Annotated in this window: 68 protein-coding genes and 1 other RNA gene (2 of these 69 only partly in view); 49 read left to right on the top strand and 20 right to left on the bottom strand. The window is 40.6% G+C overall.

The window, feature by feature from the left end; translation table 11 throughout:
• The 6 genes from NST15_RS09995 to NST15_RS09970 all read left to right on the top strand — a co-directional run.
• Positions 1-172: the final stretch of a class I SAM-dependent methyltransferase gene (locus NST15_RS09995; protein WP_144683871.1), read on the top strand. 626 nt of this gene lie to the left of the window's left edge; the window shows 172 of its 798 coding nt (coding positions 627-798); its start codon lies beyond the left edge, outside the window; its stop codon occupies positions 170-172.
• A gap of 266 nt (positions 173-438) precedes the next feature.
• The gene (locus tag NST15_RS09990) at positions 439-1,056 is read left to right on the top strand and encodes a YpjP family protein (RefSeq protein WP_007500816.1); all 618 of its coding nucleotides are present in this window, start codon (positions 439-441) and stop codon (positions 1,054-1,056) included.
• Between the two features lie 18 nt (positions 1,057-1,074).
• Positions 1,075-1,602 (top strand): phosphatidylglycerophosphatase A, encoded by a 528-nt coding sequence (locus NST15_RS09985; RefSeq protein ID WP_008346387.1) that lies wholly within the window; start codon positions 1,075-1,077, stop codon positions 1,600-1,602.
• Positions 1,603-1,715: 113 nt separating this feature from the next.
• A complete protein-coding gene (locus NST15_RS09980; protein WP_017367468.1) occupies positions 1,716-2,510 on the top strand; it encodes a thymidylate synthase in 795 nt (264 codons plus the stop codon).
• The gene (gene folA / locus NST15_RS09975) at positions 2,507-2,995 is read left to right on the top strand and encodes a type 3 dihydrofolate reductase (protein ID WP_046526877.1); all 489 of its coding nucleotides are present in this window, start codon (positions 2,507-2,509) and stop codon (positions 2,993-2,995) included. The genes NST15_RS09980 and folA overlap by 4 nt, the downstream gene beginning before the upstream one ends.
• 19 nt (positions 2,996-3,014) lie before the next feature.
• Positions 3,015-3,638 carry an acyltransferase gene (locus NST15_RS09970; protein ID WP_035703293.1) on the top strand — a complete coding sequence of 208 codons (624 nt, stop codon included), beginning with the start codon at positions 3,015-3,017 and terminating at the stop codon, positions 3,636-3,638.
• Positions 3,639-3,676: 38 nt separating this feature from the next.
• Here NST15_RS09970 and NST15_RS09965 read toward each other — a convergent pair whose 3' ends face one another.
• Positions 3,677-4,312 (bottom strand): hemolysin III family protein, encoded by a 636-nt coding sequence (locus tag NST15_RS09965; RefSeq protein ID WP_008346394.1) that lies wholly within the window; start codon positions 4,310-4,312, stop codon positions 3,677-3,679.
• 13 nt (positions 4,313-4,325) lie between these two features.
• Complete coding sequence (locus NST15_RS09960; protein ID WP_008346396.1) at positions 4,326-5,294, bottom strand: sigma 54-interacting transcriptional regulator; 969 nt, start codon at positions 5,292-5,294, stop codon at positions 4,326-4,328.
• A gap of 180 nt (positions 5,295-5,474) precedes the next feature.
• Here NST15_RS09960 and ilvA point away from each other — a divergent pair, with 180 nt between their 5' ends.
• The 7 genes from ilvA to ypmT all read left to right on the top strand — a co-directional run bounded on the left by ilvA (position 5,475) and on the right by ypmT (position 10,303).
• Positions 5,475-6,743 (top strand): threonine ammonia-lyase IlvA, encoded by a 1,269-nt coding sequence (gene ilvA, locus NST15_RS09955; protein ID WP_008346398.1) that lies wholly within the window; start codon positions 5,475-5,477, stop codon positions 6,741-6,743.
• 36 nt (positions 6,744-6,779) lie between these two features.
• A complete protein-coding gene (locus NST15_RS09950) occupies positions 6,780-7,031 on the top strand; it encodes a YpmP family protein (protein WP_212338078.1) in 252 nt (83 codons plus the stop codon).
• Positions 7,032-7,218: 187 nt separating this feature from the next.
• On the top strand, positions 7,219-8,061 hold the full coding sequence (locus NST15_RS09945; protein WP_342498516.1) for a DegV family protein: 843 nt from the start codon (positions 7,219-7,221) through the stop codon (positions 8,059-8,061).
• A gap of 22 nt (positions 8,062-8,083) precedes the next feature.
• Positions 8,084-8,674, top strand: a complete 591-nt coding sequence (locus NST15_RS09940; protein ID WP_007500791.1) for a cytochrome c oxidase assembly protein — start codon at positions 8,084-8,086, stop codon at positions 8,672-8,674.
• A 69-nt stretch (positions 8,675-8,743) separates the two neighbouring features.
• The gene (locus NST15_RS09935; RefSeq protein WP_025207511.1) at positions 8,744-9,505 is read left to right on the top strand and encodes an SGNH/GDSL hydrolase family protein; all 762 of its coding nucleotides are present in this window, start codon (positions 8,744-8,746) and stop codon (positions 9,503-9,505) included.
• A gap of 9 nt (positions 9,506-9,514) precedes the next feature.
• Positions 9,515-10,081, top strand: coding sequence for a YpmS family protein (locus NST15_RS09930; RefSeq protein ID WP_017359695.1), 567 nt, complete (start codon positions 9,515-9,517; stop codon positions 10,079-10,081).
• Positions 10,082-10,105: 24 nt separating this feature from the next.
• Positions 10,106-10,303: a protein YpmT gene (gene ypmT, locus NST15_RS09925; RefSeq protein WP_008346409.1), complete on the top strand. Its 198-nt coding sequence runs from the start codon at positions 10,106-10,108 to the stop codon at positions 10,301-10,303.
• A gap of 209 nt (positions 10,304-10,512) precedes the next feature.
• On the opposite strand, the gene NST15_RS09920 is transcribed toward ypmT, so the two are convergent.
• The 3 genes from NST15_RS09920 to NST15_RS09910 form a co-directional block, all read right to left on the bottom strand.
• Positions 10,513-11,181 (bottom strand): DUF4397 domain-containing protein, encoded by a 669-nt coding sequence (locus tag NST15_RS09920; protein WP_144679467.1) that lies wholly within the window; start codon positions 11,179-11,181, stop codon positions 10,513-10,515.
• Between the two features lie 117 nt (positions 11,182-11,298).
• Positions 11,299-11,559 (bottom strand): hypothetical protein, encoded by a 261-nt coding sequence (locus NST15_RS09915; RefSeq protein WP_008346413.1) that lies wholly within the window; start codon positions 11,557-11,559, stop codon positions 11,299-11,301.
• Between the two features lie 52 nt (positions 11,560-11,611).
• Positions 11,612-12,043, bottom strand: coding sequence for a MarR family transcriptional regulator (locus NST15_RS09910; protein ID WP_007500780.1), 432 nt, complete (start codon positions 12,041-12,043; stop codon positions 11,612-11,614).
• Positions 12,044-12,181: 138 nt separating this feature from the next.
• Between NST15_RS09910 and msrA the strand changes: the two genes are divergently transcribed.
• Together msrA and msrB are read left to right on the top strand one after the other, a co-directional pair.
• Complete coding sequence (msrA, locus tag NST15_RS09905) at positions 12,182-12,715, top strand: peptide-methionine (S)-S-oxide reductase MsrA (RefSeq protein ID WP_017367464.1); 534 nt, start codon at positions 12,182-12,184, stop codon at positions 12,713-12,715.
• Positions 12,715-13,146 carry a peptide-methionine (R)-S-oxide reductase MsrB gene (gene msrB / locus NST15_RS09900; protein WP_007500777.1) on the top strand — a complete coding sequence of 144 codons (432 nt, stop codon included), beginning with the start codon at positions 12,715-12,717 and terminating at the stop codon, positions 13,144-13,146. The genes msrA and msrB overlap by 1 nt, the downstream gene beginning before the upstream one ends.
• 52 nt (positions 13,147-13,198) lie before the next feature.
• On the opposite strand, the gene NST15_RS09895 is transcribed toward msrB, so the two are convergent.
• Positions 13,199-14,227, bottom strand: coding sequence for an SDR family NAD(P)-dependent oxidoreductase (locus NST15_RS09895; RefSeq protein ID WP_217967051.1), 1,029 nt, complete (start codon positions 14,225-14,227; stop codon positions 13,199-13,201).
• Positions 14,228-14,481: 254 nt separating this feature from the next.
• On the opposite strand from NST15_RS09895, the gene NST15_RS09890 reads away from it, so the two are divergent.
• Complete coding sequence (locus NST15_RS09890; RefSeq protein ID WP_017367462.1) at positions 14,482-15,204, top strand: N-acylneuraminate cytidylyltransferase; 723 nt, start codon at positions 14,482-14,484, stop codon at positions 15,202-15,204.
• Positions 15,205-15,232: 28 nt separating this feature from the next.
• On the opposite strand, the gene NST15_RS09885 is transcribed toward NST15_RS09890, so the two are convergent.
• Both NST15_RS09885 and NST15_RS09880 read right to left on the bottom strand, forming a co-directional pair.
• Positions 15,233-16,195 carry a DUF3880 domain-containing protein gene (locus NST15_RS09885; protein ID WP_281215249.1) on the bottom strand — a complete coding sequence of 321 codons (963 nt, stop codon included), beginning with the start codon at positions 16,193-16,195 and terminating at the stop codon, positions 15,233-15,235.
• Between the two features lie 15 nt (positions 16,196-16,210).
• Entirely contained in the window at positions 16,211-16,612 is a 402-nt protein-coding gene (locus NST15_RS09880; protein ID WP_007500770.1) for a hypothetical protein, read from the bottom strand.
• A 207-nt stretch (positions 16,613-16,819) separates the two neighbouring features.
• Here NST15_RS09880 and cgeC point away from each other — a divergent pair, with 207 nt between their 5' ends.
• From cgeC to NST15_RS09820, 12 genes are all read left to right on the top strand, one after another.
• A complete protein-coding gene (cgeC, locus tag NST15_RS09875) occupies positions 16,820-17,140 on the top strand; it encodes a spore maturation protein CgeC (protein ID WP_007500768.1) in 321 nt (106 codons plus the stop codon).
• Positions 17,141-17,158: 18 nt separating this feature from the next.
• Positions 17,159-18,454, top strand: coding sequence for a glycosyltransferase family 2 protein (locus NST15_RS09870; RefSeq protein WP_342498515.1), 1,296 nt, complete (start codon positions 17,159-17,161; stop codon positions 18,452-18,454).
• 156 nt (positions 18,455-18,610) lie between these two features.
• Entirely contained in the window at positions 18,611-19,987 is a 1,377-nt protein-coding gene (locus tag NST15_RS09865) for a sigma-54-dependent Fis family transcriptional regulator (RefSeq protein WP_024718563.1), read from the top strand.
• A 116-nt stretch (positions 19,988-20,103) separates the two neighbouring features.
• Positions 20,104-21,504, top strand: coding sequence for a lysine 2,3-aminomutase (ablA, locus tag NST15_RS09860; RefSeq protein WP_008346434.1), 1,401 nt, complete (start codon positions 20,104-20,106; stop codon positions 21,502-21,504).
• A 2-nt stretch (positions 21,505-21,506) separates the two neighbouring features.
• Positions 21,507-21,788, top strand: coding sequence for a YokU family protein (locus tag NST15_RS09855; protein ID WP_025207505.1), 282 nt, complete (start codon positions 21,507-21,509; stop codon positions 21,786-21,788).
• A gap of 79 nt (positions 21,789-21,867) precedes the next feature.
• Positions 21,868-22,092 carry a YozE family protein gene (locus tag NST15_RS09850; protein WP_003215834.1) on the top strand — a complete coding sequence of 75 codons (225 nt, stop codon included), beginning with the start codon at positions 21,868-21,870 and terminating at the stop codon, positions 22,090-22,092.
• A 147-nt stretch (positions 22,093-22,239) separates the two neighbouring features.
• Complete coding sequence (locus tag NST15_RS09845) at positions 22,240-22,920, top strand: hypothetical protein (protein ID WP_008346441.1); 681 nt, start codon at positions 22,240-22,242, stop codon at positions 22,918-22,920.
• Between the two features lie 250 nt (positions 22,921-23,170).
• Complete coding sequence (locus tag NST15_RS09840; protein ID WP_017359685.1) at positions 23,171-23,341, top strand: YozD family protein; 171 nt, start codon at positions 23,171-23,173, stop codon at positions 23,339-23,341.
• 51 nt (positions 23,342-23,392) lie between these two features.
• On the top strand, positions 23,393-24,001 hold the full coding sequence (locus NST15_RS09835; protein WP_342498514.1) for a phosphatase PAP2 family protein: 609 nt from the start codon (positions 23,393-23,395) through the stop codon (positions 23,999-24,001).
• A 54-nt stretch (positions 24,002-24,055) separates the two neighbouring features.
• The gene (locus NST15_RS09830; protein WP_007500756.1) at positions 24,056-24,373 is read left to right on the top strand and encodes a hypothetical protein; all 318 of its coding nucleotides are present in this window, start codon (positions 24,056-24,058) and stop codon (positions 24,371-24,373) included.
• Positions 24,374-24,483: 110 nt separating this feature from the next.
• Positions 24,484-25,179, top strand: a complete 696-nt coding sequence (deoD, locus tag NST15_RS09825; protein ID WP_007500754.1) for a purine-nucleoside phosphorylase — start codon at positions 24,484-24,486, stop codon at positions 25,177-25,179.
• A 68-nt stretch (positions 25,180-25,247) separates the two neighbouring features.
• Positions 25,248-26,078, top strand: a complete 831-nt coding sequence (locus NST15_RS09820; RefSeq protein WP_017367458.1) for a M15 family metallopeptidase — start codon at positions 25,248-25,250, stop codon at positions 26,076-26,078.
• Between the two features lie 49 nt (positions 26,079-26,127).
• Here NST15_RS09820 and NST15_RS09815 read toward each other — a convergent pair whose 3' ends face one another.
• Both NST15_RS09815 and NST15_RS09810 read right to left on the bottom strand, forming a co-directional pair.
• Positions 26,128-26,391, bottom strand: coding sequence for a hypothetical protein (locus tag NST15_RS09815; RefSeq protein WP_342498513.1), 264 nt, complete (start codon positions 26,389-26,391; stop codon positions 26,128-26,130).
• Positions 26,392-26,483: 92 nt separating this feature from the next.
• Positions 26,484-27,182 carry a class I SAM-dependent methyltransferase gene (locus NST15_RS09810; protein WP_113747249.1) on the bottom strand — a complete coding sequence of 233 codons (699 nt, stop codon included), beginning with the start codon at positions 27,180-27,182 and terminating at the stop codon, positions 26,484-26,486.
• 151 nt (positions 27,183-27,333) lie between these two features.
• On the opposite strand from NST15_RS09810, the gene NST15_RS09805 reads away from it, so the two are divergent.
• Positions 27,334-28,719, top strand: coding sequence for a S41 family peptidase (locus NST15_RS09805; protein WP_342498512.1), 1,386 nt, complete (start codon positions 27,334-27,336; stop codon positions 28,717-28,719).
• A gap of 245 nt (positions 28,720-28,964) precedes the next feature.
• Here the strand turns inward: NST15_RS09805 and NST15_RS09800 are convergent, their stop codons facing one another.
• The 3 genes from NST15_RS09800 to NST15_RS09790 all read right to left on the bottom strand — a co-directional run bounded on the left by NST15_RS09800 (position 28,965) and on the right by NST15_RS09790 (position 31,516).
• On the bottom strand, positions 28,965-30,458 hold the full coding sequence (locus NST15_RS09800; protein ID WP_048003186.1) for a sodium:solute symporter: 1,494 nt from the start codon (positions 30,456-30,458) through the stop codon (positions 28,965-28,967).
• On the bottom strand, positions 30,443-30,661 hold the full coding sequence (locus NST15_RS09795) for a DUF3311 domain-containing protein (RefSeq protein WP_008346461.1): 219 nt from the start codon (positions 30,659-30,661) through the stop codon (positions 30,443-30,445). The genes NST15_RS09800 and NST15_RS09795 overlap by 16 nt, the downstream gene beginning before the upstream one ends.
• 237 nt (positions 30,662-30,898) lie before the next feature.
• The gene (locus NST15_RS09790; protein WP_113747251.1) at positions 30,899-31,516 is read right to left on the bottom strand and encodes a nitroreductase family protein; all 618 of its coding nucleotides are present in this window, start codon (positions 31,514-31,516) and stop codon (positions 30,899-30,901) included.
• Positions 31,517-31,657: 141 nt separating this feature from the next.
• Between NST15_RS09790 and NST15_RS09785 the strand changes: the two genes are divergently transcribed.
• The gene (locus NST15_RS09785; protein ID WP_017359678.1) at positions 31,658-31,990 is read left to right on the top strand and encodes a winged helix-turn-helix transcriptional regulator; all 333 of its coding nucleotides are present in this window, start codon (positions 31,658-31,660) and stop codon (positions 31,988-31,990) included.
• A 75-nt stretch (positions 31,991-32,065) separates the two neighbouring features.
• Positions 32,066-32,284 carry a hypothetical protein gene (locus NST15_RS09780; RefSeq protein WP_003215921.1) on the top strand — a complete coding sequence of 73 codons (219 nt, stop codon included), beginning with the start codon at positions 32,066-32,068 and terminating at the stop codon, positions 32,282-32,284.
• Positions 32,285-32,324: 40 nt separating this feature from the next.
• On the opposite strand, the gene NST15_RS09775 is transcribed toward NST15_RS09780, so the two are convergent.
• A complete protein-coding gene (locus NST15_RS09775; RefSeq protein WP_024718570.1) occupies positions 32,325-32,798 on the bottom strand; it encodes a spore gernimation protein GerT in 474 nt (157 codons plus the stop codon).
• Between the two features lie 95 nt (positions 32,799-32,893).
• Here NST15_RS09775 and rarD point away from each other — a divergent pair, with 95 nt between their 5' ends.
• The 4 genes from rarD to bshB2 all read left to right on the top strand — a co-directional run bounded on the left by rarD (position 32,894) and on the right by bshB2 (position 35,186).
• Complete coding sequence (gene rarD, locus NST15_RS09770; protein ID WP_024718571.1) at positions 32,894-33,796, top strand: EamA family transporter RarD; 903 nt, start codon at positions 32,894-32,896, stop codon at positions 33,794-33,796.
• A 78-nt stretch (positions 33,797-33,874) separates the two neighbouring features.
• Complete coding sequence (locus tag NST15_RS09765) at positions 33,875-34,156, top strand: hypothetical protein (RefSeq protein WP_060781120.1); 282 nt, start codon at positions 33,875-33,877, stop codon at positions 34,154-34,156.
• Positions 34,153-34,503, top strand: a complete 351-nt coding sequence (locus NST15_RS09760; RefSeq protein ID WP_008346474.1) for a YojF family protein — start codon at positions 34,153-34,155, stop codon at positions 34,501-34,503. The genes NST15_RS09765 and NST15_RS09760 overlap by 4 nt, the downstream gene beginning before the upstream one ends.
• A gap of 17 nt (positions 34,504-34,520) precedes the next feature.
• Positions 34,521-35,186, top strand: a complete 666-nt coding sequence (bshB2, locus tag NST15_RS09755) for a bacillithiol biosynthesis deacetylase BshB2 (protein ID WP_007500738.1) — start codon at positions 34,521-34,523, stop codon at positions 35,184-35,186.
• Between the two features lie 21 nt (positions 35,187-35,207).
• Here the strand turns inward: bshB2 and NST15_RS09750 are convergent, their stop codons facing one another.
• Positions 35,208-36,575 carry an MATE family efflux transporter gene (locus tag NST15_RS09750; protein WP_019743266.1) on the bottom strand — a complete coding sequence of 456 codons (1,368 nt, stop codon included), beginning with the start codon at positions 36,573-36,575 and terminating at the stop codon, positions 35,208-35,210.
• A 59-nt stretch (positions 36,576-36,634) separates the two neighbouring features.
• Positions 36,635-36,760, bottom strand: a complete 126-nt coding sequence (locus tag NST15_RS09745) for a hypothetical protein (RefSeq protein WP_003215647.1) — start codon at positions 36,758-36,760, stop codon at positions 36,635-36,637.
• Between the two features lie 81 nt (positions 36,761-36,841).
• Here NST15_RS09745 and cdaS point away from each other — a divergent pair, with 81 nt between their 5' ends.
• The 7 genes from cdaS to odhB all read left to right on the top strand — a co-directional run bounded on the left by cdaS (position 36,842) and on the right by odhB (position 47,084).
• Complete coding sequence (cdaS, locus tag NST15_RS09740; protein ID WP_024718575.1) at positions 36,842-37,468, top strand: sporulation-specific diadenylate cyclase CdaS; 627 nt, start codon at positions 36,842-36,844, stop codon at positions 37,466-37,468.
• Positions 37,469-37,870: 402 nt separating this feature from the next.
• Positions 37,871-39,202 carry a peptidoglycan endopeptidase gene (locus NST15_RS09735; RefSeq protein WP_025207502.1) on the top strand — a complete coding sequence of 444 codons (1,332 nt, stop codon included), beginning with the start codon at positions 37,871-37,873 and terminating at the stop codon, positions 39,200-39,202.
• A 77-nt stretch (positions 39,203-39,279) separates the two neighbouring features.
• Positions 39,280-39,858: a superoxide dismutase family protein gene (locus NST15_RS09730; RefSeq protein ID WP_007500730.1), complete on the top strand. Its 579-nt coding sequence runs from the start codon at positions 39,280-39,282 to the stop codon at positions 39,856-39,858.
• A gap of 89 nt (positions 39,859-39,947) precedes the next feature.
• Positions 39,948-40,826, top strand: coding sequence for a MoxR family ATPase (locus NST15_RS09725; protein WP_017367449.1), 879 nt, complete (start codon positions 39,948-39,950; stop codon positions 40,824-40,826).
• A gap of 11 nt (positions 40,827-40,837) precedes the next feature.
• Entirely contained in the window at positions 40,838-42,754 is a 1,917-nt protein-coding gene (locus tag NST15_RS09720) for a VWA domain-containing protein (RefSeq protein WP_342498511.1), read from the top strand.
• A gap of 224 nt (positions 42,755-42,978) precedes the next feature.
• Positions 42,979-45,813, top strand: a complete 2,835-nt coding sequence (sucA, locus tag NST15_RS09715) for a 2-oxoglutarate dehydrogenase E1 component (protein WP_035391743.1) — start codon at positions 42,979-42,981, stop codon at positions 45,811-45,813.
• A 14-nt stretch (positions 45,814-45,827) separates the two neighbouring features.
• Complete coding sequence (odhB, locus tag NST15_RS09710; protein ID WP_007500721.1) at positions 45,828-47,084, top strand: 2-oxoglutarate dehydrogenase complex dihydrolipoyllysine-residue succinyltransferase; 1,257 nt, start codon at positions 45,828-45,830, stop codon at positions 47,082-47,084.
• A gap of 34 nt (positions 47,085-47,118) precedes the next feature.
• On the opposite strand, the gene NST15_RS09705 is transcribed toward odhB, so the two are convergent.
• The 4 genes from NST15_RS09705 to NST15_RS09690 form a co-directional block, all read right to left on the bottom strand.
• Complete coding sequence (locus NST15_RS09705; RefSeq protein ID WP_342494161.1) at positions 47,119-48,069, bottom strand: bile acid:sodium symporter family protein; 951 nt, start codon at positions 48,067-48,069, stop codon at positions 47,119-47,121.
• Positions 48,070-48,220: 151 nt separating this feature from the next.
• Positions 48,221-49,045: a superoxide dismutase gene (locus NST15_RS09700; protein WP_035391748.1), complete on the bottom strand. Its 825-nt coding sequence runs from the start codon at positions 49,043-49,045 to the stop codon at positions 48,221-48,223.
• Complete coding sequence (locus NST15_RS09695) at positions 49,038-50,915, bottom strand: prenyltransferase/squalene oxidase repeat-containing protein (protein ID WP_342498510.1); 1,878 nt, start codon at positions 50,913-50,915, stop codon at positions 49,038-49,040. Before NST15_RS09695 ends, NST15_RS09700 begins: the two co-directional genes overlap by 8 nt.
• 298 nt (positions 50,916-51,213) lie before the next feature.
• Positions 51,214-52,698, bottom strand: a complete 1,485-nt coding sequence (locus tag NST15_RS09690) for an aldehyde dehydrogenase family protein (protein ID WP_017359492.1) — start codon at positions 52,696-52,698, stop codon at positions 51,214-51,216.
• 209 nt (positions 52,699-52,907) lie between these two features.
• On the opposite strand from NST15_RS09690, the gene NST15_RS09685 reads away from it, so the two are divergent.
• The 7 genes from NST15_RS09685 to recQ all read left to right on the top strand — a co-directional run.
• Entirely contained in the window at positions 52,908-53,120 is a 213-nt protein-coding gene (locus NST15_RS09685) for a DUF6501 family protein (RefSeq protein ID WP_017367443.1), read from the top strand.
• Positions 53,121-53,169: 49 nt separating this feature from the next.
• Complete coding sequence (locus NST15_RS09680) at positions 53,170-53,307, top strand: YozQ family protein (protein WP_017359491.1); 138 nt, start codon at positions 53,170-53,172, stop codon at positions 53,305-53,307.
• Between the two features lie 277 nt (positions 53,308-53,584).
• Positions 53,585-53,926, top strand: a complete 342-nt coding sequence (locus NST15_RS09675; RefSeq protein WP_008346505.1) for a PH domain-containing protein — start codon at positions 53,585-53,587, stop codon at positions 53,924-53,926.
• 177 nt (positions 53,927-54,103) lie between these two features.
• A complete protein-coding gene (locus NST15_RS09670; RefSeq protein ID WP_017367442.1) occupies positions 54,104-54,751 on the top strand; it encodes an SDR family oxidoreductase in 648 nt (215 codons plus the stop codon).
• A 91-nt stretch (positions 54,752-54,842) separates the two neighbouring features.
• Positions 54,843-55,343: a TraR/DksA C4-type zinc finger protein gene (locus NST15_RS09665; RefSeq protein WP_057079424.1), complete on the top strand. Its 501-nt coding sequence runs from the start codon at positions 54,843-54,845 to the stop codon at positions 55,341-55,343.
• Between the two features lie 133 nt (positions 55,344-55,476).
• Positions 55,477-55,662: non-coding RNA, 6S RNA (gene ssrS, locus NST15_RS09660), on the top strand.
• A 135-nt stretch (positions 55,663-55,797) separates the two neighbouring features.
• A protein-coding gene (recQ, locus tag NST15_RS09655; RefSeq protein ID WP_024718583.1) for a DNA helicase RecQ crosses the window boundary here: on the top strand, positions 55,798-56,973 show its 5' portion. 606 nt of this gene lie beyond the right edge of the window; only the first 1,176 of its 1,782 coding nucleotides appear in the window; its start codon is at positions 55,798-55,800; its stop codon lies off the right edge, out of view.

Genomic DNA, 56,973 nt, shown 5'->3' with positions numbered 1-56,973 from the left:
CGCTGTGAAAGAAGCAATGAGAGTGGCTAGAAAAAGAGTGGTTTTAAAAGATCATTGGAAAAGCACACGATTTACCACTGATTCCTATCAATTTCAGGTGATGAAACGTAAAACCGCCCAATTCCATTACGGATATATCTCAATAGAAGAAGACAAATCAACAAAACTTTAATCACTCTTAACAATTAAAAAAGCCCTATTTCAGGGCTTTTAATCGGTGATCTCCATATAGACAAAATAAAATAACGTCAGCAAGGAAGCTGTGATGAAAAACCCTTCAAGCATATCCATTCCTCCCAAATTTTAGTCGTCGTTACTGTCATTGTAAACGTTTTATCATGAAAAAGAAAGTCTCAACTCAATGACCAAATTGAATGACTGAAAATTCATTATATGCTAGAATAGCAGTATGATAACTTATGGAAGGAATTAGATATCATGAAAATGTGGATGAGAAAAACGCTTGTTGCTCTCTTTACGATTGCGACATTTGGTTTAATCTCTCCTCCATCGGCTTTGATGACAGACAAGCCATCTGAACTTTCTTCATCTGATAAAGCACCTTATACAGCAGTTTATGATACATCAGATGATACGCGCAGCTGGGAACTATCGCAAGAAGACAACAAAGAGCGGGTAGACCCCTTTGAGCAATATAAGCAAGAGGTTCTATCAAGTGCAGAAAACCAATCCTTTCTCAAATTTGGTCGTAAAATCACACCTGTCATTGAGGACGAGTATAGAGAAGAGATTCAACCAAAAATTGAACAAGTGTTAACCGACTTTTTAACAAATTTCAAAGATGACGAAAAATTTCAAGATGTTGTTTTAACTGATCAGCCTTCAAGCGGAAATGGGGAAAAAATCTTCCACATTTATAATAGAAAGACTGGAGAAGATTTGCTTCGTTTTCATGTCAGGAGAGATCAGCCGCCTCACAGCGGATATTGGTTTAACTTTCACTACCATACAGCAGAAGATGGATTCCAGACGCATCATGAACTCGGTAATATTTACTGGGATAAAAACACCCCGCCGAGCTGGATGAGCCACTAGAAGGAGATGTCATGCCAATTGAAAAAGTATACAATGAACGAAATGGTTCGCATTACAAAACAGATGTTAAACGAGCGTGGAGTGAAAATAGAAGATATTGCACACATTGTGCTGAAACTCCAAGAGAAATACAACCCAAATCTTCCACTTAGTGTCTGCATTGAAAATGTTGAAAAAGTGCTGAATAAAAGGGAAATTGTCCACGCAGTTTTGACAGGACTTGCGCTTGATCAGCTGGCAGAAAAAAAGCTTTTGCCAGAACCTTTGCAGCATTTAGTTGAAACAGATGAACCGCTATATGGAATTGATGAGATTATTCCGCTTTCCATTGTCAATGTATATGGATCAATCGGTTTGACCAACTTCGGTTATCTAGACAAAGAGAAATTTGGTATTATTAGAGAATTAGATGAAGGTCGTCCTGGTGAAGTACACACTTTCCTTGATGACCTTGTCGCTGCGCTTGCCGCTGCAGCAGCAAGTCGCATAGCTCACTCTCACCAAGATATTAAGGACGAAGAGCAGGATCGAGTGAATCAAGCATAAAAAGAAAAACATGTCTGCTCATCTTGCAGACATGTTTTTTTGGTTTCAATTGGTTTCAACAAAAGCAGAAATAAGGTAAACTACAACAAGAACATAAATAAAGGATGAAAAAAATGAAACAATACAAAGAGTTATGCCGTCATGTATTACAGCACGGGGATGAAAAAGGTGACAGAACAGGAACAGGCACTATCAGCACGTTCGGTTACCAAATGAGATTTGATTTACAGGAAGGGTTTCCTTTATTAACAACAAAGAAATTACACCTGAAATCAATCATTCATGAGTTACTGTGGTTTTTAAAAGGTGATACAAATGTCAAATATCTTCAAGAAAATGGTGTCCGTATTTGGAATGAATGGGCAGATGAAAATGGAGAGCTAGGGCGTGTGTATGGTGCGCAGTGGAGATCATGGGCGAGTGGAGACGGAGAGACAGTAGATCAGATCAGCAAGCTGATCCATGATATTGAGAATCATCCTAATTCGAGAAGATTGATTGTCAGTGCGTGGAATCCAGGAGAAATTGATCAGATGGCGCTGCCTCCTTGTCATTGCTTGTTTCAATTTTATGTATCAAACGGTAAATTATCGTGCCAGCTCTATCAACGTTCGGCAGATATCTTTTTAGGTGTGCCTTTCAATATTGCTTCGTATGCACTTCTAACGATGATGATTGCCAAAGTGACAAACCTTGAGCCAGGAGAGTTTATTCATACGCTAGGAGATGCTCATATTTATCAAAATCATCTTCCGCAGGTCAAAATGCAGTTAGAGCGTGAGGAGCGCACACTTCCGCAGCTTCGCATCACTAGAGATGTCAAAAGTATTTTTGATTTTACGTTTGATGATTTTGTGCTCGAGAACTATGATCCACATCCGCATATTAAAGGAGAAGTCAGTGTATGATTTCCATGATAGTGGCGACAGGAAAAGACAGAGTCATTGGCAAAGATAATCAAATGCCTTGGCATTTACCCGCTGATTTAGCGTATTTTAAAAAAGTCACAAGTGGCCATACCATTGTCATGGGCAGAAAAACGTTTGAATCAATTGGACGAGCACTGCCTAACCGCCGGAATATCGTGTTAACCACAAGTTCTTCTTTTCAAGCTGAAGGATGCGAGGTAGTTCATTCAATCGATGATATTTTAAACATTGCGAAGACCGAGGAAGAATTATTGATCATTGGCGGGTCTAAGCTGTATGAGGAAATGATGCCATACGCAGATCGTCTATATATCACGCACATCCATCATTCATTTGAAGGCGACCGTTTCTTCCCTTATTACGATGAAGAGAATTGGACGATTGTATCACGTGAAAAAGGCCGTCGTGACGAAAAGAACCCCTACAATTATGAATTTGTCGTCTATGACAGAAAAGAAGGATAAGTGAGTAGGAGGAGTACGGTTGTTTCGTTATTGGTTTTTAACGATTTATGTTGTTGTATCCTTTTTTAAAAGTATAAGGCATTTGTATGATCATGAATTAACGGATCCACGCATTTCCTATACGAAACGAATGCATCTCATCCATGAGCATGCAAAAAGGTTTGCCAGAGGGTGTATTGATCAATCAGGATCGGTCATGACCATTCATCAGCAAAAAAAGCTGCCAGATGGTCCTGTTATTTATGTCACAGAAGCACATCACCCAGTGACGACGACATTGCTGATTGGTCACTTAGAGAAGCCATTTGCTTTTATGGCAAAACCGCATCTGTTTCGCTATCCCATCTTAAAACAATGGTTGAAGAAGATGGCGGTGATCAAGCAGAATCAATCTGATGAGGCGTTATTAGAAGAAGCAAGAGAAAGAGTTCTATCTGGCCAGAGTCTGTTGCTTTCTGAACAGTATCGTGTCATGGCAGAAACGCTTGCTGAAGAATGTAACTGCTCACTTGTTCCGGTTGAAACAAGCGGCACAGACCGTCTTTTAACAGGGAAGATCGTCAAAAGACTTCGTCCAGTTAATGTCGATATCCATATCAAAGCACCGGTCAAGATGAGTGATTACGCACAAAAGCGCGCATAGAAAAAACCAGCATCCTCATTCGGATGCTGGTTTTTTAATCATGCTGGGATGTTGACGCAATAAAATAGAATGCAGAAGAACATGGATGCACTTCCACCGAGAACAAAGCTGTGCCAAATCGCATGATGATAGGGAATTTTCCGCCAAATATAAAAGATCGTTCCGACTGAATACAAAATACCGCCTAATAGTAAGAGGCTGAATCCAGCTCCTGTTAATTGAATGTACAGAGGTTTAATTGCGATGATAATCATCCAACCCATTAATAAATAAACAAGGGTGGATACAATGATAAACCGTTTGACGAAAAAGATCTTAAAGACGATACCGCCTGCAGCGAGAGCCCATACGATTGCAAGAAGAGTATAGCCAAGTGCGCCTTTTAATGGGCCAAGCAAAAATGGCGTATATGTACCAGCAATCAATACATAAATCGCAGAGTGGTCAAGGATTTCAAATACATCTTTTGTTTTTTTGTGCCGAATGCTATGAAGCAAAGTAGAGCTTAAATAAAGCAGTAGCATCGACGCGCCAAATATCGAGAAGCTAATAATGTCAGTGACAGTGCCGTATTGAACAGCGAATAAAACGAGAAAAACAATGGCGGGAATGGATAAAATGACGCCAATGCCATGTGTAATCGCGTTGGCAATTTCTTCTTTTACAGTAAACAATGGATGTCCTCCTTTATTGAACCGGTATATAACCATCAAGCGACTTCAGAAATGAGAGACCTTCAAGTGTAATCTTCGTTCCAGCTCTGCCTTTCCCTTTCGTCACATAAGCTTTTTTCTCAAGATCATCTAATCGACTCCTGACTTGCTGAGGGGTCAGCGGGATGTCGCCTTGTTTGCTTAACTCAGACAAGATACGTCTGCTGGCTGCTTCTCCTTTTTCATTTAGAGACTTAATGGCTTCGAGTAAGAAAACAAATTCTTGTTTCTCCATAAGCGTGAGCTGGTGTTCTTCTTTTTTTCCTTTACCAGCTGTTTGTTGAGGTAATAATACAAAAGGTGGCAAGTGATGCAAGAAAACTGTTTGCCCTTCGAGAATCGCTGCTGCATAATGAACGATATTTTTGAGCTCCTGGACATTCCCTTCAAACGAATATTGCTGTAAGACTTCCCACACACTTGAGTCGATGTCAGGCGTCATGTTCAGTTCTTGAAAGAAAGCAGCGGTTAAAATAGGAATATCTGTTTTTCGATCTTCTAAGGGCGGGAGAGGGATATGAAGCACATTGAGCCGATAAAACAGCTCAGGTAAAAAACTGGATGAAACGCTCATCGCCTCTAATGATAAAGACGAAGAAGCAATGATTTTTGTTGCAGGAGAATCTTCGAGAAAACGAATGACCTGATGCTGCATAGGAATACTGAATGCGCTGACTTCGTCTAAATAAAGCACATGATTTGCCGCATGAGTAAATGCTTCCTGCAAAGTCGCTTCATCTACAATGGGGCAGTAGATATGTTTCATCGAAGCCTGCGCAGCAAATGAATGGGCCATTTCTTGTGCAAAGCGTGATTTGCCTGTTCCAATTTCACCTGTGATCAACACAGGCTGATCGTTTTTCGTGAATTGTTTTGCCAAATGAATGGCGTGTTTTATATCTTGGTGTTCTCCATATATATTAGCAAACGGATGTGTGGTCATCGAGCGATTCCTTTCTTTTGGTTCTAATTGGTTTTATTATAACACCCAATTAGAACAAATGTATAGAAAAACGAAAAAGTTCATGAAATTTATCTCCGATCCATGATCTATTGGTTTATTTTTTGAATATTCATGTTATAATGACAAATTAAATAAGGTTAAAGAGAAAGGATCTTGTACATGAAACCGTTGCTCAAAGAAAACACGCTAATTCAAGTGAAAGACATCTTAAAAGCCCATCAAAATTTGAAGGATGTAGTGATTCATACTCCACTTCAAAAAAATGAGCGACTTTCTGAACGATATGAATGTAATGTCTACTTAAAAAGAGAGGACCTGCAGGTTGTTCGTTCTTTTAAATTAAGAGGCGCTTTTAATAAAATGAGCCAGTTGCCAAAAGAAAAACTAGAAAACGGCATTGTTTGTGCCAGTGCAGGAAATCACGCACAAGGCGTTGCCTATTCTTGCAAATATTTAGGTATCCACGGAAAAATTTTTATGCCTGCTACCACACCAAGGCAAAAAGTATCTCAAGTGGAGCTTTTCGGAAAAGAATATGTTGACATTATCTTAACCGGAGATACCTTTGATGATTCGTATCATGAAGCAGTCAAATGCGGAGATAAGGAAAAGCGGGAATTTATTCATCCATTTGATGATTTAGATGTCATGGCAGGACAAGGAACAACTGCTGTAGAAATATTAAATGATATCGAAGTGGAGCCTCACTTTTTATTTGCAAGTGTTGGGGGCGGAGGTTTGTTATCTGGCGTTGGCACGTATATGAAAAATATCGCACCAGAAACAGAAATTATTGCAGTCGAGCCGCTTGGTGCCGCCTCACTTCATGCTTCCCACGAGAAAGGGGAGGTTGTCACACTTGATTCAATAGATAAGTTTGTAGATGGAGCAGCGGTTCAGCGGATTGGCGAAAAGACGTTTACGTCGCTTCAGTCCGTTGTCGATAAGATTAGTCTTGTACCAGAAGGAAAAGTATGTACAACCATTTTAGAGCTGTATAATCAATGTGCAATTGTAGCTGAGCCAGCGGGTGCGTTACCGATCGCGGCTTTAGATGCACATCGTGAGGAGATTAAAGGGAAAAATGTCGTTTGTATTGTCAGCGGAGGCAATAATGACATTGGCCGAATGCAAGAAATCAAGGAACGCTCCATGATTTATGAAGGACTCCAGCATTATTTCATCGTTAATTTTCCGCAAAGAGCAGGTGCTCTCAGGGAATTTTTAGATGAAGTGTTAGGGCCAAATGATGATATCTCACGCTTTGAATATACGAAAAAGAATAACCGAAGCAAAGGACCTGCGCTTGTTGGGATCGAATTGAAAGAAAGAGATGACTATGCAGCGCTGATTGACCGAATGAATAAAAAAGGCTTCCACTATGTTGAAGTGAATAAAGATCAAGATTTATTCCACCTATTTATTTAGGCTTAACAGATAATTGGAAAAGAGGATTGATCGTTTGTGCTGCTCAAAACAATATGTTTTAGACGGATGGATGGAGCTCAGATCAAGGTAACAGAAGTCCCTGTTTTAAAGGGAGATGAATCCTATAGTTTCATGCTCACCTTTAGACTTGAAGCTTTCTTGAAAAAAGTCTATGTATCTAAGGGAAAGAGGCATGTGTACTCTTTCAGGGAGGATGTGAAACGTAACGTCAAGTGGAGCACATATGAACAGATCTACCAAGAGCCTACACTAAAACACAATGCGTAAATTGGAATCTTTGCCAAAGAGAGTGAGCGGCCATTTTCAAATGGCGGCTACCCATCTTGGCAAGGATTTTTTACATGAAAAGAAGAAAATGTGACAATTTCAAAAACGTTCTGACAGTTGTTTTCAAGTATGCACGAAATAAGGTAATATCATATGTAAAGACTAAGACAGCAAGGATGAGACGATAGTGAAACAGATTAAAATTGTAACAGATTCAACTGTGGACCTTCCGCAAGAAAAAATCAATGATCTTTCTATTCATGTCATTCCGCTCAATATCTCCATTTCTGGGGTTGATTATATTGACCGAGTGAACATACAGCCAGATGAATTTATTGAAAAAATGGAGGCCGCTGAGGAACTGCCGAAAACGTCACAACCTGCGATCGGTCAATTCGTCGAATTATATGAAAAACTGACGGCAGATGGAAGCGAAGTCATTAGTATCCATTTGACTGGTGGGATGAGTGGTACGGTTCAAACTGCTGAAAGCGCTTCTAAAATGGTGGACGGGAATATCACTGTCATCGATTCGAATTTTATTTCCTATGGTTTAGGGTTTCAAGTCACCAAAGCAGCAGAGCTTGCAAAAAAAGGGGCAAGCCGTGATGACATCCTCAAAGAAATGGACAAAATTCGTCTTAAAACAAAGCTATTTGTCACAATCGATACATTAGAAAATCTCGTGAAAGGTGGACGAATTGGAAGAGGAAAGGCGCTGATCGGTTCACTTCTTCATATTAAACCAATTGCCAGCTTAACAGACGGCATATACACACCAGAAGCGAATGTGAGAAGTTACTCCGCTCTTGTCCGCTATTTGACAAAACAGTATGTACAGGCGGTGAAAGGGAAAACCGTTCAGGCCATTGGGATTGCACATGCAGACGCATTAGAACTTGCAGAAAAGCTTAAAGCAGCACTGCTTGATCACACACCTGAAGCACTAGTTGACGTCGCTTATACAACACCGATTATTTCCTGTCATACTGGTAAGGGCGCTATAGGCTTTACTTTTTATACCGATTGATTGAAAAGGGGATGTAATGGTCATGTATACAAAAAGGGGAGCCTTATTTGGTGCGCTTACGATCATAAGCGTGCTTCTTTTAGTCTCATGTTCAAATGGACAAATCAAGGATGCATTAAATTATCAAATCCAGCCGTTTGAGTATCAAAACCAGGATGGTCAAAAGGTGTCGCTCGACGATTTAAAGGGGAAAGTCTGGGTGGCAGATTTTATTTTCACAAGCTGTGAAACGATTTGCCCGCCGATGACCGCACATATGACAGAGCTACAAAAACGGTTAAAAGAAGAAAAATTGGATGCGCACATCATTTCATTTAGCGTCGATCCAGAGGTGGATTCACCGAAAAAGCTAAAGGAATTTGCAAAAGCATATCCATTATCCTTTAAAAATTGGGATTTTCTCACTGGTTACTCGCAGTCAGCGATTGAAAAATTTGCAATGAAAAGCTTTAAGACGATTGTGAAAAAACCTGAAGACGAAGACCAAGTGATACACCAATCTCTGTTTTTCCTCGTTGATCAAGAAGGAAAAGTGATGAAAAACTATGATGGTGTTCAAAATACGCCATATGATGAAATCATCAAGGACATCAAAACACTGAATCGAAGCTAGCATAAGGATGTTCAAATGAGCGAAAACATGATACACTTTTTTAATCAGAAAAAGGAGGGACATCATCGTTTGAAGGCTCGTTTGATTTTGATTGTGATGTCTCTAGCTTTTGTTCTTTCTGCATGTTCCGCGCAAGAGGCTGGCATAAAGGATAAACTAGAAGACACACAAAACGTAAAAGAACATATTACGATCGCAGCGGTTGGAGATTCCTTAACAGAAGGAATCGGAGATCAAAATAAAAAAGGGTATGCCGGCATCACCCGTGACAAGATAGAAGCGGTGGACGGTGTACAGTCTGTTACATTAAAAAACTATGCCATTAAAGGCAGTAGAACGGTAGATTTATTAAAAAGATTAAAAGAAAAAAAAGTGCAGGATGGACTGAAAGACGCTGATTATATTTTCTTTACGATCGGCGGAAATGACTTAATGCATGTCGTCCGTCAAAATGTGCTCAACTTGACATTTGCTCCTTTTCAAAAAGAGCAAGGTCCTTTTGAAGAGCGTTTTAAGACCATTCTTGCTCAATTAAGAGAGCATAATGACCATGCAAAAATCATGTATGTCAGTATGTACAATCCTTTTAAGTTCAGCTTGTCTGAGCTAAGAGATATTGATGAGGTCGTCAAAGACTGGAATGCTGCTGCCGAAAAAGAACTAAAAAAAGACGGCAATGCTGATATGATCGATGTTGCAGATTTATTTGAAGATGATCAAGATGAAAAATTACTGGCAGATGATGATTTCCACCCAAACCAAAAGGGGTACTCTCTTATGGCAAATCGTTTATTCTCAGAAGTGAAAAAAGAAGGACTGCCGAAGGAATAGGGTGAAAAGATGAAAAAATGGAAGAGTTTATTTTTTGTTTTACTGTCAATTAATCTATTGATTGTTCTTGTATGCGGTATTTTCATGCTGCTGCCAAGCGATCAATCCGCTTCGAAAAAAGAAGTGAACAGCGAGTATGCTTTTAACATTTCTAGTTCAAAAGAATCGCTCACCAGCTTTGTCAATGATTATTTAAAAAACCAAGGATCAAGCGATATGCCCGACTTTCATGTTGCGATTGACCAAGATGTGAAAGTAACAGGTGCAATCAAAGCTTTTTCTTCAACGATTAATGCAAATGTATCATTTACACCATCTGTTGAAGATAATGGGGATGTTCTGCTGAAAGTAGATGACTTTTCAATTGGACAATTAAGCATCCCAATCAGTTTTGTTTTAAGCTACATGGGTCAATTCTATGAACTGCCTGATTTCGTTCATGTGAAACCAGACCAAAAAACAGTGGAAGTGCGCCTTTCAGAAATGCCGCTGACGAATGATATGTATGTCAAAGCGAACAAAATTGATCTTGAGAATGATGAAATTGAATTCTCATATTATCATCCAAAGCAATAGAACGTGTAAGTCAGGAGTGAAACGATGAAGCGAGTCTATCAATATTTTAGTTTACTGTCGCTCTTATTTGCTGCATACTTTGGCATGACAGCTGCCTCTCATTTAAAAGCAGAAAATATCGACCAGTTTTACTTAAATATCGCCTATTGTGCATTATTTTTAGGTACCATGATTCTTGCTTTTGATTTTCAAAAACAAGAAAAAGCTGAAGATGTCTCGTAAATAGCCTTTTCCATTTGGAAAGGCTATTTATCTTCTTTTCAGCGGAATAGAAAACCTTTGTATTCTAGGAAGGACGAGTACCGGCGCAGAGTGAATGTGACATTCGTGAGCACCAGCACGCAGGACTGACACCGAATGCGAGGGTTTGTCTACACGCTAAGAGCCTTTTCCATTTGGAAAGGCTCTTTTTCCATTTGGAAAGGCTCTTTTTACATTTGGTGAGACAAGACGACTTTTGCCATTAGCTCTGGCTCTCCGTTTGCAAATCCATGAAGTAAAATAAGATAGGCCCGCTTTGTTTGCAGGTGAACTTTCGGAATATCAAGCAGTACACTTTGAGTACCGGCAGCTTTTAATTCAAAGTGATACTTATTCGGAGAGAAGTGGTGGGTTTGGGTGCCGTTCACATATCCGAGCTCCTTTGATAACATGCCTTGATCTCGTTCATATATATCAATGAAAGGGAGGTCTGGTGACAGCTGGATAAACGTGAGTGCTGATAGCTCATCTTGCTTAATCAGCGAGTCTTGCTTTTCTGTGAGCAGCGCAAAGCCGGTACGAGCTCCTGTGATACATAGCGTGTAAGTCTCGTTTCCATTAATCATCATACGAGAAGAAAGAATTCTTTCTTTTGTAGCCAGCTTGAATACTTCTATCTCATAAACACCCTCATCCCATTCCATATAAGCAGACAGCTGACCGTATGGCAGCTTTTTTTGGATTGGCTGCTGATTTACAAATACAGCAAGCTCACTTAAATCCGGTGCAGCGTGAAATAATCGAATAATAGCTTTGGAAATGGTGTTTCTTGGATGGTATGGGGGAAAGGTAGCTAATGGACGATATAGAAATTGATTCATCTCGTAGAGCTGCTGCACGTCTTTATCCCTTCTTTCTCTGCAATGTGTTTTTTGTAGCGTATGCAAGAAAGGGACGATCTGTATAGGCAAAAGAAACATAGAAAAAAGCCTGACAAAAAGTGTCAGGCTCTCGTATTAAGAAGGAGATGAATATTGATGATATTCAGCCAGCTTAATGAACGTTTTTTCATCCTCAATTAATCCGCAAACGCCGCACTGGACTTTGATTTTCGGTCCTTGATAGTTCATGTGAAAAGGAGAAAGCTGATCTCCTTCATATGTTTCGACAATAGCTCCAGTTGCAGGATCAAGTTTCACGGGTTCTGAATGCTGCTCGATGAGATTAAAACGCGTTCTGTTGGTTTTGCAGTTGGGACAAAGATATGGACTTGTCATGGTTCATTCCACCTTTTTATCCGTAGCATGTCCTCCACGCTAAATTCTATGCTTAATCCTTTTGACTTTTATCCAGCTTTTTAAATAATTTGATCATCGTTTTCAGTTCTTCATCATCAAATGATTCAAATCGTTCCATGAAGTATTCTGTTTTCTTTTTCTCAAAATGCTCAGTAATTTCCTTACCCTTATCGGTTAAGTGGATTTTGATGATGCGTCGATCCTCTTTTGAACGGATACGAGTGATCCAGCCTTTTTCTACAAGTGTGTCGGTTACAGCTGTAATATGGCTTGCTGATACACCGAGAATTGAGGCGAATTCCGTTACTTTTTTTGCGCCTTGTTCACGCAGCAGATTTAAAATGAGAAATTCATTCCGAGATAATTCGTTTTCAAGCAAGCTGTTAATTTCATAACGTATTTGCTTAAATACGGTTCTCAGTAAAGTATCCATTTCATACATCATTTGTTTTCTTTGTTCCAATCATTAAACCCCCATTATATTTTAAGATACGACAGAATGCTTTCATTTGTTTTTAGGTATACAAGTCGTATCATTTTCATTATTTTTTATCATGTTATAATATGATGATACCATTTTTTAAATGAAGGGGGCACTAATATGTCTGAAAAACAAGAATTAGCCACATTTGCTGGAGGCTGTTTCTGGTGTATGGTTAAACCTTTTGATGAACAGCCAGGCATTATCAAAGTTGAATCAGGGTATACTGGCGGACATACAGTGAATCCAACCTATGAGGAAGTATGTACAAATACAACAGGCCATAGAGAAGCCGTTCAAATTACCTTTGATCCAGACGTTTTTCCGTATGAGAAGCTATTAGAACTATATTGGCAGCAAATAGACCCAACAGATGATGGAGGACAATTTGGTGATAGAGGAGAGTCCTACCGTACAGGGATTTATGTCCACAATGAAAAACAAAGGCAACTTGCAGAAACATCAAAAGAGCAGCTGAGCCAAAGTGGAATTTTCCAAAAGCCAATCGTGACAGAAATTTTAGAGGCTGGTCCTTTTTATCCTGCTGAGGAATATCATCAGCATTATTATAAAAAGAACAAAATGCACTACGAACGATACCATGTCGGTTCGGGCAGAGCAGGTTTTATTCAATCTCATTGGAGTGATAAATAATGGCTAACGAAAAAGAGCAGCGCATCAAAGAATTAAACCGAATGCAGTACGAAGTGACGCAAAATAATGGCACTGAGCCGCCATTTCAAAATGAATTTTGGGATCATAAGGAAGAGGGCATTTATGTAGATATCATTTCAGGCAAGCCATTGTTTTCTTCTTTAGATAAATTTGATGCCCATTGCGGCTGGCCAAGTTTTACAAAGCCGATTGAAGATCAAGAGGTAGAAGAGAAAGTAGATACGAGCCATGGCATGGTGCGGACTGAAGTTCGCAGTAAGACGGCCGACTCTCACCTTGGTCATGTATTCCCTGACGGCCCAGGGCCAAACGGTCTTCGGTATTGTATTAATTCTGCCGCTTTAAAGTTTATCCCGAAGGATGATCTTGAAAAAGAAGGCTACGGTCATTTGAAACACATCTTTCAATAATTGATTTAAAAATCGTCACATGGAAGTCAGCTGCTTCCGTGTGACGATTTTTTTATTTTTTATGGTGGGTATGATGTAATTGTTCAATGATGTGAAACAGTTTCTCTTTTGTAATGAGCGGTGCTTCGTTTGATGTGTAATGGGTCAAATGGACTTTTTGAAAATGAGGGTGAAGATGTGGTCTTGGTAAAATGGCATAAAATTGTTCATGTTCAAACAGTGCATCTGCCTCGTGAGGGAATGTGAGCTCCTCGTGAAGTTTTTCTCCAGGTCTTTTTCCGACAACGAGAATATCAGGAGAAGGAACATTGATCAGACCGGCATATTCATGAAATGCTTTCAATAGATCAGCCAGCTGTAATGACTCCATCTTGAGGATGAATGTTTCGCCGCCTTTCATCATGATAGCTGCTTCAAGCGTGAGAGATACAGCTTCTTCGATAGACATAAAAAAGCGTGTCATCTTAGGATCAGTTACAGTTAGAGGTTGTTCATTTAACAACTGTTGAAGCATGATGGGGATGACGGAACCCCTTGATCCAAGCACATTGCCAAACCGGACAGAGCAAAACTTCGTTTTCTGATTTGAAATACTTTCATTCGCTTGAAAAAACAATTTTTCTGAAATTAATTTTGTAGCTCCCATGGCATTTGTCGGAGAAACCGCTTTGTCGGTTGAAATGTTGACAACATGACTGACTTCATGTTCAAGTGCTGCTTCAATGACATGCTGTCCGCCGATGATGTTGGTTTGGACAGCTTCAAACGGATTATCTTCGCAGGTGGGTACTTGTTTGAGCGCAGCTGCATGGAAGATGATATCTACTCCTTTGATAAGCTGCCTGACGCGGCTGGCATCCCTCACATCTCCAAGTGCAAATACAACCTCTGGATTTGCCGCATATTCATTTTTCATCATGTATTGTTTACTGTCATCTTTACTGAAGACAATGACCTTTTTAGGAGAGCAGGCTGTTAATTTTTTCACAATCTGCCGGCCAATCGAACCCGTACCGCCTGTGACCAAGATGATTTTGTCACGAAAAAAGGTCTTCAAACTCGTTTCTATTTGTTTGGACATATCTAATCCCCCAACTCTCATTTCTCTACTTTGCATCATATGTGAAAGAGTGGAAGACGTTTGAGGAAAAGAACCACTTCATGCATAAATTAGGTGAACCAATTATAACCATCTGCTTGACGACTTAATAGAATATGTAGAGATAGAAGATTAAGTAGAATAGCGAGGCACCTAAAGAACTTCAGTACGGTGATCAGTTCAGCTCTCAGAATGTATTCTCTGATACTGAGCTGCGCGAGGGGAGAAGATCATACATGTATAGGGGAAATCGTATTTTAGCTATGATACCAGCTTTTAGCAGCAAGCAGGGACATCATGCTGAACACATTCGCGTATTGGCGGAGCGGCCGCTGATCTATTGGACCATTCAACCATTATTACAAATGATTGAATTAGATGAAGTCATCGTATCTTCAGAGGATGTGAATACTCAAATCATTTCGTCCCACTATGGAGCAAATGTGATTGAACTGCCAAGCACACATGTGACGGAACAAACACCTTCTTTAGTAGCTGTGAAGCATGCACTTGCTTATTTAGAACGAGAGGGAAAGACGTTTGATATTGTTTTGTATTTGCATCCAGCATCACCACTAAGGCAGACGGCAGATATTGAGAACTGCTTGCAGCTTCTAGTAGAGGGGGGATATGATTGTGCGGCTTCTTTTACAGAGGCGTTAGAAAATCCAAATGAAACTTGGACACTTCATGACACCAATGAAGCCAGCCTGTATAAGGACAATCATTATTTTTTTGTACCAACTCAAGAGCACCCTTATACGTATGGACGTTTAAATGGAGCTGTCTATGCGTTTCATGTTCCATATGCAAAAGAATGCATTCATTCCTTTTTAGAAGGATCTGTTGGTGCATATATGATGGATCATGCGCAATCGCTTGTTGTGAAAAGTGAGGAAGATCGGAAAAAGGCAGAGAAGATTTTATTGGCTCGACAAGATGCAGAAGGAACGGCATAAGATGATGGCAATTAGAAAAAGCGCCCGGTCATAGGGCGCTTTTGACTATTTCATAAAGTCTGTAAGGCAGCGTATCAAATGTGTTCCAGCGAACGACTTGCTCGTAATTGTTCTCTGCAACCGATTGTCTTTGTTGAGGGTTTGTTACATAGTGCTCGACCTGCTTAATCAAATCGTTTTCATGTGTGTAAAAAGCGAAGCTTGAAAATGCCTGTGACGGTTGTAGATCTGTCAACTGAAAGCCTCCGCTTGCAGCGATATCAAATGCTCTGTTGTTGAGGCTCATATTTTGAACATTGGCTTTGTTTTGATTATAGGCAAATTGCGCGGGCCTGTGCGGATTCAGAACAATGGCTGATGTTTGATAGATGTTTGCCATCTGCTCGGGACTCAGCCAGTGGGTCATCAGTGAGAGATCACGATATCGTCTGCGTGATTTATTCAACATGCGATGCCACTCTTTTCCTGCTACGAGAATGCGCCATTTGTTTTGATGTAAGAGTGTATCGATGGCTTTAATGCGGTTTGGATAAGGGTAGCCAATGAGTGCAATGTCATAGATGCACGACTCATGTGGTGATTCTTTTTTCTGAAATACGTGTGTATTGGTCGGAATGGGAAAGTAGTGCGTGTGATTAGCGCCTAGTTGTTTGTAAAATGACAAAGCACCTTCGTCAATCGTTAAGATCAGCTGTGCATCACTTACGCATGCAGCTGACACATCTATATAAAAAGGGTCTTCTGTCATCCACAGTACAACGGGGATCTTTTCTTGTTTGAATTGATGAAGCAGTTCTGTTGGAATATGATCACCGATCATCATGAAAACAAAATCCGGAGAAAATGTCCGGATTTTGTGCATATGAGCGGGTAGAGTTTCCCTTTCCATCTTGATACATGAAAAGGGGGAATCAATGAAGCTCTCTTCAATCCATTGATCGAACATCCGATAGATTCCACCGTAGCCAGAGCTGATATAAAGAAGCTTCATGATGGCCCTCTCACATTAAGATGTGAACGTAACACTTTCTACTTTATCTACATCTAATAGAGTCGTTGCAGAGCCTGTAGGTGTCACAGAGCTTTCTTGTGTGACGAAAACAACACCTGTTGAAGCATCGAATGATACGAATTGAACGGGTCCGATTAAGTCACCTGAGTCCATGACAATGCTAATGACTGTTCCAGGTGCAAGTCTTGCAAAAATCCATCTTGCTGGTTGAGATACGTCGAGTGTTGTAGCAGAATCTGAAGGTGATGCTTCAGCAGCCACCTCACTAAATAAATCGTTCAATTTTTCTTCCACTTGAACTCCTCCTTCTTCGAGATTAACTGTTAACGCATGACTAAGCGGTTTGAAAAACAGCTTTAACAGCTCTTTTTTTAATTCGGCACGCTTTTCGCTCATGTTTTCCCCATCCTTTCTTCATCCATTCAAACACACCACTATGTATATGCCGTTCTCTTTTTTTGGTATAAGCAGAATGCTCATTCCTTGTTCTTTTTTCATTTAATGACTTCACACATTTTTGAAAAATGTTTTCAAATGCTGATGCTAAATGAAGTGATCCTCATACTCTAGTAAAGATCAAACGAGAAGAAAGAGGGAATCTGAATGGAATTTGAACAACTATTAAATGGCTGGAACGAAGAATTACTAGAAACAGAAGGAATACTTGAAGTTGTGTTGATTATACTTCTTCTTCATCTTTTAGAGGAAAGTGAGGAAGGGAGTGCGTCAGAGATTAAAGAATTGCTGCGCCCGTGGCTTGAGCTCGGCATTCCGCTGCCGCGTGTTCATTTAGTCAATGGAGATGTGCTGCAAAACGTGGTTGTCGTACAATTGTTTGACTCAGTAGCAGTCTTTAAAAATGCGACAAATCAGCTAAGAGTAAGTGTTCCTTATGTGAACATTGTCAGCTGGGGGGCTTTTTAATCTATTTAAAAAAGGATAATGGTCATGAAAGTATCAGTGATATTAACAAGCTACAACAAACCTGATTTCATTGAACGTGTGCTAAAGAGTGTGGTAGAACAAACGTATCAGCATTGGGAGCTTTTGATCATGGATGATGGCTCTGAACAAGAAACGATCCAAAAGATGCAGCCTTATTTAGTGGATAAGCGCATTCAATTGTATTCTCATCAAATTCATCCTGCAAACCGGCTGAAGACTGTACGTTATGCAACGCTAATTAATGAAGCATTAACACGTATAACAGGTGAGCTGGTTTGTTATGTAACTGATGATACAGTCTACAGAAAAGATCGTTTAGAGAAAATGGTCGAGGTTTTTCAATCGAAGCCTCACATAGATATCGTCTATTCCTCGCAGCGTGTCGTGCATGTGAATCAGCATTTGGTGGAAACGGCGAGCTTCGTTCGAGAAGCAGATCAAGTGTTGGAGCATGCATCCTTTCAAGTCGACCATTGCTCTGTTATGCATAGAAGCCGGCTGCTTTCGTTTATTCATGAAAAATACGGACAATACTGGGCCGACGAACCAAAACATTGGCATCATGCTGATTCTGTGTTTTGGATGAGACTGAATCATTTTGCTGCGTTCTTTCCATTACAAGAAGTACTTGATACCACATATAAAACGCCACAATCATTCCATCATATGTTTTCGAGTATGCCCTACGATTTAATTGACGGAACTGTGATTGAAAGAGATGGCGCTTATTATCAAATCGCTCACGGATGTCTCCATCTAATTGACAAGCGCTGGGTGAATGAAAAGAACAGGCGTGCGATTCGTGTTCCTTCCTTATGTACGATGAAATATGAAATGAACGAGCCGCTGACAGTTCCGAATTATACAGTCGTCACTGCAGATAACGGCAGAACATTTTATTATATTGAACATCAGACAAAAAGACGGTTTGCTTCAAGACGTGATGTGCAATATTTTCAGTTTCATCAAAAGGAGATTTACACGGTCACAAAACAGCAGCTGGAGACGTTTGAGGAAGGCAGCATCATTCAAGTATCTCCAATATTCAGCCCACCAAATAGACGGCTGTTTAAATGGAAACAAGATGTCTATTTATTTGTGCATGATACCTTTTGCCGAATTGTCCCTGAGGTAGTGAAAATATTTGCGTTTTACCATCAGCCAATCAAACTACAACCTTCTCAATTTGCATTTTTTCAAGAAGGAAAGCCAATTGTGCCGCTGTATATGGAGTCTCTTCAGGAATTTGACTTGTCTCTTTATCAAACGTCAGGGCGAAAGTACTCCTCATAAGAGGGGTGCTTTTTTTCGAATTGACGAAAAAAGCAGGAGATCGACAGGAAAAAGCGAAACGTGAAAAGGATAGAGGAACACGTTGAACATCATCAAGCCGCTGAAAATTGGGCAATACAGTGCCGAATTTTCAGCATAGAAAGTGAGGGAGAAATAGTGGGGAAGGTTGTCGAAAGAGCGGATTGGTTTGAATTAATTTTAGAAGCCATCGATGAAGCGATTCACGTTGTAGACGATCAAGGGGTCACCATCTTTTATAATCATAATGCAGCGAAGTTCGACTGTTTAGCGAAAGAAGAGGTGATTGGCAAGTACATACTGGATGTGTATCCTTCATTAACTGAAAAGACAAGTACACTCATGCATGTACTTAGAACAGGAAAACCCATTTATCATTCGTTGCAAACCTATTTGAATAAAAATGGAGAAAAAATTGAGACCGTCAACACCACACTGCCCATTATGGAAGGCAGCAAGTTAATTGGGGCGGTAGAAGTAGCGAAAGATGTGTCGAAGCTGTCGGCGCTTTCGAATCGTTTAGATCAAAAAAAACGAACGGATGGTGCCGCGGAGACCACTCAAATGCTCGATTTTTCTTCATTTTTAACAAATGATCCACACTTAAAAGAGATGCTGGAGAAAGCGAAAAAAGCTGCTGCATATCCTTCGTCGGTTATGGTCTTCGGGGAAACTGGGACAGGAAAAGAGGTACTCGTACAAGCGATTGTTCATGCATCTGATCGGAAAGATCAAGTCTTTATCCCGCAAAACTGCGCTGCTCTTCCAGAATCGCTGCTTGAAAGTCTTTTATTCGGGTCTGTCAAAGGAAGTTATACGGGCGCAATAGATCGCAAGGGGCTGTTTGAATTAGCAGATGGCGGTACGCTTTTTCTTGATGAGCTGCAAGCGATGCCGCTTACGCTTCAAACAAAATTACTGCGTGTGTTAGAGGATGGTGTTGTCCGCCGGATAGGTGATGCAAAGGCGGTTCAAGTAAATGTCAGAGTGATTACTGCCCTCAATATCGACCCATTTGAAGCCGTTAAAAAACAAATGTTAAGAGAAGACTTATTTTATAGACTGCATGTGTCATCATTTCATATCCCGCCGCTTCGCACAAGGAAGCATGATATCCAGCTGTTATCCCGCCACTTTATTCAAACGTATCATCAGCAATTTTCTAAAAACGTCAACCGCCTTTCTGAAGAAACTGTCCAAGTATTTATGGCCCATCAGTGGCCAGGGAATGTCAGAGAATTAAAACATACGATCGAGCATGCCGTCTTGATGATGCCAAAGGAAGCAGAAGAAATCACCCCAGCATATCTCCCTGCCCATTTGCGGACGCATCAGATAGAAAGTCATCCACCAGAGTCCTCATTAAAAAGTCAAGTGACGTCATTTGAACAAACGCTGATTCAAGAAGCTTTAAGACAGCACGCAGGGAATATTAAGCAAACAGCAGCCGCTTTAAAGATTCCTCGACAAACATTGCAGTATAAACTAAAAAAATATACAGATGCCGAAAAGTAGGCACTTCAAACAGGTGAATGTGACGGAAAAGCTCCTTTTGTAAAGAATAGGGGCATTTTCCCATGTTGGCACATAACTTGCATAGTATAAAGTGAATGCTGATAGGGGGAATGGATATGAATCAAAAACTGTATCAACCTGCGCGACATTGGAAGGACATTGAACTTTGGAAGGACGTACCCGAGGAAAAGTGGAACGACTGGATTTGGCAGCTGACGCATACGGTCAAAACGCTTGAAGATTTAGAAAAAGTCGTGAACTTAACAGAAGAGGAAAAAGAAGGGGTGAAGATTTCCACGAAAACCATTCCACTCAACATAACACCCTACTATGCCTCACTGATGAATCCAGACGATCCAAGATGCCCAATCCGTATGCAGTCTGTACCGATTGCAGAAGAGCTTCATAAAACAAAATATGACCTCGAAGATCCGCTCCATGAAGATGAGGATTCACCTGTTCCGGGTTTAACGCACCGCTACCCAGATCGTGTGCTGTTTCTTGTCACAAATCAGTGCTCCATGTACTGCCGCTATTGTACGAGAAGGCGCTTTTCCGGTCAGATCGGGATGGGCGTGCCGAAAAAGCAATTAGATGCCGCCATTGGATATATTAGAGAAACCCCTGAAGTGCGGGATGTGTTAATTTCAGGCGGTGACGGGCTGTTAATTAATGATCAAGTGCTTGAATACATTTTGAAAAACTTACGAGACATTCCTCACGTTGAAATCATTCGAATTGGAACACGTGCACCGGTCGTGTTTCCGCAGCGAATTACAGATGAATTGTGTGAGATTTTAAAAAAATATCATCCTGTTTGGCTGAACACTCACTTTAATACAAGCATTGAAATCACAAAAGAAGCAAAAGAAGCGTGTGAGCGACTTGTCAATGCTGGCGTCCCTGTTGGTAATCAGGCGGTGATCCTAGCAGGAATTAACGACAGTGTTCCAATTATGAAGAAGCTGATGCATGATCTCGTCATGATTCGCGTCAGACCTTATTATATTTATCAATGTGATTTATCAGAGGGGATCGGCCACTTTAGAACACCAGTTTCAAAAGGCCTTGAAATCATTGAAGGCTTAAGAGGACATACGAGTGGTTATGCCGTGCCAAGCTTTGTTGTAGATGCGCCAGGCGGCGGAGGTAAGATCACCTTACAGCCAAATTATTTATTATCTCAAAGCCCTGAGAAAGTGGTCCTGCGTAACTTTGAAGGTGTGATCACCTCTTATCCGGAGCCAGAACATTACGTCGCAGGCCAAGCAGATGCGTATTTTAATGAAATCTATGAAGAAAAGAAAGAACCCGCCATTGGCATAACTGCTCTATTTGAAGATGAAGCAAGATCCTTTACGCCTGAAAATTTAAGCCGAATGAAACGAAGAGAGTCTTATGAAACGAATCCTGAACATGATACGCTCAAAAACAAACGTGAAAAACGAGATGAATTAAAAGAGAAGAAATATCAAGCCCAGCTCAAAAAAGAACAAACCGTAAAGGAGGAGAAATAACGTTGCTGACATGTGATTGGTGTGAGGAGAAGAAAGCGAACGCAGGACAGACCACAGTCTATTGGGAACTCATCACGGGCACACAATCGATTGAGATTTTGGAAACGCCTTCGATTTCTTGCACGCATTGCGGGATGACGTATCAGAAGGATGAGACAGTAAAAGAGATAGAAGATCAATTAATTTTAGTCGATCAAACAAAACTTCCAGAAAAAATCTCATATGCAGAATTAATGAGCATGGAGCGGTTATTAAAGCGTAATTACTTTGATTTTTCTTCATAAGTTGTACCTCCGCCTATACAAGTCATCAAATTCCTGTATAATATAACAACAAAATAGAGTGTCGCGGAGGGAAAAACAGGTGAAGTCGTTTTACCATTATTTAATGAAGTATAGACATCCAAAACCGAAGGATGAAATCAGTCATTTTGCAAATGCTGCTTATGAAGATCACAGCTTTCCTAAAGCATCCACTGATTATCATGAGCTATGTGCCTATTTAGAGTTAAATGGGGACTATTTAAGCTCCATGACGACATTTGACGAGGCTTTTGAGCAATACGAAGTAGAAGTCAAAAAAAAATAACACACACAACCGCTTGTTCCGTATGGAAGAAGCGGTTTTTTCATGAAGAAATAAAATGGCGTTTTGCATGGTGTGGTTGCCCATGCAGAATTCCTTGCGCCGGCATACGATACGTTAAGACCAAAAGTCGGGCAAGGGGGAGACAGAATGAAGGCGAAAGCACCAAAATATAAAGTAGGGGATATTGTCGTCGTTGTCATGTACGGCACAGTTGGAACGATAACAAAAGTCCATCAAATTGACCAGCATTATTTATATGAGGTCAATCATAATGAGGTGCTTTATTTTGAAACATCACTCCAGCTTTACGATGAGTACGACGGGGTGATAGTGGATACAGAAAAGCTGGACATTGAATATGAGTTCCTCATTGGCGATGTTGTATATGTAAAGGATTACGGGAAAGAGCTATTTAAAATCATTGGCCATCGGACTGAGATATGGCGCTACCTTGAAGATGGCTGGGAAGATGTCATTTATGAACTGACAAGGTTAAAAGACGGAGAATGGCTGGAAACAGAAGAAGAAGACTTGACGCTTGTCCTAAGAAAATATGAGATGGATCAGTTTGTTCATCAGCTTCTTTTTGTGCATTACGTTGGAGAAACCTCAAAAGAAATAGAGGAAGATATGGTGCAAACCGCTCTATTACAGTTAGAAGAGAAACAAGAAAGCGAAGCATCACTAGAATTTCTCGCTGTATCTATAGTGGATGAGCTTCTTGATATTTACAATGATTATAAAATTCTCTATGAATTTTTCAAAGATCCAGAATATAAGGATATGATGGACTTTATTTTGGAAAGTTTAAACGAGCATTTTGGTTAAAAGAAGACTTGTCCTAACACGAATAAAAAGTAAGGAACACAGAAAAAAGCAATCACATAAAACCATCCCCTCAAGATACGGCCCATCACCTGATCAAAAGTATGACCATCTAATATGCTTAACCATTTCATTGCCTCATGCCCCTTTTCTTTTCGTTTACTGCATTTATATGTATGGAATGAGCCATTATGACAAACTGTAATAAAAATAAGGCAGCGTTCATACATCATAAAAAAGGAGGCGGAAAGCAATGAAAGAAGCAGATTTGGTGATTGATACAGAGGAAATTGCAGAATTCTTCTACACGGAGCTGGTCAAAAGAGGGTACATACCATCTGAGCTGGAAACGTTTGAGCTTGCCGATATTACATTTGAATATATGCTGAGGAAAGCAATGATAGTTGAAGAAGAGGCGTGGTAGGCACTATACTTTGAAGAGATTCTGAGTAGAAAGGGAGGGGAATTGTTTCGCGTGTATGTCATCATTTTTTTCCTTTTGTTTGGCGCCATCGCAGCGCTTATGGTGTCTGGCATGTTCCAGGAGTTGGACAACCAGATCATCTTATCATTTGAGAACATCAGACTTCCTTTTTTAAATGATGTCATGCTGACTTTGACTGACTTTGGTATCAGTGCGCTGCTTGTCCCAATCATGCTCATCTTTAGCGTGGCGCTGTTTATGTATAAACGCTACCACTCTATTATGCTGCTTTTTCTACTATATATAGCAGAAAAAACGGTCAATCATGAACTGAAAGGACTGTTTGCTAGAGAGCGTCCGGCCTTTGATCATCTAGTGAATGAGACCTATTACAGCTTTCCGAGCGGACATTCTATGAATGCAGCAACGATCTATCCATTTATCGCCTATCTATTCATTGAAATGGTTCCGTGGCTGAAAAAGAGACAAAAAGCAGTCTACATGGTGACAGGATGTTGTGTGCTGATGATCGGCATCAGCAGGATGTATATCGGTGTTCATTATGTCACTGATGTAGCAGGGGGCTTTGCGATAGGACTAGCTTTATTTCTCATATGTAAAAAGATTGACGAAAAATTGTCCGTCATTCGACAAAAATAGAAGAAGGAAATTCATAGATCCCAGCCAATTTTATATAAAAGGGGAGGGATTTGAATGCAATTGACGTTGAGATTTTTTCAAAAGAAACCTTCAGCTTATCACTTAACCATTTATCAAACACCTGAATATGGTGCAGAAAGCGGACATCAGCCTGTGTACCGGACAAAGATTGGCGGCAGGACACACCTTGATGTACTAGAAAAAGCATTCTCGACATTTAATGTACAAGATACAGTCCCTAATGATTACAATGCACGGTTTATCACAACAGGGGATATCGTTGTGATTGATGACCAGAAAAAAGGGAAGTGCTACTACCAGCTCTTTCCGGCAGGATGGAAACGCAGTGAACGCCTAATGACGATGAGTTAAATATAAACGACGATGCCAGCTTTACTTTCAGCTGGTATTTTCTTTTTTGATCTCAATCGTTTATAATAAATGGGACTAAACACATGTTAAACGTAAGTGGAGGCTAAAAAATGAGTGTACATATTGGAGCAGAAAAAGGACAAATTGCAGAAACGGTATTGCTTCCAGGCGATCCGCTTCGTGCGAAATATATTGCAGATACATATTTAGAAGATGTTGTGTGCTATAACGAAGTGCGCGGCATGTATGGTTATACTGGAACATATAAAGGAAAACGCATTTCTGTACAAGGTACTGGAATGGGCGTACCGTCTATTTCGATCTATGTGAATGAGCTGATCCAAAGCTATGATGTTCAAAACTTAATCCGTGTTGGTTCTTGCGGAGCGATCAAAAAAGATGTCAATGTACGTGACGTCATCTTAGCTCAAACATCATCAACAGATTCTCAAATGAACCGTGTGGCATTTGGACCGATTGATTACGCACCATGTGCTGATTTTGGTTTACTGAAAAAAGCCTACGACACAGCAGAAGCGAAAAATGTAGCTGTGCGTGTTGGGAATGTATTTACAGCAGACCAGTTTTATAATGAAAAACCACTTGAGCTGATGGACCAATATGGAATTCTAGCGATCGAAATGGAGACAACGGCTCTTTATACGCTTGCTGCAAAATTTGGCAGAAAAGCGTTGTCGATTCTGACAGTGAGCGATCATGTGCTAACAGGAGAAGAAACAACTGCTGAAGAGCGTCAAACGACATTTGACGAAATGATCTTAATTGCACTAGATTCTGTTTTATAATAGTATAAAGGGTGTGCTACGATGTAGCGCATCTTTATTTTTTTAGTAGAGCAAAAGGAAGGTATGTCATGAAGAAAAGCTATAAAATACTCTCAATCGCATCGATTCTTGGTTTGACGGCCGCATTATCAGGCTGCCAGTTGCTGGATCAGAAAAGCGGTACCACTGAATCTAACAAAACAAACGAACAAAAGAACGCAGCAAGTTCATCACCCCAGCAAAACTCAAACGATACGGCAGATTCATCTAATCAAGAGCTGACGTTAAAGAGTGAATATTTCAATGACATCAAGGTAGTGAGCGGACTGAAGACCATTCAAAACCCTGAAAATGTGCTTGCTTTAGTGAACAAAGAATATGCACTGCCAGGAACCTATAAACCTTCTGATCTCGTTGTACCAAAAGTGGAATTCTCTTTTTCAGAGGATATTGAAAAACGATATATTCGAAAAGAAGCAGCGGAGGCACTTGCAAAGTTATTCAAAGGTGCTAAAAAGGAAAACTTTGAGCTTGCTGCAGTATCTGGCTATCGTTCCTATGATCGTCAAAAAGTCATTTTTGATAGTGAAGTGAAACTAAAAGGGAAAGAAAAAGCCCAAGAAGCCGTAGCCTTACCAGGCGAAAGTGAGCATCAAACAGGTCTTGCCATGGATATTTCCTCAAAAAGTGCCGGCTTTGAAATCTCTGAAAAATTTGGTGAAACACCTGATGGTAAATGGGTAGCCAAAAACGCTTATAAATATGGCTTTATCATCCGTTATCCAAAAGGGAAAGAAGACATCACGAAATATGAATATGAGCCGTGGCACTTGCGCTATGTAGGGAAAGAAGCTGCAAAAGCGATGCATGATCATGATTTAACTTTCGAAGAGTATATGAATAAAGTGAAGAAAATATAAACAAATAAAAGGCCTCCCGAAGCTGGGAGGCCTTCTTTTATACGCCGTTTTAAAAAAAGAACAAACCTGCTAAAGCGAAGCCGGTAATAAAACCGAGACCGATGCCATAAGCTGCACCCCAGCCATAATAGCCTCCGTAATAACCTCCGTAATAGCCAAAGCCTAAGCCCCTGCGGGACCCGCCGACTGGTCGGATATAAACTTTGCGGTTTGACACCCGCTCAATACGTCCAACATGTACTCTGCCATTTCGATCAGTAATTCTAGCTACTTTCCCCATATGCTGCTGACAAAGTTTATAGTAGCGCTCCATGTTTTTCCTCCTTATGACAAACTCTTTTCACTCTTATCCTATGCGAAAGACTTCATAGAGTTTGGACAAAACATATAGGAGATTCGCTCATTTTATACTGTACATTCAAATACAAGGTGACTCAGATGTTCTCGGTGTGTTTGAATCAGGTCATAGTGTGTCTGTAATGTATCATAAAGAGAAGGTGGTATTTGATCTGATAATTCCATTTCGGTCGGCTCTTCCTGCACCATGTGTTCATCAAATGAGAGAATCTGAATGTCACGGAATCCTGCGGACGCTAACTGTTTTTTCCATTCAGGAAATGAAAAGAGGGAGTGAAACCCATAAAACTCCCGAATGGTTGCCTGTTCTTTTGAGGGGAGCGGCACTTTTAACACAGCCTCATTTGCGATCAATTGTTTTCCAGGAGCAAGCACCCGTTTGATCTCAGCAAGCGCAGCAGGTAAATGGGTAAAGCTTAAAACAGATTCACTGATCAGTAGAGAGAACGAGTCATCCGCAAATGGCAGGTGTTCGATCGATGCTTGCTGTGCACGGAAAGGTAGTTGTTCCCGCTCGAATCGCAGATTGGCTTTTTCAATCATCAAAGGGTGTGTATCAATCGCCTCTACTTCATAACCTAAATGTCCTAGATAGGCGGCTGTTTGTCCTGTGCCGCATCCAACATCCAGTATACGATCGTCAGACGCCAAGTGAAGATGCTCAATCATCGTTTTTGTTAGCTCAATTCCGCCAGGATGGGCACCTGATACACCAAAATAGGCAAGCATTTCTACATAGTCACTCATGGAATCCCTTCTTTCTTTATCATGTTTCTCTCTAAAGATTATGCATTGCAGGGCGAAATGGCTTATCTTTTCAAATAGAAGTTTGATCCTTTGGTTGACGGATGAAGAATCGTCCTTGATAATAATGAAAGGAGATAAAGGTGGTGTTTTTTTGAAAAAACAATTCAAGTTCGTGATAGCCATTCTGTTGACAGCAGCGCTTTCCTCAGCGATTACATTTGTGATCACAAAACAAGGTGCTGTCAGCGTTTCAGGAGATGAGAAGTTTAGTAAACTCATGGCTGCATATACGAAGGTAAAAAACGAGTATTACGAAAAAACGGATGATCAAAAACTAGTAGACGGTGCGATTCAAGGAATGATTGCATCACTTGATGATCCATACTCTACATATATGGATCAGGAGGAAGCCGAAGGATTTAACAACACGATTTCATCTTCATTTGAAGGAATTGGTGCACAAGTAGAAGAGAAGGATGGACAAATTTTAATTGTCGCACCGATTAAAGGCTCTCCTGCTGAAAAAGCTGGTTTGAAACCTCATGATCGTATTTTAAAAGTGGATAGTAAAAGTACAAAAGGTATGTCAGTGAATAAAGCCGTTTCTCTTATCAGAGGGAAAAAAGGAACGGATGTCAAACTGCATTTGAACCGACAAGGTGTTGGAAATGTGGATGTCACGATCACAAGAGATACGATTCCACTTGAAACGGTGTATGCAAAACTAACAAAAGATAAAATAGGCGAAATCCAAATCACGTCTTTTGCTGAAACGACGTCTAAAGAGTTAGATAAAGCGATTGATGACCTCGAGAAAAAAGGGGCAAAAGGTTTTGTCATTGATCTGAGAGATAATCCAGGCGGCATTATGACAGAAGCAATTGAAATGAGCAATGACTTTATCGATAAAGGAAAAGTCATTATGCAGGTTGAGGAAAAAGGAAAGAAACAAGTGTACAAAGCGGAAAAAGAACGCAAAGTTCATCAGCCGACAGTTGTTCTTGTAAACGGCGGTTCAGCGAGTGCTGCTGAAATCATGGCGGCAGCTCTGCACCAATCCTCTAGCATTCAACTTGTTGGAGAAAAGACATTTGGTAAAGGGACTGTTCAAAATGCGCAAAGCTACAATGATGGTTCTAGTGTGAAATTAACCATTGCCAAGTGGTTGACACCAGACGGGTCTTGGATTCACAAAAAAGGAATTGAGCCACAGGTGAAAGCATCTCTGCCGAGTTATGCGAAGCTGCCATACTTAAGTCCGAAAAAGACGTATCAACTGAATGATGATGGAGATGAAGTCAAAGCGGCTCAAAAAATGTTCCAAGCGCTTGGCTACAAAGCAAAAGCCAATGGAGAATATGATCAAGCATTCCAGTCGATCGTGAAAAGTTTCCAATCAGATCACGATCTAAAGGCTGATGGTATTCTGACAGGGGACACAACGACGGTACTGATGACAAACATCCAAGATAAGCTCAAGAAAAATGACACGCAAATGAAAAAAGCCATTGAAGTATTGAAAAAAGAAATGAAATAGAAAAAGCAGTCCTCATCAGGGGACTGCTTCAAATTGTTGACAAAGGGCTAAAATGAACTTTATTTTAGCCCTTTGTCTTCTTTTCAGCTCAGCGTGATAGAAAACCTTTGAAGTCTAGGAAGGACGAGTACTGAAGAGGAGCGAATTTGACATTCGTGAGCACCAGCACGCAGGACTGACAAAGAATGCGAGGGTTTGTCTACACGCTGAAGCAGTCCTTATCAGGGGACTGCTTTTTTCTTGTGTTACGCTTTGTTAGCCACAGGTTCCGTTGTTTTCCCATTCTTTTCAAACAAATCACTTGTCACAGAATTAGATGCGACATTCTTCTGGAAGAATGGATTCAATATCAAGATGACCACAACGTTTGCTAGTAAGCCGAGAAAGCCTTCATAAAGGCCGAATGTCATTTGTGTCATATTCGCTGTAAAGGTAACGATAATTCCTACGATGAGCCCTGCGATCGTTGCTTCTCTCGATTGTTTTTTCCAGAATAAGCTGATCGCAATGGCTGGGAAAATTTGAACCATTCCAGAAACACCGATCAGCTGAAGCGTGACAAGCGCAGTCGGGAACAGCATACCGAATAAAAGAGCAAGCCCGATCACGATAAATACCATCGAACGTGTAATGATCGTTAAACGTTTAGGTGACACATTTGGATGGATTAAATCACGGTACAAATTATTGGCAAATAAATTCGACGCCCCAATGGCCATGATCGAACATGGAATGAGAGAAGCAAGTGCAATCGTTGAATACGCAAGCCCCTGCATCACGCCGCCATATGACGTCTGAATTAAATGAAGAAGAGCAAATCTTGGATTTGTATCTTCCGGTAAGACTAAAAAGGCAATGAAGCCAAGGAAGATGACCAAAATCAATACAATGTTGTAAAGAGGTAAAAACATACTGTTTTTACGGATGGCATCTGCGCTTTTGGCTGTGAAAACGCCAGTTGCTGCATGTGCCCACATAAATAATGCGAGTGCAGAAACACCTGATGCGGTAATGAACCACAAAATGCCTTTAGGGCCTCCTTCAGGTATCGTCAGAAGCTGTGGGGCCTCCTTAGCTAACGTATTCATCATCGGCGTCCAGCCGTTAAAATGAATAATCGGGAGGGAAACCACCATAAAGAGCATGATCACCCAAACAAGAATATCTTTAATAATAGCTGTATATGTAGGGCCTTTAATACCACTGAAAAATGTATAAAGTGCAACTAAAATAAATGAAATCATAACAACTGCATTCACATTAATATAACCCGTTCCAGCGACAGTTAACGTATCTTGAATTCCGCTGAGCTGAAGACAAATGTATGGAATGAGCATGAGTACACCGACAATGGCAATCAAACTGGATAACAGTTTACTGTCAAATCGCTCACGTGCATAATCAGCAAGTGTTGTCAGCTTGTGATTTTTTGCAACCGTCCAAAGTTTTGGTAAGAAGAAATACGCAATAAAATAAGCAAGAACTGAATAGGGGATAGCGAAAAAAGCAACACTTCCCGCTGTATAAGCTGTACTTGTGAGCCCTAAAAAGGTATAAGCAGTATATAAGTCTGCGCCAACAAGGAACCAGACGAGAAGCCCGCCAAATTTTCTCCCGCCAACAGACCATTCTTCTACTGATTGTCTTGATGATTTATCACGACCAGCGGCAAAACCGATGACCACGACGATGAAAATAATACTTGCAGTAATCAATAAAGCTGTTAAGTTTCCTTGCATTCGTCAGTCCCTCCATTTGAATGTTGCATCCTGTAAATGATAAATGTGCAAACGGGTGTGAGTACAATCCATAGTAAGAGCCAGAAGTGGAAAAAGGGCAGCCCGATGACAAATGGATGAATACGATTCACAAAGGGGAGCAGTGCAAGCTGCCCAATGAATGGAATCGCGATGAGTAGTGTCAGTATCAGTTTTTTGTTCATGTTTTCCTCCTCTAATATTTTGTAATTTCATAATAATAGCAGTTGTCAGATTAGATCACAAGACCATTTTCAGAAAAAACAATCATTTTTATGAATATCATACTAATATAACGCTTTCATTTTTAAAAAGAGGTAAATAGTGAATAGAGAGAAAGGAAGACTTGAAAATAAGTATGGAAAAATAATATTTAGAGCAAATAAAAAAGCCCCAGCATGAAGCTGAGACTGTGCCGTTTTTTATAGGAAATCAGATACTTCTTCGATGTCAAAACGATTGCTTTTATGAGCTTCTTTTGCTGCTTTGCCGACAGAAATCAACATCACTGGTTCGTATCGACCGCTCACATTGAATTCTTTCACGTACGCTTCTTTGCTGAAACCGCCCATTGCGCATGTATCATATCCCATTGCTTTCGCCGCAATCATTAATTGCATAGCAGCTAACGAAGCGTTTGAATAAGCAGCTTCACGTGCATATTGCTCGCTTTGGTAAGCACCATTGATTTGTGTCATCAGTGTTTCTTTAATATCTTCTGTGATGAAACCTTGTTCTGCTAGCTCACTGTAGATTTTTTCACCATTTAGATTGGCTTCAAGGTCACCAAGCACTGCAATCACAGCTGATGCTTGTGAGACTTGTTTTTGGTTATAAGCAATTGGAAGAAGCTTTGCTTTTGATTCAGCACTATGGAAAACAGTGAAATGCCAATGCTGAAGGTTCCAAGCAGATGGTGCTTTTGTTGTGATATCAAGAAGCTCTTTTAACTCTTCTTTTGTCATTTCATGAGTTGTATCATACTCTTTTACTGAAGCTCTTTCTTTTAAAATGTCAATCGTTTTTTGATCGCTCGCCATATGGATATTTCCTCCCGTTTTTGCAAATAGTATGGTACAATAAATAAAAAAGTGAGAAACTTACTTATTGTAACTAGAGATATATTTTAAATTGTACACCGTTAGTTTGTCAAACGATCATGAAAAGAAAGGCTGAAATATATGGAATTTCAATTATGTCCAAACATTCAGCAAGCTTTTTTGCTTCTTGGCAAAAGGTGGAATGGTCTCATCATTCATGTATTGCTTGATGGTCCGAAGCGGTTTAAAGACCTGACGGACATTATTCCATCCATCAGTCAAAAAATGCTCGCAGAACGCTTAAAAGAGCTTGAGCAAGAAGGAATCATAAAGCGCACTGTACTTCCTGAAACGCCAGTCAAAGTCATCTATTGTCTAACCGAAAAAGGGAGTGCATTACATGGTGTGTTCGGAGAAGTATCGCGCTGGGCAGGGGAGTATGCTGGATCTCATGAAAAAAAGGAGCAAGCTTAGTTTTAGGTTTGCCCAAACGTTTTGTCTTCTAATGAATATGCTGATGTTAGGCACATGACAAAGGAGGAGAAAAGCATGTACCCTCATACTCCGTATTTTCGAGGCGGTGCCCCTGGCATTCCGCCATATGAATCTAGAGTCCCTTTGTTTTTTGGTTTTGGCGCTCCTTTAGTCGGCGGACTGCTTGGCGGATTTCTAGGAAGTGCGATTTTTAATTATCCTCGTCCATATTACCCGCCACCACCACCGCCTGTTCCACCACCTTATGGCGGCGGATATCCACCATATTATTAAGAAAAAAGAGTAAGCCTGCTTCCATTTCAAAGCAGGCTTTTTATAATGGAATATCAATTTCAGAAATGCCTGGATCATCATGCTTTAAAAACATAATTTCTAAAATACCATCTTGATACGAAGCCTTCGTTCCTTTTCTTTTCACAGCAGCAGGCAGGACAACCTTCTTTTGTTTATTCTCTTCAGGAAAATGATCAATAAACAGCAGATTGGCTGTATGTTTGATTTTTACCTTTTCCGTGTTCGGACGATCGAGCTCTATTTTGACAAACACGTGATCTGTCGTCTCAAATACTTCAACATTCGGCTCTTTCTTTTTTTTATCGTCTGTCTCTCTTGTTTTCTGCTGCTGAGACAGCGGATCCTGAAAGGGGAATTGAGCAGAATAATTGGAGCCGAAAACACTTTCCATGACTTGATTGACATATTGCTCAACGTCTTTAGGATCTGAATTTTTTAACGCTTCTTTTGAAAATTGCTTTTGAAAAGGAAATAATCGGTTCCAGTCAAACATGCAAATCATCCTTTCTAAATGCCCTGAATTAGTATATGCCCATAAAGTGATGTGCGTGCTATAATATACGATAGGTTTAGAAAGGAATGGTTAGATTGAACGAACAACAATCAAAAGGTGTCTTATATACGGCTGCATCTTTTACATTATGGGGATTGTTCCCATTATATTGGAAACTGATGGAGCATATTTCGTCAGGCGAAATTTTAGCGCACAGAATCGTATGGTCCTTTGTTTTTATGTGCGGTATTCTTTTATATTTAAAGCAAGTCCGTCCAGCGATGCAGACTGTGAAAGGTCTGATGATAGATGGAAAAGCACTTTTTTCATTACTTTTATCGGCTATTTTAATTTCGGTCAACTGGTATGTATACATTTGGGCTGTAAATCACGATCTGATGCTGGAAGCGAGTTTAGGGTATTATATTAATCCGCTTGTATCAGTTTTACTAGGCATCATTTTCTTAAAAGAACGACTGAATAAAATGCAAACCACCGCCATTCTCATTGCTGCAGCTGGTGTCATCATCTCAACTGTTCAGTACGGCTCATTTCCTGTCGTGGCTTTCGTATTGGCTTTTAGTTTTGGGTTTTATGGACTGATTAAAAAAAGAATGAGTTTTACGAGTGCCATTGGATTAACCATTGAAACACTGCTTCTTGCACCAGCTGCGCTTGTTTACTTATTTTTCTTCTTAAAAGAACCTGTTGTCACGATGAATCCGAGCAGCTTCGGCTCTCTTGGGCTATTATTTTTTGCAGGTGTCTTTACAGCTGTACCGCTTCTTTTATTTTCTGAAGGGGCCAAAAGAATTCCTTTATACCAAGTTGGTATTTTGCAGTATATTGCACCGACCATTACACTCTTTTTGGGGCTGTTTGTGTATCACGAACACTTATCTGCAGCAAAAATCGTGACATTCCTCTGTATTTGGGTGGCGATTTTACTATTTACAACCTCTCAACTGCGAATGAAAAAAACAGCGAATTCTCATTAAAGAGACGAAGCAGTTTGCTTTTTTTTGCAGGCGGATCATGTCATAATAAGTTGTTACCAAAACTGTAGAGGTGATCACATGTCATCAGTCGATGAGCTTGCACACGCTTATCAATCTTTATGGAAAAATCGGCAGCTTGATGTAGTGGATATGACTTCATTACACGAGGCGATACGAGATGATTTGCTTGATGTACGCACCCATCCTCGCGCAAGAAAGTCATTACATCAAAAGTATGTACTCGCTGTGGAAAGAATTTTAGAAAGTGCTATTGAGCAGGGTCATCAACTACAGCTGATCAGCTTACATACAAAAAAGCTGCGAGAACTAATTCAAAATGAAGGAAGGAACCACTCATGAAACCAATTCAAACGGAAGATGTCACAGCACATCTTGAATCGTTTTTAAATCGGCCAGTCTTCGTTCATCTTGAAACGACAACTGGTTCTTATTCAGCTCATGTGAATGAGCAAAATATGACGGTCGTGGCGTATATCCGCAATGCAAAAGTCGTCTATTCACAGGCAAAAATTAAAGGACAAGGTCCATACCGTGTCGGGATGAAAACAGAAGATGGCTGGATTTACGCAGAAGGTTTAACCGATTACGTGTTTGATGAACAAGGCCGCCTGCTGTTAGCAGGACACCTGCCAGACGGAAAACTAGCGATCTCATTACAAATTAGTGAAACACCATTTCAGGTGTAGGAGAGAGGGGAACAGTGATGAACGAACATGTACTTGTGATGCTGCCTCACCCCGACGATGAATCCTTCGGGGTCGCAGGGCTCATCGCGCAAAGCAGAAAACGTGGAATTCCAGTGACGTATGCATGCGGGACACTTGGAGAAATGGGAAGAAATATGGGAAGTCCAACATATGCTAACCGTGAGACACTTCCTGAATTAAGAAAACAGGAATTAATCAATGCATGTAAAGAAATGGATGTCACAGACTTGCGAATGCTTGGTCTTCGAGATAAAACGTTGGAATTTGAAGATGATGAGTATTTAGCGGATGTGATGGAACGCATAATTGATGAAGTGAAACCAACTCTTATTGTCACGTTTTATCCAGGTCATGGCGTACACCCTGATCATGATGCGACAGGTGAAGCGGTCATTCGTGCTCTATACCGCAAGAAAAAAGAAGACCGTCCTGTCACATACTGCATGGCCATTACGAAAAATCGAGAAGAAGTGCTAGGAAATGCCGATATTGTGATTGATATTACGGATGTAGCCGATATCAAATTAAATGCACTAAGAGCGCATAGAACACAAACAGAAGGCATGCTAAGAGAGCTTGAACAAAAGCTGAAAAACAAAGAACCAGTCGTTCAAAAATGGTTTGATGAAGAAATTTTCTGGACGTATCAATGGAATGACTAAATGAAAGGCAGCTGACTGAAGTCAGCTGCCTTTTCCTGTTGTATCAGAATGCATACGTCTTTCAATCAACCTGAGACGAACAAATAGGACGATGGCACCTGCGGCAAGCCCAGTAATCAGCCCAACCCAATAACCAAACGCTCCAAATGAGGTATACGTGCCAATCAAGTAGCCAGCTGGAAGGCCGATGACCCAGTAAGAGACAAACGCAGCAATCAGTGTGTAATTCACATCTTTATAGCCGCGCAGAGCCCCTTGAATGGGTGCAGCGATCGCATCAGACAGCTGGAAAAAGATCGCATACATCAAAAAGTGCTGTGTCATTTGTAAAACAGCTGATTCAGTTGTATATAAACCAGCGATCTCAGGTCTAAATAACAAGATGAGTGCTGCAGTACATAATGAGAACAAAACAGCTGTTGCAATGCCAATATAGCTGTAGCTTTTTGCGTCTTTATACCGCATGGCACCGGCTTCAAAACCTACAACAATCGTTAAAGCCATTGAGATACTAAGCGGCAGGATATATAAAATAGAAGCAAAGTTCATCGCTGCTTGGTGACTGGCGATTGTCACGGTATCAAAGTGACCCATTAAGAGCGTGACAGCTGCAAAAATACTTGTTTCAAAAAAGATCGCAAACCCAATAGGGATACCGATTTTCAGTATTTGACCCATTCGGGAGACGTTAAAACGAGGTAATGTCTGAAACAATCGAAAGGATGCAAACGGTTCGGCTTTGATGACAATACAAATACTCATGATGAAAATCGCCCAATACGTCAGCGCAGATGCAAGACCAGCCCCTGCACCGCCAAGCTTTGGAAACCCAAAGTTTCCAAAAATAAAGAGATAATTTAAAACAAAATTAATAGGAAGTGCGGTTAACGTAATGAACATCGTCACACGTGTTTTTCCTAATGCATCAATGAACGATCTCATGACTGAATAACCAAAAAGCGGGATGATCCCAATAGCAAGGAAGCTGAGAAAATGACGGGCAATGGTTTCTACGGATGGTTCAAGCCCAAGTCTCCCTAAAATAAAAGGAACACACAACGATCCAATAACAATCACCACGATACTTAAAAGAAAAGATAAATAAATGGCCTGGAAGACTGCACGAGGAACGTCTTCCCTGCGGCCGCCACCCATCAGCTGAGCCACAATAGGGGTAACAGCCATTAAAATGCCAGCGAGACCAGTATAAACAGGTGTCCAAATGCTCGAACCGATCGCTACACCTGCTAGGTCTTCTGCACTCACTTTTCCAGACATCACCGTGTCTAAAAATGTGATGAGCGAAAGACCTGCTTGTGTAATTAAAATCGGAATCAATATGGTTAAAAATTGTGCCAACTTTGCTCGAATACTATTCGTTTCTCTCATCATAAGTTCCTCTCTGAACAGAAATAACGAGAGGAATTATATCACGCTATGTAAAAAAATCAATTCTCCGTCGGATTATTTTTCTTTGAGGGCTTCGTTTTTTTGAACATTTGGGCATAAATAAAAGAAAGACTGACAACACCTAAAATGCTGCAAGCATATTGAATCACTTTTTGAATGGTCATATTGAATTCACCTCCATACAAATAGAATGTGCACAATTTGTTATTTTATGACACAAGCGAAAGAAGGAGGGACATGGTGAGATGATCAATCGCACAAATGAAGAAGCGATGTTTAAGTTAGAAATGAAATCTCATTTAACGCAAATTATGATGGATGCAAGGAAAATCGTCGATTCGCTTGACCAGACGGAACAATGCCTTCTTTGTGAACTCGAATCATTGCATGATCAGTTTAATGAAATGCATGCAGAGGCTTCCTCGTTTTATTTACAAGCATATATGGAAGAATTCACACCAGGTTTTGCTCAATTTTCTTTAGCCATTGAGAACTTATCAAAACAAAAGCATGGCGCACTGATTGTGATTCAAAGGAGAGATGAGGTGGAGGATTATATACAAAAAGGGACAAACCTCCATGCGAAAATTAGCGCATCATTAATAGAAAGCATTTTCTATCCTGGAAACCCACTTCATGATGGCGCCCTTTTAGTAAAAGAAAACACGCTTGTTTCCGCTGCAAATGTCCTACCGCTCACCTCGAAAAAAGTCAGCCCTTCTCTTGGCACAAGACACCGGGCAGCCATTGGACTTTCTGGCATGACTGATGCCCTTGTTCTTGTGGTATCAGAAGAAACAGGGAAAATGTCGTTTGCGAAAGAAGGCGTCCTCTATCCGTTAACTGTAAAAGACCAAGAAATCAGAAAGTAAACATGAACACAGCATTCTTCATTGGGAAGGGTGCTTTTTTTATTGAGGAGAAAAAACAGGCAATTAAGTAAAAAGTCATTTGATACAGAAAAATTTGTCATGTAGAATAGAACTATGAAACTAGCAACGTGCTTGTTTTGACAAATTTCTAAACGTCAACTTAAAAATTCCTTAAAAATTGTTTATAAATACAGCAAACAGCCGATAGAAACGATATGGCTTTGTTTTAGCATTTTGAGTTTGTTGCTCTAACCTATTTAGTATTGCCCAACGTCTTCATGTCGAGTAATATAATAGAAATAAAGATAAAATAGTGCAAGAGTAGCAGAACCATTAAATGCTAAACTCAAAACTAGTACATAAGTCTTATGGAACGAAATCATGAAAGGCGGAGATTTATCTATGAAGAAAAAAGTAGTAACCGGCCTCACAGTTTCAGCGATCGCGGGCTCAGCTGTTATTGCTGCACCGGCAGAAGCACAGACGATCAAGGTGAAAAGCGGTGACTCACTTTGGAAGATTGCCGAACAGTACAACACAAGTATTTCGGAACTTCAATCTCTTAATCAATTAAAAACGACGATGATTTTTGCAGGACAAAGCTTAAAGATTCCTGGTGCAAAAAGTTCAAAATCCAGCTCATCAACAAGTTCAAAAGCAACGAAATCAAGTGCTTCAACAACATCTAGCTATACAGTCAAGCTTGGGGATTCATTATGGCTGATTGCGAAGAATCACAAAATGTCAGTTGCAAGTTTGAAAAGTTTGAACAGCTTAAACAGTGACCTCATTCGTCCTGGACAAAAGCTGAAAGTGTCTGGAACGACGAAAACGAGCGGCAGCCAGTCCTCAAATTCAAACTCAACATCTAATTCCAGCTCAAGTAACAAATCAACGAATTCTAATAGTTCATCATCAGCATCTAGTACATATAAAGTAAAATTAGGCGATTCACTTTGGAAAATTGCCAATTCGTTAAACATGTCGATTGGTGAAATTAAAACATTGAACTCGCTAAAATCTGATATGATTTATCCAAATCAAGTATTGAAGGTAAAAGGAACGGTGACGTCAAAACCAAGTCAGCCGAAAGCACCTGCTCAACCTAGCACGCCTTCAAACAGCAATCAGTCTTCAAGTAGTAAAACCACATCTTATACGGTTAAATCAGGTGATTCATTATGGAAAATTGCGAATCAGTTTAAGGTGCAGGTTCAATCAATCCGCACAGCAAACAGCTTGAAAAGTGATGTGCTGAGAATTGGACAAGTATTAAAAATCAACGGAACAGCTTCCGGTTCAACTGGATCTAATGGTTCTACGTCAAACGGTTCAACAACACCGGTCAACAATAATAAAACTGACGTTCCAATGAATGCAAAAATCACGACAATGATTCAAGAAGGTAAAAAACTCACAGGCATTCCTTACAGATGGGGTGGCAATACACCAGCTGGATTTGATTGTAGCGGCTTTGTTTACTATCTCATTAATAAGGTTTCATCAGTATCTAGATTGAGTACAGCAGGATACTGGAATATGATGACGCCTGTCAGCACACCACAAGTTGGAGATTTTGTTTATTTCACAACGTACAAAGCAGGTCCTTCTCATATGGGACTATACCTAGGTGGAGGAGATTTCCTTCATGCAAGTGACAGCGGAGTAGGAATTTCAAACTTAAGCAATCCTTATTGGAAAAAAGCCTACCTAGGCGCAAAACGTTTCTTCTAAAAAAGCCGATTTTCGGCTTTTTTTGTTTGCCCGTTGCTGTGATTGTCCATACTGATATCAAAAGGGGGCAGTCATAAATGAAAAAGTCAGTGTGGATGATCATGATATGTTTGATCTTTACCGCATCAGCATGTCATGCACCGCCGAAAAAAGAAACGACAGAAGAAACAAGAGAAGTTGCCGCACCTAAACAAGCACCAGTCACAACGTCACTCATAAACGAAAGCGGGCAAAAAATAGGGAGCATTGAAATAAGAGAGTCCTCAGAAAATGGGCTGGATCTGCATGTGAAAGCGAAAGGACTGCCACCAGGTCCGCACGGCTTTCATATTCATGAAACAGGAATATGTGAAACGCCAGATTTTGAAACAGCAGGTGCACATTTTAATCCGACCCATAGAGAGCATGGCTTCGACAACCCAAAAGGGCATCATGCTGGAGATATGCCTAATTTAGAGGTAGGGGCAGATGGACAAATTGATGTTGTCGTGAATGTACCAGATGTGACGTTAAAGGGAGGCCCAAATCAATTAATCGATCAAAACGGGCGAAGTTTTATCATCCATGCAGAAGCAGATGATTACTTAAGCAACCCTTCTGGCAACTCAGGGAAACGCATTGCTTGCGGAGCCATCACAAAAGAAATGGTAAAATAACAGAAGACGAACCTTTATGTATTGAGTGCATAAAGGTTTTTTTAGTATACTTGGTGAGGAAAATGATCGAAGAGAGGAATTAATCATATATGTTTAACCAACCATCACTCCCAGAAGAAATTCAAGCAATGATCGAAGCAAAAGGAAAAGTTCTCGAAGAAGAATTTCGTCCGCTTATCGGAACAGGCGGCTATGAATCACAAGATACGTCTATTATTCAAGATGCCATGATTGCACTTGCCCTAGGAAAGAATGTTCTGTTAAAAGGACCGACGGGCTCAGGTAAAACTAAACTAGCAGAAACTTTATCTGCGTTCTTTCAACAGCCGATGCACAGTGTAAACTGCTCAGTTGACCTTGATGCAGAAAGTCTTATTGGCTATAAAACCATCCATAATGATGGACAAGTTGCTTCTATAGAATTCATTGAAGGACCCGTTACAAAAGCAATGAAAAAAGGACACCTTTTATATATTGATGAAATCAACATGGCAAAACCAGAAACACTGCCTATTTTAAACGGTGTGCTTGATTACAGAAAAATGATGACAAACCCATTTACAGGTGAAGTCGTTAGAGCAGAAGAAGGTTTTGGCGTGATTGCAGCAATCAATGAGGGATATGTGGGGACAGTGCCGCTCAATGAAGCACTGAAAAACCGTTTTGTCGTCATTGAAGTTCCTTACATTGGCGGTGGCATTTTAAAAGAAGTACTGCACACTCAATCCGTATTAAAGGATGAGCGGTTAATCGATCAATTCGTACAGCTCTCATCAGATCTCATCGTCCAAGCACACAATGGACAGGTCAGTGAAGAAGCCGCATCCATTCGCGCACTGTTAGATACATGTGATCTTGCGCAATATATCCCGCCGCTTCGTGCAATTGAACGAGGAATTGTAGAGAAGCTAGAAGATGACCGGGAAAAAGCAGCGGTAAGAAATATCGCTCAAACATTATTCGAGTGAGGTTCTGACTTTTGAAATTCATCAAATTTAATGACAGCAGAATCGATTCATTTCTATTTATGGAATTAACGGATTTAGCCAAAACACTTGCCAAAAGTGATGATGTGGAGCTTGAATACGGTGTTCAATCGTACTATGAACCGTTTGAAAAGAAAATTTTCATCAGCCATTTTTGGGATGATCGTCATCAAGAGGATATGATAGCAGGCCTAAAAAGTGATGTGTTTCTGCGAGCAGTAGGGACAGTGTATAGCGATCTTACAGTATTTGAAGACATCATTCGCTATGCCCACACATTATCCATTCCTGATGTGTGCAAACAATTGTTTATGCTGTTTGAAGATATCCGGATTGAAGAGCGGATTAAACGTGACCGCCCAGGAACAAAAAAGGTATTTAAACGGAGAAAAGAGCTTTACAGACGTCACTTTAAAACACAATTAACGATTAACCAAGAGCGCAGTATTTTAACAGACGCACTCTTTTGTGCGATATACGTGAAGCTGACAGCCGAATCTCCGCTTGAAGAAATTCCACCCCTTCATGAGCGGATAGATCCAATGATTCCGTTTATTGAGTCAAGTCTTGAACGTGTATATGACGCACGCTCGACATCTGATATCGCCATCATTGTGAAGGAATTGACAGAAGGCTTCGATGAGCTCCTTGAAAAGGATATGCTGAACACATACTTTTTCTTCCCAGAATTGGACTATGAAAAAGCGGCAAAAGAACCGCTTTTCCATGACCTCAAAAGAAAGCCTAAGTTAAGTGAGGATATAAAAGTCGATCGGGAAAAAGAGGGGGATGAAGACATCCATAATGAATATATGGAAGTATGGCATAGAGAAACGGAAGCACCATCTAAAAGTTTCCTTCAATTTGATTTAGAACACGGTGGTAAAAGCGATCTCGGTAAAGATGCGGCAAGAGAAGGTGACGATGGAGATCAGGCGCTTGGAACGGTTCAAGGTTCAGCCAAACAAACCCATCGAAAAGACTATTCAAAGCTTGAAGCACTAGAAGAGGCAGAAGGAGAAGAAAGCGGGGCAGATGCGCATGAGAATGGAAAAGAAAACAAATATGCATTTCCAGTCATCATTTCACCAGAACCTCCTTCACCAGAGCAAATAGATGTGTACAAGCAGCACGCAAAGGCAATCGAGCCTTATCAGAAACGCTTAAAACAAATGATTCAAAAAACACTTGAGCATAAAAAAACATGGCCAAAAACAGATCTTCATGCAGGACGTCTCAGTAAAAAGCTCATTCGTTATTTTACAGAGTCCAATCCTCGACTATTTTATAAAAAACAAGCGCCATCTTCTCAAATTGATGCTGTGTTCACTTTATTAGTTGACTGTTCGGCAAGTATGTTTGACAAGATGGATGAGACAAAAAAAGGGATTGTTCTGTTTCATGAAGCTTTAAAATCAGTGCAGGTACCTCATCAAATTGTAGGGTTCTGGGAAGATACAAATGACGCAACTGAAACAAGTCAGCCGAACTACTTTAACACCGTCGTATCGTTCAAAGATTCCTTATTTGACGCAGGACCATCCATTATGTCACTTGAGCCAGAAGAGGATAACCGGGACGGCTATGCGATTCGCCAAATGACAAAAATGATTTTAAAACGAAGAGAAGAGCAAAAGTTCCTCATTGTTTTCTCAGACGGAGAGCCGGCTGCATTCAGCTACGAACAAAATGGGATCGTGGATACACATGAAGCGGTTCTCGAAGCGAGAAAAAAGGGAATTGAAGTGATCAATGTGTTTTTATCCAATTCTCCGATTGAAGAGGCGCAGATGAAAACGATCCAAGATATGTATGGCAAGTTCAGCATTTTTGTACCGGATGTCGATACATTGCCAGATGTGCTATATCCATTACTCAAGAAATTGCTGCATAAAAGCATTGGGGCATAAGGTTTTGCCCCTTTCTTTAAAATATTTTTCGGAATGATTTAAATTTTTTGTTTTTCTTTGAATTTTTTATCTTTAATTGAACAAAGAATGTAGAAAGTAATCCGAAACAGTGGTAGAATATGATTGGAAGCGTTTTATTACATAAATTTGGTCATTGTGTTCTGGAAGTTATATCGAGATAGTGTTCAATCACTTGATGATCAAAGTTGGGGGTAGTGTTCAAAATGTTTCAAAATGATGTGAAACAACCGTTGAGTTGGGAAGAATTTCATGGTCCGAACCTCGGCTACGTGCTCGAGCTCTACGATCAATATGTCCAGGATCCTACTAGTGTTGATGAAGACATAAGAGGCATATTTGATGAACTTGGTGCACCACCGAGTGAAATGAAGGAGGAAATTGGGAAAAAAGAAAATAGCGTAGTTACTTCTGAACAAATCCAAAAGATAGCATCAGTCGTTAAACTGGCAGAAGACATCAGAACGTATGGCCATTTAAATGCTTCCGTCAATCCTCTTCGCAAAGAAAAGGAATTACAAGAGCTGTTTCCATTAAAGGAATACGGTTTAACTGAAGAAGACGTTAAGAATATTCCAATATCAATTATTAGTCCAGATGCACCTAAACACATTTCAAACGGCATAGAAGCCATTAACCATTTGAGAAATACGTATAAGCGTACCATTTCATTTGAGTTTGATCATGTACATGACTTCGAAGAGCGCAACTGGCTCTCTAAATCTATTGAGTCTGGTGAATTATTTAAGAAAAAACCAGCAGATAAACTAGTTTCTGTACTCAAAAGATTAACAGAAGTCGAGCAATTTGAGCAGTTCCTTCATAAAACATTTGTTGGACAAAAGCGTTTTTCTATAGAAGGATTAGACGCACTTGTTCCAGTACTTGATGAAATTATATCCGAGTCTGTTACACAAGGGACTTCAAATATTAACATTGGAATGGCACATAGAGGCCGTTTAAATGTATTAGCACATGTGTTAGGAAAGCCATATGAGATCATTTTCTCAGAATTCCAGCATGCGCCTAATAAAGAGCTTGTACCATCAGAAGGCTCTATCGGCATCAGCTACGGATGGACAGGGGATGTAAAATATCATCTCGGTGCTGACCGCCAAATCAAAGATGAAGATACAAAGAGTGCAAGAGTCACACTTGCCAATAACCCAAGTCACTTGGAATTTATTGATCCGATTATTGAAGGAAGCACTCGTGCTGCTCAAGAATCGCGTACTCAAAAAGGCTATCCAGTTCAAGACGTTGAAAAAGCGTTAGCCATCTTAATTCATGGGGATGCTGCATTTCCTGGAGAGGGAATTGTCGCAGAAACATTAAATTTAAGTCAATTAGTCGGCTATCAAGTGGGGGGAACGATCCATATCATTGCCAACAATATGATTGGATTTACCACAGAAAGCAATGAATCTCGTTCAACGAAATACGCTAGTGACCTTGCAAAAGGTTTCGAGATTCCAATTGTTCACGTCAATGCAGACGATCCAGAAGCTTGTTTAGCAGCTGTTCAGCTGGCGGTAGAATACCGTAAACGGTTTAAAAAGGATTTCTTAATTGACTTGATTGGCTACCGCAGATATGGCCATAACGAAATGGATGAGCCTTCTACTACTCAGCCAATGCTGTACGATGCGGTCAGAAAGCACAAAACGGTCAAGAATATCTTCGCAGATAAGCTTGTCACTGAGGGCCTTCTGTCAAAAGAACAAAGAGAAGAAATTGAGCAGGCTGTCACGGCAAAAATTGAAGAAGCTTATAAAAAAGTACCTTCAAAGAAAGAACATACGATTCAAGAAATCGAACTGCCAGAGCCTGTATCTAACGGCTTCCCTGCAGTTGATACATCTGTAGAGTTTGATGTATTAAGAAAGCTGAATGAAGAATTAATTAGCTGGCCGAAAGACTTCCAAGTATTCGGTAAGCTAAAGCGGATCCTTGAAAAACGTGCAAAAGTGTTTACAGATGATCGCAAAGTGGAATGGTCACTTGGTGAAGCACTGGCATTTGCATCTATATTAAAAGACGGTACGCCGATTCGAATGACCGGACAGGATTCTGAGCGAGGCACATTTGCTCAAAGAAACCTTGTTCTTCACGACAGTCAAACGGGAGATGAATTCATTGCTCTTCATGAACTGAGTGATGCAAATGCATCATTTACAGTCCATAACAGTCCACTGTCAGAAGGTTCTGTCATCGGGTTTGAATATGGTTATAATGTCTATTCTCCTGAAACATTAGTGATTTGGGAAGCTCAATTTGGAGACTTCGCAAATGCGGCTCAAGTGTATTTTGATCAATTTATTTCAGCAGGCCGCGCCAAGTGGGGACAAAAGTCAGGGCTTGTGATGCTCTTGCCACATGGATATGAAGGACAAGGTCCAGAACATTCTAGTGGAAGAACAGAGCGTTTCTTGCAATCAGCTGCTGAGAATAACTGGACAGTTGCGAACCTGACAAGTGCAGCTCAATACTTCCATATTCTTAGAAGACAGGCGAAAATGTTGCTTCGTGAAGAGATTCGTCCTCTTGTCATCATGACACCGAAGAGTCTGCTTCGTAACCCGAACACATTATCCGAAGTCCAAGAACTAACAGATGGACAATTCCGTCCAGTTCTTGAACAGCCGGGCCTTGTGCATGATCATGAAAAAGTAACACGCCTTGTGCTATCAAGCGGGAAGGTATCGATCGATATTAGTGATCGTTTTACTCAAATGGAAGACTCAAAAGATTGGCTTCATATTGCGAGAGTGGAACAATTATATCCATTCCCGGCCAAAGATATTAAAGCCATTTTATCAAAACTGACGAACTTAGAAGAAATCGTATGGGTGCAAGAAGAACCGCAAAATATGGGCGCTTGGGGATATATTGAGCCATATTTACGTGAAATTGCATCTGAAAAAGTAAAAGTACGTTACATCGGCCGCAGAAGACGTTCAAGTACGGCTGAGGGTGATCCAACTGTTCATAAAAAAGAACAAGAACGAATTGTATCTGATAGCTTGACTCGCAAAAACTAAGGGGGAAATGAAAAATGGCGGAAATTAAAGTACCTGAATTAGCGGAATCAATCTCGGAAGGAACAATTGCTCAGTGGCTAAAACAGCCGGGCGATTATGTTGAGCAGGGGGAATACCTGTTAGAACTTGAAACAGATAAAGTCAATGTCGAATTGACAGCTGAAGAATCTGGTGTTCTAAAAGAAGTACTGAAAGATTCTGGTGACACTGTCCAAGTTGGAGAAGTCATCGGAACGATTGCTGCAGGTGAAGCTGGCGGAAGCGAGTCCGCAGCTCCAGCACCTGAGCAAGATTCTGCACCAGCTTCGAAAGAAGAACCAGCAGCTGAACAAAAAGAAGAGGCAGCAAAAGAAGAGCCGAAATCTGGTAATGGCAGAACGATCGCTTCTCCAGCAGCTAGGAAACTAGCAAGAGAGAAGGGGTTAGACTTATCTGAGATTCCAACCGCAGATCCGCTGGGCAGGGTACGAAAGCAGGATGTAGCTTCTTACCAAAAGAATGAAGCTCCTGCAAGTGCACCGAAAGCCGCGCCAAAAGCAAATGCTGCGGTGCAAAATGATCAAGCAGGGAAACCAGTTGAGCGTGAAAAAATGTCACGCCGCAGACAAACCATTGCAAAACGTTTAGTTGAAGTTCAACAAACGGCAGCCATGCTGACAACATTTAATGAAGTCGATATGACAGCTGTAATGGATCTAAGAAAGCGTCGCAAAGATGCCTTCCTTGAACAAAACGATGTGAAACTGGGCTTCATGTCCTTCTTCACAAAAGCAGTGGTAGCAGCACTTAAAAAATATCCACTTCTCAACGCAGAAATTCAAGGTGATGAGCTTGTCATTAAAAAATTCTATGACATCGGTATCGCTGTAGCCGCCAATGAAGGGCTTGTGGTACCAGTTGTCCGTGATGCAGACAGACTATCATTTGCTGGAATTGAAAAAGAAATCGGTCATCTTGCGAAAAAAGCAAGAGATAACAAATTATCGCTCAATGAATTACAAGGTGGATCATTCACGATCACAAACGGAGGAACATTTGGTTCTCTGCTTTCAACACCAATTTTAAACAGTCCTCAAGTTGGAATTTTAGGTATGCATAAAATTCAGCTTCGTCCTGTTGCAATTGATGAAGAACGCTTTGAAAACCGTCCAATGATGTATTTAGCTCTTTCATACGACCACCGTATTGTCGATGGTAAAGAAGCTGTTGGGTTCCTTGTCACGATTAAAAATCTACTTGAAGATCCTGAACAGCTATTGCTTGAAGGATAATCGAAAGAAGAAAAAGCTAGTACCGATGAAGGTACTAGCTTTTTTTGTCTTTATTTTCTGGGTAGCCTCTTTTTGACCAAAATGTTGCCAGCCAAGAGCCAGATAAATTATGCCATACGCTAAAAATGGCACTGGGGACGGCGGCAAGTGGAGAAAAATGTGCTGTTGCAAGAGCTGCGCCAAGTCCAGAGTTTTGCATCCCTACTTCTATTGAAATCGCTCGTTGAGAAGGAATGTCCATCTTACACCATTTTGCAATGAGGTAACCCAATAATAGACCAAGAGCATTATGTAAAACAACAACGGCAAAAATAAGCAGTCCAGATTGCAGAATCTGTTCTTTATTTGCGCTGACAACAGCTGCAATGATGGCGACAATGCCAGCAACAGATACAAGTGGGAGTGCTTGTACAGCATATGTCACTTGTTTTTTAAAAAACAATTTGACGATGACACCTAAAATAATCGGAATTAAGACAACTTGGACAATCGACAAAAACAAAGCACCCGGTGATACAGATAACCAAGATTTTGCAAAGATATAAATAAAAACAGGGGTCAAAATGGGAGCAAGTAGGGTCGAGATCGTTGTCACGGCAACGGATAAGGCCGTATTTCCTTTCGCCAAAAAGGTCATTACATTGGATGCAGTCCCGCCTGGACAGCAGCCAACGAGAATGACACCAACAGCGATTTCAGAAGGCAAATGTAATCCATAGGCCAATAAAAATGCAATGAGTGGCATCAGTGTATACTGCGCTAAAACCCCGATCAATACATAAAGAGGCTTTCTAAAAAGCTCTTTAAAATCTTCAGAAGACAGCGTCAGCCCCATGCCAAACATAATAATGCCAAGTAAAAAAGGGATATAAGGTCCAATCAAAGAAAATGCCGCCGGAAAAGCAAAGCCTAAACAAGCAAAGACAATGACCCAGATGGCAAATGTTCTTCCTGCAAAATGACTAATGCGTAAAAGGATGTTCATACTATCTTTCAACTCTCTTTCTTTTCATATCTTTTCTATTTTAAATGAATTTTCTGAAAAAACAACCTATGATTTTGCATCAGGTGCTTATAATATTATTATGTAAACTAATAAAAACCCACATAGTAAATGAACTATGTGGAGTATGCGATCAAAAAGGTGTCCATTTCACTTGTTGAGCCTGTTTTAGTCTTGCTTCTGGCTCACGCCAGTCAACGACATTCCACCACCGGTCTACATATTGCGCCTTTTCATTTCGATATTGGAGGTAATAGGCATGCTCCCACACATCAAGAGCAAGAAGGGGGATGACGTCCCATTGCGAGAGGAACTGATGGCGCTCTGCTTGTAAAATGTCTAAACGCTGAGATCGCGGAGACCATACAAGGATCGCCCATCCGACACCTTCTACTTGTTTGGCAGCAGCTGAAAAATGTGACTTGAACGCCTCATAGCTGCCAAATGATTGATCAATGAGACGAAGCATTTGACCAGTAGGTTTTCTTTTCCCTGAAGGACTCATGGAAAACCAAAAGATACAATGTAAATAATGTCCTGCCCCATGAAAGGCAAGCTCACGTTCCCAATGCTTGATCATGGTAAAGTCGTTGGTTCTTCTTGCTTTTTTTAGCGCAAGTTCAGCTTGATTTAGACCATCAACATAAGTTTGATGATGCTTTTGATGGTGCAAGTACATAATTTCTTTTGAAATATAAGGTTCGAGCGCGTCATACCGATAAGGCAGTGGTGGTAACTGATGATTTCCAGCTGCTACATCGCGCACTTCTTCGTGTGGATGCTGCATGTCTTCTGCAATCCTTTCGGCTAGTTCGTACCATTCTTGTTCACTGGAATCATCATCCTCCATTTTGAGTCGTAAATGTTCCACTTTTCGATGGATATTATCATCTTGCCACACATGTTGAATCGTGCTGAGCCACTCTTTGAGCTGTGAGCGATATTCTTCTTTATTCATGTATACGCCTCATTTCCTCTAAAAATGTAGAACAAGCCATCATCGGAAACACAAATGGGTAGCTATGATAGGTGATGTAAAATTGTTTTGGCAGTCCAATGCCGACCGGATAGTACATGGCTTCTTCAGTATGGTGATGGTTCACTAAAAAGTAGACAGCTTTCAAAATGGCTGCGTTATTTGCTTTCTCATATTGGAGGAGCGCCTCTGTCGCCCATGCGGTTTGAACCACTGTGCCAAAGGGAAGCGGGACATAGGTTTTCAGTTCTGCACTTTTACACGATTCTCCGAAACTGCCATCTTCAAGCTGAATCTGCTTTAGGAAACGGCACGCTTTTTGCACAGCAGGGTGTGAGGAGGGAATGCCAGCCGCTTTCAGTCCTGTTAACGCTGCCCAAGTTCCATAAATATAACAAACACCCCATCTGCCAAACCATGATCCGTTTTTCTCCTGGTGGTCAATGAGCCATTTTACACATCGATCTTTTTGCCTGAGAATCGTGGGTGAAGCAGTATCTTTTTCTTCTAAACCAATCAAATGGAGTACACGACCAGTAATATCAGGAGTTGACGGATCAATCGCCGCATCCTCCGCAGATTCAAGCGGAAGGTGACGAAGCAGAAAGTGATCTTGATTTTTTTCAAAAGCAGAAAAGCCGCCATCACGGTTTTGCATGGAGAGAAGCCAGTCATATCCTCGTTTCCACTGAAGTGGAGCGTATTCCTTTGGGAGCGCTTTTAACACAATTTGCGTGTCATCACAATCAGGATTATTCGTATTGATATGTGAGAAACCAAAGCCCCCGGGAGCAGCATGACGGTTATGAACTGCCCAATCCGCTTTCTTCATTTGCTGCCGGTCTATCAAATAGGTGAAGGAATTCATGATCATGGGATCTTCTCGTTTTCTTCCTGCTCTTTGAGAAGCGTAACTGACAAGCGCTGTATCCCACACAGTCGAGGTGGAATTCTCAGCATATATCTTGCCTTGACAGGAGGTGACGAGCTTTTTCATACCTCTGACTGCTTTTTGGATGAGATGATGTCCAGGGGAGTACCCAAGGCTCATGAGGGCATAGACCATAAAGATGGTTGCACTTAAGTAACTGTACAGCGTCCCATCTTTTTCAAGACGGTCAAACATGTATCGCTTTGCCGCTTCATATCCGAAAAAGTCGAGCCGGCTGTCGAGGGCTGTATATGACCGCATATACATGAGGAAGTCATCAGTCGAACGTTCTTCTCTTGCCATAAACCAGTCAAATGGATTTTTAGACATGTTTTCATCAAGATGGGCTAATGATGGAAACGCAGCATGAGAGGTATACCGTTTGTTCAGTGCGATCATCATGGGTACAAAATGAATCCTTGCATAGGCACTAAGGTGGTAGAAGTGTAGCGGAAAAGACGTAGGGATGAGTAAAAAGGAAAGAGGTGCATAGAAGTAGGGCCAAGGGTGCATGCCATTTACGGCAAGCATCCACTTTGTCATAAAATGAACGTTCTTTAGGCCACCTTTTGAGCGAATATATTGTGCTGCTTTTTCCATATGGGGCTCGTCTTTTTGAAATCTGCCAGATGCGAGCATTCCGCAATAACCTTGTACTGTAGCTGTGAGATGTCCTGACTGGTCATGATACAAAGAAAAGGAACCATCTTCATTTTGTTTGGCATGTATTGCTTCGGCCAATTGATGGATCAATTGCTGATCGGGGTCACCAACGGCTTTTAACAGTATAATGAAAAAAGCATTTGTCATCATAGGTCCTTCAAAGCAGAAAATAAATGCGCCATCTTCTCTTTGTCTGCGTCCTACCTGCATGTGCAGTTCATCGATATATTCGTTGACTCTCGTTTTAAAATCTTGCATTCGGCCATGCTCCTTTCCTTTATCACTATATTCAGGAGTCGGCCTGTCACATGACAGCTCAAAAAAAGCCGATGACATCGTCACCGGCTCAGCGTGTAGACAAACCCTCGCATTCTTTGTCAGTCCTGCGTTCCGGTGCTCACGAATGTCAAATTCGCTCCGCTCCAGTACTCGTCCTTCCTAGACTGCAAAGGTTTTCTATCACGCTGAAAAAAAGACAAAAGGCTAAAATCAAGTTCATTTTAGCCCTTTGTCAACAATCTGAGCCGATGACATCGTCATCGGCTTTCTTAAATGATTAGTCTTGCAGATTAATCCACACGCTTTTGACTTCTGTATAGTTGTTTAGGGCATATGATCCCATTTCTCTGCCAAGGCCTGACTGTTTATATCCGCCAAACGGGGAGGCGGCATCAAAGACATTATAGCAGTTGACCCAAATGGTTCCTGCTTCTAGGCGTGCAGCGATATCGTGGGCATGCTTTAAGTTTTCTGTCCAAAGTCCTGCCGCTAACCCATAGTCAGATTGATTGGCCCGTTCGACCACTTCATCAATGGAATCGTAAGGAATCGCAGATAGAACTGGGCCGAAAATCTCTTCTTTTGCGATTGTCATTTCATCTTCTACATCTCTAAAGACAGTAGGGGAGACGAAATAGCCTGCTTCATAAGGGCAGTCACCACCGACTACGGCTGTTGCACCTTCTGACTTCCCTTTTTCGATATAACCTAACACACGTTCATGCTGCTCTTTACTCACTAGAGGCCCGATCTGGGTATCATGATGAAGACCAGCTCCTTGTTTTAATGATGTCGCATATTTAGCCATTTGATCGACGACTTCATCATATTGGCTCCGGTGCACAAAGACCCTCGATCCTGCACAGCACACTTGACCTTGGTTAAACATCACGCCGTTTAATGCACCTGGAATGGCTTTCTTTAAATCGGCGTCTGGTAAAATAATATTCGGCGATTTTCCGCCAAGCTCTAAAGTAACACGCTTGATGGATTTGGCTGCTTTCTCCATGATCAATTTCCCAACACTTGTTGATCCAGTGAAAGCCAGCTTATTGACATCAGGGTGATCGGTTAATGCTTCACCGGCTGTTTCACCAAATCCAGGAACGATGTTAATCACGCCTTCTGGGAATCCGGCTTTATCCACTAATTCAGCTAAATATAAAGCAGATAGCGGTGTTTGTTCGGCTGGTTTTAAAACGATGGTGCAGCCTGTTGCTAGTGCAGCACCCATTTTCCACATGGCCATGAGCAGCGGGAAGTTCCAAGGAATGATTTGTCCCACAACGCCAACAGGCTCATGGCGAGTATAATTAAAATATCCCTGGCTGACAGGAAGGGTTTGTCCAGTCATTTTTGTGGTCCACCCTGCATAATAGCGCATGTGCTCAATGGCAAGAGGGATATCCGCATTGGTTGTTTCATTAATTGGTTTTCCATTATCAAGTGTTTCCAGCTGAGCTAGTTCTTCTTGGTGTTCTTCCATTAAATCTGCCAGCTTAAACATCAAGCGGGCACGTTCGGCTGCAGACATAGAACGCCAAGGTCCATGGAACGCCTTTTTAGCAGCTTTTACTGCCTCATCAATGTCGGCTGCACCTGCTTCATATACATCAATAAGGGTTTCTCCTGTGGCAGGGTTAGGCGTAGAGAATGTTTTGTTATCATGACTTGTGACAAACTGACCGTTAATGTAGAGTTTTTTCGTCCCTTGGAGAAAAGATTCGAGTTTTGAACTGATTTGAAGTGTTGTAGAGCTCATAAATAAACAAACCTCCTTAAAGATATGGGTTGTTCTGCGAGTTCTAGGTGGAAAAAGTGGACATGAAGCAATTTTTATACGCACACATATGTAAACGTATACATTTATCATATTACACGACATCTTTGAAAGCAATCGATAACACTCATTGCATTTCACGAAAAATTGGCTACAATAAATGTATAGATGAAAAAAGGAGTTTTTAAATCATGATCCATCAAAACTGGCAAACGGCTGAAACGGTAAAACAAGTAAAATGTGTACATACAAATGCGAAAAAATATATGGTTGACCGGGCATTAACGGTTGGACACACATATGATGTGAAAAATGAAACAGAGGAATTTCTCTTTGTCGTTGATAATACGGGTAAAGTAGGCGGGTATTACAAAGAGTATTTCGAAGACAATTCTGCTGAATGATTTTGAGGGTCATCACTCATACTAAGAAAAACAGTAAAGGGTGATGATAATGAAAAAGCAGCAGCAAGAAGAGCAGAAACATCAAAATGCTTGGCATGACAATGAAGATGCTGATATGGCGATTACACTTGAGCAAATTTCTGATGTGTATGCCGAAGGAACGATTGATACCCCGAAAGATGAATAGTCATTTAAAACAGTGGTTTTACATAATCACTGTTTTTTTTATGGTCTCATAACGAATGATTTCTTGAAAAAACTGAAACTTTTTTCCTGCTTTAACAGTCTAAATAAGTAGAGGAAAGAGCATCGGATCAAAAAGAAAAAGTTAAATGAAATTTAATCTATTCGTAATGGAATAACGACGATTTATAGCGTATTCTATAAGTGAGAATAAAACGTACCCACAGAGCCGTGTGGCCGTTTTGTCATAAAGGAATTTGATGCAGGAAGAGGGGGTTTACGTGGGTATTTTTTCTGTCAGTAAACAAAATGATCATAAAAAATTCGAATCCTTATTAATTGAAGGAGAAAGAATTGAGGCTGTTTACAGACTGCGTCACGACCAAATTTGTTTCACCAATAAACGACTGATCTTTGGCGATAACCGCGTATTTTCTAAAAAGAAAGTCAGGGTCTCCTTGCCGTATCGATCAATTGAAAGTTTTGCCATTCAAGAAGCTGGCGTGTTTGATCAGGACACTGGTATGCTGCTTGTTACAAGCTCAAAAGTATTTGAACTCGATTTTTCTAAAGATACAGATTTGAGTGACGTGCAGGCCATTTTAACAAAACATCTTTGCTGATCAACGATGCGATTACATAGATCACATGCACTTTTCTCATTCTTTGTTCTTATTTTTATCTATCGCACATCTCTTGAGCTTTTCCCACTACAGTGGGGAAGGCTTTTTTCTATTCATGTGTTTGAATCACAACAAAAAAGGATAAAGATGAAACAGATACAGAAAGGAGAATGAACAATGAAAGTATTAGTTGCTGGAGCAAACGGACATACAGGGAGACTTGTCATTCGATATTTAAAAGAAAAAGGACATGAGCCGCTTGCTCTCATTCGAGATGAAAAACAAGCAGATGCGCTAAAAGAACTTGGTGCAGCGCCTGTCATCGGTGATCTTGAAAAGGATGTGACAGATGCTGTGAAGCAAGCAGAAGCTGTCATCTTTGCAGCTGGTTCAGGCTCAAAAACAGGTGCAGATAAAACCATCGCTGTTGATCAAGAGGGGGCAAAACGCCTCGTTGATACAGCCAAAAAAGAAAATATTCAGCATTTTGTGATGCTGAGTTCTTATAATGCCGACGATCCTCATCAAGGAAAAGGACAAGGCAGTATGGAGATTTATTATGAAGCGAAAAGAAAAGCCGATGAACATTTAAAACAGTCTGGTCTTTCTTACACCATTGTGCGGCCAGGAGCACTGCTGCATGAGGAGAAGACAGGGAAAATAGAAGCGGCGGCTCATATTCCAGACGATCGTGACATTGAGATTTCCAGAGAAGATGTAGCCACTGTCTTAGTGGAAAGCTTAACGGAATCCAATGTGAAAAATAAAGCCTTTGACTTAATCAAAGGTGATACACCAGTAGAAGAAGCACTTCGCAATCTTTAAATGAAGAAAGCTGCTGCCAAAGAGGCGGCGGCTTTTTTGATGTTTTCATTTCGCATGGAGCGGGAAGGTAAAAAGAAAGGAGTGATTGACCGTGAGCTTAACGAAAGAGCAAAAAGCTGATTTATATGAAAGACTTATTCAATTAAAAGAAGATGTGAAAGGATCAAAAAAGAAAGAAGAATCCATGCTGGCCGAATCGAATGAGATTTCAAATGGTGTTGGAAACCATATCGCAGATCACGGAAGCATCTATTTAGACCGCATGACCGAACAGACGCTAGATCAAGTCGATGATCAGCTCGAAGGTGAAATTGATGCAGCGCTTAAGCGGATGGAAGACGGAACATATGGAATTTGTGAAAAAACAGGAAAAGACATCCCATATGAACGTTTGAAAGCAGTACCCTATACTCGTTATTCAATTGATGCAAAGAAAAATGAAGAAACCAATCAAGATCCAAATGAATTTGACCGTTCGTTCTCTGAGCAAATGCGTGATTTAACAAATAGAGAAACGATGGATCAAATGCATTCAGATACGTATGAAAGGCTAGAAGAAGAGCAAGATGTTGATGTAGATGAGGAAAAATAACATGATGAGAGGAATTTATGTTTTCTCAACATAATGTTTTTCCCCGTCTACATGGACAAATATCTTGTATACATGAGTATTTTTTTAGAAAAAACATATCTTGAAATTTAATAAACTTTCGTGTAGTATAGTTTAAAGGCTGCGATGCGCGTAATGTTAATTAAGTTTTAACCTTTAAGCTGTAATAGGGAGTTTTATATTGAAGCCGGAATGTCACGCCTCCTTCGAGAGGAAGACAGGAACGTTTCTGCAAACACCCACTTTGAGGAGTGGTGGTTTAAAACTTTCTTACTTAGATTACGGCATCCGCAGCTTTTCCTAGGATGATTCAAGCCATTTTCCATTTTTGGAAAATGGCTTTTTATTTTGTCCAAAATACGATTTTGAACAGACCAAATGTAGATGGACAAATGTATGTTAAAATAGACAAAACAAACGACGGAGAGGGAATTGGATGTTACAACAAGCAGAAGCACTTCTTAAACAATATTATGGCTTTGATGCTTTTAGACAAGGACAAAAACAAGCCATTGAATCGATTGTGAATAAACGGAAGGATACGGTCTGCATTATGCCGACAGGCGGAGGGAAATCGGTTTGCTACCAGATTCCTGCCCTTATGATGGAAGGAACGACAATCGTTGTATCTCCGCTTATTTCTTTAATGAAAGATCAGGTTGATGCATTAAATGAGATGGGAATACGATCGTCCTTTTTAAATAGTACACTTTCAGCAGGTGAAATGAATACAAGGCTGAAAAAATGTGAACAGGGGGAGTATGATTTGCTTTATATCACCCCTGAACGCTTACAAAATGAACGTTTTTTTCAGCTGCTTGATCGATTGACGATTCCTTTAATGGCTATAGATGAAGCGCACTGTATATCTGAGTGGGGACATGATTTTAGACCGAGCTATCGCTTTATACAAGAATGTGTAAACAAGCTTTCAAAAAGGCCTGTTATTGTAGCATTAACAGCCACTGCTACAAAGAAAGTCCAACAGGATATATGTGAGCAGCTTGGCATGGACGAAGAAGAAACAATCTTTACTGGTTTTGCTAGAGAAAATTTGTCTTTTCAAGTGGTGAAAGGGCAAAACAGCGACCAATTCATCACACAATATATGAAGAAAAACAGTCTTGAGTCAGGCATTATCTATACAGCCACACGAAAAGAAGCAGATCAAATTTATCATCGTCTAAAAAAGCAAAAGATCAAAGCGGGTGTTTATCACGGAGGATTAGATGATGAAGTCAGAGAAGAACAGCAAAATCTTTTTTTAAATGATGATATTCAAGTAATGGTAGCTACATCTGCATTTGGTATGGGGATTAATAAGTCTAATGTACGTTTTGTCATTCATCATCAAATTCCAAGAGATATTGAAAGTTACTACCAAGAAGCAGGACGTGCCGGGAGAGACGGGCTTGAAAGTGAATGCATTTTGCTGTTTTCACCGCAAGGCGTACGCGTGCAGCGCTTTCTCATTGAACAATCAACAGAAGATGAATTGCGGTATCAGCATGAATTGCTCAAGTTGAGACAAATGGTAGACTACTGTCATACGGAACAGTGCCTTCAGCAATTTGTGATGGATTACTTTGACCAATCATCAAGTGCCCCTTGT

The organism is Bacillus sp. FSL R5-0820, assembly GCF_038593385.1.
Taxonomy (GTDB): Bacteria; Bacillota; Bacilli; order Bacillales; family Bacillaceae; genus Bacillus; species Bacillus altitudinis.
The sequence above is the reverse complement of the archived record's forward strand: the minus strand, read 5'-3'. Positions and strand labels throughout refer to the sequence as shown.

Bases quoted from the DNA above. Each gene is read 5' to 3' on its own strand.
- NST15_RS09990 (WP_007500816.1), top strand. From the start codon at position 439: ATGAAAATGTGGATGAGAAAAACGCTTGTTGCTCTCTTTACGATTGCG.
- NST15_RS09980 (WP_017367468.1), top strand. From the start codon at position 1,716: ATGAAACAATACAAAGAGTTATGCCGTCATGTATTACAGCACGGGGAT.
- folA (WP_046526877.1), top strand. From the start codon at position 2,507: ATGATTTCCATGATAGTGGCGACAGGAAAAGACAGAGTCATTGGCAAA.
- NST15_RS09960 (WP_008346396.1), bottom strand. From the start codon at position 5,294: ATGACCACACATCCGTTTGCTAATATATATGGAGAACACCAAGATATA.
- ilvA (WP_008346398.1), top strand. From the start codon at position 5,475: ATGAAACCGTTGCTCAAAGAAAACACGCTAATTCAAGTGAAAGACATC.
- NST15_RS09940 (WP_007500791.1), top strand. From the start codon at position 8,084: ATGTATACAAAAAGGGGAGCCTTATTTGGTGCGCTTACGATCATAAGC.
- NST15_RS09930 (WP_017359695.1), top strand. From the start codon at position 9,515: ATGAAAAAATGGAAGAGTTTATTTTTTGTTTTACTGTCAATTAATCTA.
- ypmT (WP_008346409.1), top strand. From the start codon at position 10,106: ATGAAGCGAGTCTATCAATATTTTAGTTTACTGTCGCTCTTATTTGCT.
- NST15_RS09915 (WP_008346413.1), bottom strand. From the start codon at position 11,559: ATGACAAGTCCATATCTTTGTCCCAACTGCAAAACCAACAGAACGCGT.
- msrA (WP_017367464.1), top strand. From the start codon at position 12,182: ATGTCTGAAAAACAAGAATTAGCCACATTTGCTGGAGGCTGTTTCTGG.
- msrB (WP_007500777.1), top strand. From the start codon at position 12,715: ATGGCTAACGAAAAAGAGCAGCGCATCAAAGAATTAAACCGAATGCAG.
- NST15_RS09895 (WP_217967051.1), bottom strand. From the start codon at position 14,227: ATGTCCAAACAAATAGAAACGAGTTTGAAGACCTTTTTTCGTGACAAA.
- NST15_RS09890 (WP_017367462.1), top strand. From the start codon at position 14,482: ATGTATAGGGGAAATCGTATTTTAGCTATGATACCAGCTTTTAGCAGC.
- NST15_RS09885 (WP_281215249.1), bottom strand. From the start codon at position 16,195: ATGAAGCTTCTTTATATCAGCTCTGGCTACGGTGGAATCTATCGGATG.
- NST15_RS09880 (WP_007500770.1), bottom strand. From the start codon at position 16,612: ATGAGCGAAAAGCGTGCCGAATTAAAAAAAGAGCTGTTAAAGCTGTTT.
- cgeC (WP_007500768.1), top strand. From the start codon at position 16,820: ATGGAATTTGAACAACTATTAAATGGCTGGAACGAAGAATTACTAGAA.
- NST15_RS09870 (WP_342498515.1), top strand. From the start codon at position 17,159: ATGGTCATGAAAGTATCAGTGATATTAACAAGCTACAACAAACCTGAT.
- ablA (WP_008346434.1), top strand. From the start codon at position 20,104: ATGAATCAAAAACTGTATCAACCTGCGCGACATTGGAAGGACATTGAA.
- NST15_RS09845 (WP_008346441.1), top strand. From the start codon at position 22,240: ATGAAGGCGAAAGCACCAAAATATAAAGTAGGGGATATTGTCGTCGTT.
- NST15_RS09840 (WP_017359685.1), top strand. From the start codon at position 23,171: ATGAAAGAAGCAGATTTGGTGATTGATACAGAGGAAATTGCAGAATTC.
- NST15_RS09830 (WP_007500756.1), top strand. From the start codon at position 24,056: ATGCAATTGACGTTGAGATTTTTTCAAAAGAAACCTTCAGCTTATCAC.
- deoD (WP_007500754.1), top strand. From the start codon at position 24,484: ATGAGTGTACATATTGGAGCAGAAAAAGGACAAATTGCAGAAACGGTA.
- NST15_RS09820 (WP_017367458.1), top strand. From the start codon at position 25,248: ATGAAGAAAAGCTATAAAATACTCTCAATCGCATCGATTCTTGGTTTG.
- NST15_RS09815 (WP_342498513.1), bottom strand. From the start codon at position 26,391: ATGGAGCGCTACTATAAACTTTGTCAGCAGCATATGGGGAAAGTAGCT.
- NST15_RS09810 (WP_113747249.1), bottom strand. From the start codon at position 27,182: ATGAGTGACTATGTAGAAATGCTTGCCTATTTTGGTGTATCAGGTGCC.
- NST15_RS09800 (WP_048003186.1), bottom strand. From the start codon at position 30,458: ATGCAAGGAAACTTAACAGCTTTATTGATTACTGCAAGTATTATTTTC.
- NST15_RS09795 (WP_008346461.1), bottom strand. From the start codon at position 30,661: ATGAACAAAAAACTGATACTGACACTACTCATCGCGATTCCATTCATT.
- NST15_RS09790 (WP_113747251.1), bottom strand. From the start codon at position 31,516: ATGGCGAGCGATCAAAAAACGATTGACATTTTAAAAGAAAGAGCTTCA.
- NST15_RS09785 (WP_017359678.1), top strand. From the start codon at position 31,658: ATGGAATTTCAATTATGTCCAAACATTCAGCAAGCTTTTTTGCTTCTT.
- NST15_RS09780 (WP_003215921.1), top strand. From the start codon at position 32,066: ATGTACCCTCATACTCCGTATTTTCGAGGCGGTGCCCCTGGCATTCCG.
- NST15_RS09775 (WP_024718570.1), bottom strand. From the start codon at position 32,798: ATGTTTGACTGGAACCGATTATTTCCTTTTCAAAAGCAATTTTCAAAA.
- NST15_RS09765 (WP_060781120.1), top strand. From the start codon at position 33,875: ATGTCATCAGTCGATGAGCTTGCACACGCTTATCAATCTTTATGGAAA.
- NST15_RS09760 (WP_008346474.1), top strand. From the start codon at position 34,153: ATGAAACCAATTCAAACGGAAGATGTCACAGCACATCTTGAATCGTTT.
- bshB2 (WP_007500738.1), top strand. From the start codon at position 34,521: ATGAACGAACATGTACTTGTGATGCTGCCTCACCCCGACGATGAATCC.
- NST15_RS09750 (WP_019743266.1), bottom strand. From the start codon at position 36,575: ATGAGAGAAACGAATAGTATTCGAGCAAAGTTGGCACAATTTTTAACC.
- NST15_RS09745 (WP_003215647.1), bottom strand. From the start codon at position 36,760: ATGACCATTCAAAAAGTGATTCAATATGCTTGCAGCATTTTAGGTGTT.
- cdaS (WP_024718575.1), top strand. From the start codon at position 36,842: ATGATCAATCGCACAAATGAAGAAGCGATGTTTAAGTTAGAAATGAAA.
- NST15_RS09735 (WP_025207502.1), top strand. From the start codon at position 37,871: ATGAAGAAAAAAGTAGTAACCGGCCTCACAGTTTCAGCGATCGCGGGC.
- NST15_RS09730 (WP_007500730.1), top strand. From the start codon at position 39,280: ATGAAAAAGTCAGTGTGGATGATCATGATATGTTTGATCTTTACCGCA.
- NST15_RS09725 (WP_017367449.1), top strand. From the start codon at position 39,948: ATGTTTAACCAACCATCACTCCCAGAAGAAATTCAAGCAATGATCGAA.
- sucA (WP_035391743.1), top strand. From the start codon at position 42,979: ATGTTTCAAAATGATGTGAAACAACCGTTGAGTTGGGAAGAATTTCAT.
- odhB (WP_007500721.1), top strand. From the start codon at position 45,828: ATGGCGGAAATTAAAGTACCTGAATTAGCGGAATCAATCTCGGAAGGA.
- NST15_RS09705 (WP_342494161.1), bottom strand. From the start codon at position 48,069: ATGAACATCCTTTTACGCATTAGTCATTTTGCAGGAAGAACATTTGCC.
- NST15_RS09700 (WP_035391748.1), bottom strand. From the start codon at position 49,045: ATGAATAAAGAAGAATATCGCTCACAGCTCAAAGAGTGGCTCAGCACG.
- NST15_RS09695 (WP_342498510.1), bottom strand. From the start codon at position 50,915: ATGCAAGATTTTAAAACGAGAGTCAACGAATATATCGATGAACTGCAC.
- NST15_RS09690 (WP_017359492.1), bottom strand. From the start codon at position 52,698: ATGAGCTCTACAACACTTCAAATCAGTTCAAAACTCGAATCTTTTCTC.
- NST15_RS09685 (WP_017367443.1), top strand. From the start codon at position 52,908: ATGATCCATCAAAACTGGCAAACGGCTGAAACGGTAAAACAAGTAAAA.
- NST15_RS09680 (WP_017359491.1), top strand. From the start codon at position 53,170: ATGAAAAAGCAGCAGCAAGAAGAGCAGAAACATCAAAATGCTTGGCAT.
- NST15_RS09670 (WP_017367442.1), top strand. From the start codon at position 54,104: ATGAAAGTATTAGTTGCTGGAGCAAACGGACATACAGGGAGACTTGTC.